Below are 57,671 nucleotides of genomic sequence, written 5' to 3' on the forward strand. Positions count from 1 at the left end.
AGTCTTTCGAAGATGCTGCATTTGCTTTGAAAGTTGGTGAATACACTAAAAAGCCTGTTGAAAGTCCTTTTGGTTGGCATATCATTAAGGTAGAAGATCGCCGTTTGAAGGAACCTCCTGTCTTTGATGATGTAAAGGAGATCTTGCGTACACAGCTCATAAAAGAGCACTACCAAAAATTAATTGCTGATTTGCGTAGTAAACTAGATATAAAATATCCTGATCCCAATGTTATTAAATTGATGCAATCTCTTAATCAAAATGAGACACCACTTTCTGATGAAACCTCCGATGATTCCGATGAGGAAGAAGGAGAATAACATTAAAAGCTAAGCGATTTGAGAGATTGGCTTTATTCAAAGAGCTTAGCTGTTTTTTGCAAGAAGTATTGTTTTTCTGCTCGCATTAAGTTGTCATGAGGTTCTGTTTATTTTTATGGAAAGTGAAAACTGCACAGTGGATTTTAAAATATCACCTTTATCTCCCTCAAAAATACAGAATCTCCCATCCTTACCGGGTGTGCGTATAGCAACAGCTGAAGCTGGTATTAAATATAAAAGGCGCACAGACCTTCTTTTCATCATATTTGATGAGCCCGCAAGTGTGGCAGGTGTTTTTACGCGCTCAAAATGTCCGTCTGCTCCTGTAGAACATTGTCGGGCTTCACTTCCTCATGGAATTGCAAGGGGTGTTGTTGTTAATTCTGGGAATGCAAATGCTTTTACGGGGCGCAAAGGAAGGCATACAACAAATGAAATCACGTGTGCAGCAGCAAGCGCTTTAAAGGCCAGAGAAAATGAAATTTTTATAGCTTCTACGGGTGTCATTGGCGAACCAATGGAGGCATCAGGCGTGGTGAAACTTTTACCAACTATGGCAAAAACAGCAGAAAAAGGAAATTGGTTGGAAGCTGCAAAAGCCATGATGACAACCGATACCTTTCCAAAACTTGCTACGCGCCGATTTGATTGTGGGGGGGAGATTGTTACCATTAACGGAATTGCAAAAGGCGCTGGTATGATTGCACCAGATATGGCAACAATGCTCTCGTTTGTGGTGAGTGATGCGTGTATTTCTTCAGATATACTCCAATCTATGTTGTCAGAAGCGGTGCAGGATTCTTTTAATTCCATTACTGTTGATAGCGATACTTCAACATCAGATACCCTCATGATGTTTGCAACGGGAAAAATAAAGGCAAAGTTCCCTTGTCTTACGAGCCAATCTGATCCACGTTATGAGGTGTTTGTAAAGCAATTGAAGACGCTTTTGCATGAACTTGCATTACAAATTGTTTGTGATGGTGAAGGCGCTCGTCATTTAATTGAGGTGAATGTGATGGGCGCTACAACAAAAAGTGCTGCTAAGACTATAGCCTTATCCATTGCCAATTCACCACTTGTAAAAACAGCTATTGCCGGTGAAGATGCTAACTGGGGGCGGGTGGTTATGGCCGTTGGTAAAGCCGGAGTTGAAGTAGACCGTGATCTGTTAGCAATTTGGTTTGGTGAACATCGTTTAGCTGTCAATGGTGAGCGAGATCCTGAATATTGTGAAGAGACAATAAACGCATATATGCGAGGAAAACACATTACAATTCGTGTTGATATTGGTTTGGGAACCGGTCAAGCGACGGTTTGGTCATGCGATTTAACGAAAGAATATGTGATGGTTAATGGCGACTACAGAAGCTAACGCATGTATCATAAATTTGACATTCGGTGTCTTTAATATTTTTTCAGACAAGGGGAGAGTTAGGCTTTTTTATTTTAGGGTAGGGGGGGGGTATGATAGAAAAAAGAGTTGTTTTTATTATCCCAGTTGGTGGAGAATAAGATGTCTATAGAAAGTTCACTTCTGCTAGTTGTTGCATGCGCATTATTAGATACAGATAATCGTGTTTTGCTTACAGAGCGTCCTCAGGGAAAATCACTGGCTGGTTTATGGGAGTTTCCGGGCGGAAAGATTGAACAAGGTGAAACACCAGAAGTATCATTGATTCGTGAGTTAGAGGAAGAACTTGGTATTTATGTTCAGCAAGATGATTTATATCCCTTAACATTCGTAAGTCATAGCTATAAAACATTTCATATCTTAATGCCGCTGTATCTTTGTTATCATTATGAGGGTGTGGCACGGGGACGAGAAGGGCAAAGTTTAAAATGGGTTTTTATCGGTGATCTTGATAAATATCCCATGCCTGATGCTGATAAGCCATTGGTACAAGCATTAAAAAAGCTCCTTCTTTAATCTGTTTGTCAGAAAAAGATATGGTTTAAAAAATAGAGGCATTTGTTCTATGAGGTAATAAAGAGGATTTTATTCAGATTTCATCATCATCGTGATACATCCATGCATAAGGGCTTATTCGCAAGAAGTTTATGGAAGTGCAATGCATTTATGTATTTGTTTTAAAGAAACATTATGGCTCAAAAAGTCTATTTTACGACCTATACCTAAAGAATATCATGCAAAAGTTCGTCATGGAGCATTATTTTTGCTTATACAAAATACAAGCAGGCATTCTCATCTTCTTTGCCAATTTTTCTTTATGAACAACAGAGTCTTGGATTGGGAGGGTTTATAAGGAACATTTTTTCTTTCTTCAAGCGAGTTTCCCCCTCAGTTTCTTCACTTGTGCTGTGCCAAGGGAAATCATTTTAATTGTTTCATTATGCAAAAAGGCATGAGAAGATTTTGAGATATTTTGGCTTCTTAATTCAAGAGATAAAATTAATGAATGATCGTTGTAACGCAATAAATTGATTTTAGAGTCTGACTCTCTTTTGTAAAATAAAGCGTAAGAAGTTTGTCTGTATCATTGAAGCAGTTTCTTTAATGATAGTTCGAATCAATATATTGATTTATAAGAATTATTTTTCGTTTCTTGCCTTGAATTATCACCACGAATATTGTAAAACCCTTCCATCTCAAACTACTTTATGTTGAATCAATTTTATTCATTTGGCTTTACACTATCAGCAGGGTTGATCTGTGGATAAAAATGAGAGAAGAAAAGAGGAAAAATGCTTCTCATGGACGGACTTCATGCAAGGGCTGTCGCAACACCCGCGCTGTAAAGTGAGTGATGGTGCTAGTTTATCCCTTTATCAGCGTGAAAATGATGGTGCGCGATGGATTTATCGTTATGCAATTCACCCACACCGTCGTGAAATAGACTTAGGGGCTCTAAGATTGGGGCTACAGAAGTCTCTTTAAAACAAGCCCGTGAACATGCAATACGGTAGCGTTCTGTTTTACATGAGGGGCATGATCCCATTAAGAACGTGAGAAACAAAAGCGTGAGGCAATGCGGTATCTTCATTATCTCAAAGACATTGCTTTAGAGACTTTTGAAAGCTGTAAAGCCGAATTAAAAGGAGATAGTAAGTCTTGACATTGGTTTTTATCTTTACAACTTTATGTACTCTCCAAATGAGGCTGTTTTTCCATTTCAGAAATTACATAAACAAATATACGTGATATGCCTACCCCTATGTAGCATACAAAAGCTGCAACAGTAGAGAGAGCACTCATTCTTCTTACTTCTTAAGTTTTGTTTCAAATATGCTGCTGCATTGGGATTGGATGTTGATTCACAGACAACAGAGAAAGCACGAGCCCTTTTAGGAAAACAACGTTATAAAACTATTAATAGACCTGCAATGGATTGGAGAGATACATGTGCTTATGCTGTCGTGTTTAAGAGTTTTTTAGAATGGAAAAACTCAGGGGTTAGCTTAAACAAATCGTAACACTCGTTTTTTTCATTGTTTGTTTTAGTAGAAATCTGTTCTTCATTGATCAAGTGCTTAATCATTGAACATCTAAAGTCTCTACTGTTTATGTTAATGAATTTACCCAATCAATGATATTGATACAATTGGATAGCTGAAAGAAAGTTTTTGTACGCTCTTAATCATCAAGGTAATTGGTTTGCAGAGGATTTTAAATGCATTTCATTGGCATGTGGTATCGTTTGTCGCTCAATCATGCGGTGTATTCTTATACCATCTGGCATACGATTTAAGTGGCGCAAAAGTTTGTTCACTTCTGCATCTGCTTTTGTACGACGGTGATTATGGCGCAAATAATCTACCCATGTTGGCATATGATATGCTTCTGTCCAATATTCAGGTCTTTCAAGGTCACGTAAAAGAACCCATTGACGGGCACCATCACGTAAACGAATATGGCGACGATGTGTCATCACTTTTAGAAACTCCTCAAGATCATTTTCATGAATTTGATAATCGATCATAATCATGATCGGACCACTTTGTGCTTTTAGGTCAAGCAAAAGCTCTGGTTCTCTAAAGTGATCAAGAGGATCAAAATCTATCTGAGGGATTTCTTGAATTTTAAATTTTATTCCTGCGAAAGCGCCAAAAATCAAGAAGAGAGAGCAAACGCTCAAAGCAATTGTTGGAGAATAACCATCTGCCAAGAATCCCCACATTGCACTCCCAATAGCCATTCCCCCATAAGAAGCGGTTTGATAAAGTGCTAAAGCACGTGCGACGACCCAGCGTGGTGTAGACAGTTGTACAGATGTATTAAACAACGATAATGCCAAAACCCAACATAAACCTGCAGGAAATAAGGCAATATGGCTTATAATCAATGAACGACTTATCGCCAAAAAAAAGCAAGCAGCAGCAAAACCAATAAACGCACTTGCAATAATTGTCTCTGAACGAAAACGATGACGGATAAATGAATTCGTCAGTCCCGCTGTCATTGCTCCTAAACCAAAGCAACCGAGCAATGTACCATAAAGAAGCGCATCTCCATTGAGAACTTTATGCACAACAATGGGCAAAAGCGCTAGAATCGAAATCGCTCCAATACCAAAAAGAAAGGCTCGAACCATAATATTGATAAGATTAGGTGACATGGCAACATAACGTAAACCATCTGAAACAGCCCCTAAAAGTCTTTCCCGTGGCAAAGTGCTGTTTTTATAGTCTTGTTTCCATAAAAACAAAGCACTAATTAAAGGAATATAGCTTATTGCATTGAATAAAAAAGCTGCGCTGGCACCTAACGTTGCGATAATCGCACCACCTATAGCAGGACCAACACTACGCATCAAATTAAAACCAACACTGTTTAAACTAACAGCAGATGGAATATTTTCTCTGCTCACGATATCGCCTATCGTTGCTTGCCAAGAAGGATAATAAAAGGCAATTCCACAGCCAATGAAGAATGTGAAGCATAATAAAAGCCAAGGCGTTATAAAACCCATATAGGATAAAATAGCTAAACTCATTGAAATAATCATCATCATAATTTGCGCACACAACATAATTTGACGTCGATTAAAATTGTCAGCTAGTGCTCCTGCCATGAGAGAAAAAATAACCAGTGGTAATGTTGTAGCACTTTGAACAAGACCAACCATGGAATGCGAAGAACTAATCAATGCCATGAGCCATCCTGCTCCAACGGCTTGTATGAGTCCCCCTAAATTAGAAATGAGAGTGGATGCCCACAAATTTCGAAATATCGAATTACGAAAAAGTTCTAATGTTGGAATATTTTGCATCTTTTCCTTCCAAAGCGGACTTTTACTACTTTTGCTATTATATATATACTTTGTAAAGAAGAAATCTCTGTGTCGAAATGACACATAATTCTTTAAAAAATTCTCATAAAGTTATTGTAAAAATAAATATTTTAAAAATAAAATCCTTCCTTACAAGAAGGTCTTTAAAATGCTTTCAGGGACTAGTATTTTCACCTTCTTTCCTATATAGGTGCTAAAAGCAAGTAAGAGTCTTCAGTTCTTCTTGTTGGTCGTAGACCCTTGCTGAACGACATCTCGGCTATGGGTGGCTTTTGTTTCTTCGTTTTTTGAAAGGATAATACGATGTCGATTACAGCTGAACGTAAACAAGCTCTTGTCGCAGAATACGCTAATAAAGATGGTGATACAGGATCACCAGAAGTACAGGTTGCTGTACTCTCTGAACGTATTTCTAATTTGACGAACCATTTTAAATCGCACAAAAAAGATAACCATTCTCGTCGCGGTCTCCTGAAGATGGTTTCTCAACGTCGTCGTCTTCTTGATTACCTTAAAGGAATTGATCAAAATCGTTATCAAACACTTATTAAAAAGTTAGGTTTACGTCGCTAAGAGATACAGTGGGTGGGGCATATTGTTAAAAAAATCCACCCATTTTTTAACTTGTTGCTTTTAATTAAAAACTTTAAAAAATGGCAAGTAATTATGATGAGGCAGGATTGCTAAGTTCTTCATACATCAATTGCGATTTATTTTCTTTATCGCAAAAACCAGAAGTATTTTGTTATCCTGCCTACAGCTTTTAGATTTGCTATGCAAAGCCAGAATATGAGCATTTCAAGATGTGAACACTGGTCGTTTAAGGATAAGAAATGTTTAAAACGCATAAGATAGAAATTGAATGGGCCGGTCGTCCACTTACCATTGAAACAGGGAAAATTGCGCGTCAAGCTGATGGTGCAGTGATCGCTACTTACGGAGAAACTATTGTTTTAGCAACCGTTGTGTCGGAAAAAAGCCCAAAACCAGATCAAGATTTTTTCCCCCTTACTGTCAATTATCAAGAAAAATTCTATGCTGCTGGTAAAATACCTGGTGGTTATTTAAAACGTGAAAGTCGATCAAGTGAGAATGAAACTTTGATTTCACGTTTGATTGATCGTCCGATACGTCCCCTTTTTGTAGATGGTTATAAAAATGACACACAAGTCATTGTTTCTGTTATACAACATGATCTCGAGAATAATCCTGATATCCTTGCAATGATTGCTTCTTCTGCTGCGCTCACTTTGTCGGGTGTTCCTTTTATGGGACCGATTGCAGGGGCGCGTGTTGGCTACTGTAATGGGCAATATGTTCTCAATCCTCATATTGATGAAATGCCGGAATCGAAACTGGATCTTGTTGTTGCCGGAACAGAAAGTGCTGTGTTAATGGTTGAATCGGAAGCACAAGAATTGCCGGAAGATATCATGTTGGGAGCGGTGATGTTTGGGCATAAAGGCTTTCAACCTGTTCTTGATGCTATCATTAGGCTTGCTGAGGTTGCTGCAAAAGATCCACGTGATTTTGTTCCTGAAGATCTGTCTGATCTCGAACAATCTATGTTGGAAATGGCTGAACAGGATATACGGAAAGCTTACACCATAACGGATAAACAAGAGCGTTATGCTGCTGTTGATGCAATAAAAGCAGAAGTCATCAATAAATTTATGCCAGAAGAAGGGGACTGTCACTTTAGTGCAGATCAGATTGCAACTGTCTTCAAACAGTTGCAAGCAAAAATTGTCCGTGGGAATATTCTTAATACGGAAAAGCGTATTGATGGACGTGATCTTTCAACAGTACGCCCTATCCAATCCGAAGTTAGTCTTTTACCCCGTACACACGGATCAGCGCTCTTTACCCGTGGAGAGACACAAGCGATGGTTGTTGCAACACTGGGAACGGGTGAAGATGAACAATATGTCGATTCTTTAACAGGTCTGTATAAGGAAACCTTCCTTCTCCATTACAATTTTCCGCCATTTTCAGTGGGTGAAACAGGACGGCTTGGTTCTCCTGGACGTCGTGAAATTGGCCATGGTAAATTGGCATGGCGTGCAATTCATCCGATATTACCAAGTAAGGAATCTTTTCCTTATACCATTCGTGTGGTTTCAGAAATTACGGAATCGAACGGGTCCTCCTCCATGGCAACCGTTTGTGGGACTTCACTTGCTCTTATGGATGCTGGTGTTCCTCTCGCACGTCCCGTTGCAGGTATTGCTATGGGTTTGATTAAAGAAGGGGAGCGCTTTGCTGTTCTGTCTGATATTTTAGGGGATGAGGATCATCTGGGCGACATGGATTTTAAAGTAGCTGGGACAGAAAATGGTATTACCGCTTTGCAAATGGATATCAAAATTGACGGCATTACTGAAGAAATTATGAAAGTTGCGCTGGAACAAGCTAAGAGTGGTCGAATTCATATTCTGAGTGAAATGGGCAAAGCTTTAACCAGTGCACGCGCTGAACTGAGTGAATTTTCTCCACGTATCGAAGTTATGAGCATTTCTGTTGATAAAATTCGTGATGTTATCGGTTCTGGCGGTAAGGTTATTCGAGAAATTGTTGAACAGACGGGGGCAAAAATTAATATTGAAGATGATGGAACGATTAAGATCGCTTCTGCTGATGCTAAAACTATTGAGGCGGCAAAACGCTGGATTCATTCAATTGTTGATGAACCTGAAGTTGGTGCTATCTATCAAGGGACAGTTGTAAAAACTGCAGAGTTTGGTGCATTTGTCAATTTCTTTGGCTCACGTGATGGGCTTGTTCATATCTCTCAACTCGCCTCTGAACGTGTCACAAAAACAACAGATGTTGTAAAAGAAGGTGATAAAGTTTGGGTCAAGCTCATGGGCTTTGATGAACGTGGGAAGGTTCGCTTGTCAATGAAAGTTGTTGATCAACAGATCGGCGAAGAAATAACAGGTAATCAGGCGATAAAAGAAGAAAAAAGCGCTGCTGAAAACAGTAAGAGTGATAATAAGCGCCGTAGAAAGAGAAAAGAAGGATAATTTTTTCTTTTAATAATGAAATGCTGTTCCAATATGGGAATGGCATTTTTCTTTGAAAGAGTTATATGTGTTACTGTTTTTGCCCTTTGAAAATGACAGTCTGCCATTTCCAGATTCAGATCAATCTTGGGTAGGCGTTGGTTTAACAGAAGTTCCATCCCCAGAATGGGCACAAAACTTGGAAATTATAGCGCCTTGGCGCCCAGACTTTTTAAAATTTGCCAAGGCTCAATTTCACTGTTCTCCTCAAATAAATCAAACTTTCACCTATGAGGGTGCGTTTTTGCAATTGAGCAAATATCGTGGTTTCAATCAAAATTGTTTTCTTGATTTATTAGAATGTGTGAAACCTGGTGGGTGGATCATTATTGGTGGAGGTAAAACTGCTGGTGCGGCTTCAATGATGAAATGGGTTAAAGAAATTGTTCCCATTACCGAAAAATTGTCTAAAAACCATGGGCTCGTATTTTGGTTACAAGTTCCACAAAAACGAGAAAAAGAAAAGCTTGCACAATTACGCTCATCACCGCTTACTTTTGAAAATAAATTTCAAACCACTTCTGGTATGTTTTCGCATGGACGTATTGATCCAGGGTCTGCTGCACTTGCTTTGCATATGTCTAAGGTTATTTGCGGAAAGACTGCAGATTTTGGTGCCGGTTGGGGATTTCTTTCTTACGCTGCACTTGAAAGAAGTGAAAAGCTAACAAGTCTCGATCTCTATGAAGCCGATTACAACGCTTTAGAAGCAGCTAAACGGCATCTCGAATACCAAAAAACTTCTTGTTCGGTTCATTTTTATTGGCATGACCTTGTGCATGAAACAATTACGGATTTGTATGATACAATCATTTCAAATCCACCGTTTCATATACAAAAAACGACAGATATTTCCTTGGGACAGAATTTTATTATAAATGCTGCGCAATACCTGAAGCCAGGTGGCAAACTGCTTCTTGTTGCTAATCGCCACCTGCCTTATGAAACAGTGTTAAAAAATATTTTTCGTGCCGTAACAATACATGAAAAAGCGCATGGTTTCAAAGTTATCGAAGCGCGCCGTTAAACGAAAACAAACGATACCCCTAAAGAATAAAGCGTGAGAGATCGATATCAGCAGCAAGGTCTCCTATAGATTGTTTGACATAAGCCGCATCAACTTTAAAAACTGTTCCAGCCTTATCGGGTGCTGTAAAAGAAATTTCATCTAAAACGCGCTCCATCACTGTTTGCAAACGACGTGCTCCTATATTTTCAATTCTTGCATTTAAATCCACAGCGATATCCGCTAAAGCATCAATTGCATCATCAGTAATTTCTAAACGAACTTCTTCGGTTGCCATTAACGCAATATACTGCTTAATCAGGCTTGCTTCAGGTTCGGTTAAAATACGTCGTAAATCTTCCCTTGTGAGAGCATTGAGCTCTACACGGATAGGTAAACGTCCTTGAAGCTCTGGTAATAGATCAGATGGTTTTGAGACATGAAATGCACCTGACGCAATAAAAAGGATGTGATCTGTTTTAATTTGCCCATATTTTGTGGCAACAGTTGTTCCTTCAACCAAAGGCAAAAGATCACGTTGAACACCCTCACGGGAAATGGCAGCACTTGCACCACCATCTCGGGTTGCAATTTTATCAATCTCATCGATAAAAACAATGCCATCATTTTCAGCAACATGGAGTGCTTCTTGAATAATTTGATCTTTATCAAGAAGTTTTTCAGATTCATCATCTATGAGTGGCTTAAAAGCATCCTTAACTGTCGTTTTGTGAACCTTTGTACGACTTCCCATTTTGCCAAAAATATCTGACAAATTCATAATTCCCATTTGCGCACCTGGCATACCAGGAATATCAAAGGTTGGAGTATTATTGCTGTTATTCTCAGCTACCTCAATTTCAATCTCTTTGCTATCCAGTTCACCTTCACGCAATTTTTTGCGAAAACTCTCACGGGTGGCAGGACTTGCTGTCTTCCCAACAAGAGCATCTAAAACACGTTCTTCAGCATTCATATGAGCCTTTACTTCGATTTCATCGCGTTTTTTTTCACGTACAAGAGAAATAGCAATCTCAACAAGATCACGAATAATTTGCTCGACATCACGTCCCACATAACCAACTTCAGTAAATTTCGTTGCTTCTACTTTAACAAAAGGTGCTCCAGCAAGTTTTGCTAATCGACGCGCTATGCCTGTTTTACCAACACCTGTTGGTCCTATCATTAAAATATTTTTTGGCATAACCTCTTCACGCATTGGACCATCAAGTTGTTGTCTACGCCATCGATTGCGTAGCGCAATCGCAACAGAACGTTTGGCATCATTTTGACCAATAATAAAACGATCAAGTTCAGAAACAGTTTCACGAGGGGAAAATACAACACACATTTACATAACTTTCTCTAAAGAAGATAATTCTGCATCCAATGTTTCAATCGTAAAATGATCATTGGTGTAAACACAAATTTTAGCGGCAATATTCATAGCTTTACGAGCAATAGTTTCGGCATCCAAATCCTCTATCTCCATAAGTGCCTGAGCAGCTGAAAGAGCAAAATTTCCGCCAGAACCTATAGCCATAACTCCATCTTCTGGTTCTAAGACATCACCAAGCCCTGTAAGGGCTAAAGTTATTTTTTTATCAGCAACGAGCATCATTGCTTCAAGACGACGCAAATAGCGATCTGTTCGCCAATCTTTTGCAAGTTCGGCACATGCACGCATAAGCTGATCAGGGTATTTCTCAAGTTTTGTTTCCAATCTTTCCAGCAAAGTGAAAGCATCTGCTGTAGCACCTGCAAAACCAGCGATAACCGTTTCACTTTTGCCAAGACGACGAACTTTACGTGCATTGCCTTTCATAATTGTCTGTCCAAGTGATACCTGACCATCACCAGCCATCACAACTTTGCCACCTTTTCGTACAGTAATAATAGTTGTACCGTACATCATGTCCGGCTTATGTTCCGTCATAAGGAAACTCCTTAATATTAATCTCTATTTTTAATATTGATTTCTTTTCATTAAATGTAAAATCCAATCATTATTATCTTTATTTAAGAACATATACTGCAAAACACAATGTTTCAGTACGATTCAATTTGCTGAAATAAAAAAAATGATGTGATTGTTATCAATGAAAATTGTTGCTAAATAGTTTTTATAAACAGTTTGCGTCTTTTAAGGGAAAAATTATGAAAAAAATAGCAATAGGAACATTGGGAGGAACAATTGCGATGACGGCCGATAAATTTGGCCAAATGCAACCGACATTAACCTCGAATATCCTTATAAAAAGTGTTCCGGATTTAAATAAAGTTGCTGATATTCATGCACAAACACTCACACAATTACCGAGTGGATCTTTATCTTTTAAAATTCTTTTTGAAATAATCGAGTGGGCAACACAACAAATAGAGGCTGGTGCAGCAGGGATTGTTTTAACTCAAGGGACTGACACCCTGGAAGAAACCGCTTTTTTTCTTTCTCTTTATTGGAATAAAGCACAACCACTTATTGTAACTGGTGCGATGCGTATCCCCTCTGAAGCAGGCGCTGATGGACCTGCTAATGTTTTAGCAGCAGTGCGGGTTGCTGTGCATCCACAAAGCCGAAACAGAGGTGTTCTCGTCGTTATCAATGATAGCATTCACTCACCTTATTGGGTTCAGAAAAGTCATACCATAAAAATTGAAACATTTCAGTCCGGTCTCGCAGGTACTTTAGGGACTATTTTGGAAGGAAAGCCGATTTATTTCAATGATCGAAATTTTTTTCCGACAACATTTGATTTTCCTAAAAACAAAGATCATCAGGTTGCACTTTTACATTCTTCTTTATCTTCTGATACACAGTTAATAAAGTTCTGCCTTGAAAGTGGACATTATGCTGGACTTGTTATTGCCGGTTTTGGGTCAGGACATTGCAATTTTGAAGAAGCGGATATCGTGCGACAATATACAAAAAAAATGCCAATCATTATTGCTAGTCGTGCCTACAGTGGTTCAACAACCCGTGCAACTTATGGCTATAACGGTTCAGAAGTTGATATGATTGCTTCTGGCGCTCTCATGTCTGGTTATTTAACAGCCATAAAAGCGCGTTTACTTTTATGGGCCTTTTTGGCGCAAGGGTTACCATTGGAACAAATACGGTCACAATGGGGTGACTGGACTATCAGCTAATCAAAAGCCCCTTTGTTCTTATTTTTAAGGAAGAAAATATGCAAAATAACATTCGCTTAAATATAAAACAGCTTGTCTATCCGTCCTTAATTTATGACTCTTGTGCAAAAGATTCTGCGGTAAAACAAAGTCTCGACCAATAAAATGATTGATAGAACTCTTCCAAAAATTGATCAGGAAGATGATCTGGTCAAATGCGTTTTTGATCGATACTCACCCTATCGTATCTTTACTGCGCAAGAGTGGTCTCAGTTTCGTGCAGATACGCCCCTTACTTTGACCTTTGATGAAATTAAACGTTTGCGCTCGATTGATGATCCAATTGATCTTGAAGAAGTACAACGTATTTATCTTTCTTTATCGCGTTTGTTGTCATGCCATGTTGAAGCCGTACAGAAACTTTTTCACACGCGTCAGCAGTTTTTACATCAAGAAGGGAGCAGAAAAACGCCTTTTATTATTGGAATTGCGGGTTCTGTAGCGGTAGGAAAGTCAACCACTGCGCGCATTCTTCAAGAGCTTTTAAAACGTTGGACATCTAGCCTTAAAGTTGATTTAGTCACCACTGATGGTTTTCTCTATCCTAATGCGGTTTTACAGAAAAAAAATCGCATGCACCGTAAAGGATTTCCAGATTCCTACGACATCAAAAAATTATTATACTTTCTTGCTGCCATAAAAACAGGCATTGGAAATGTTCAAGCCCCACTTTATTCGCACATGACCTATGATGTTTTAGAAAACCAAACAATTACTATTAATCATCCTGATATTTTAATTGTTGAAGGTATTAATGTGTTACAGGTCAGTGATCTTCCTAAAGATGGGAAATTTGTACCTTTTGTTTCAGATTTTTTTGATTTTTCAATTTATGTAGATGCTGAGACGGAAATCATTCGACATTGGTATTTGGAACGTTTTAAACGTTTACGTAAAACGGCGTTTCAAAATCCTGAATCCTACTTTCATCGTTATGCACTATTGCATGAGGAAGAATCTTTAAAAATCGCTGACAATATCTGGCAAACAATTAATTTGAAAAATTTACAAGAAAATATCTTACCAACGCGCCCACGATCTAATCTCATTTTACACAAAGGAAAAAACCATTTGGTTGAATATGTCGCACTGCGACGATTATAAGGATTCTATAATATGCATTTACAGAATATTCATTTTAGTTCAACACGTTCCAATAAGAGCTGTCCCATCTTTTTGCTAACTCCAAAAGATTTTGCTGATTTATCATTTGATGAATTAACAGCAGTATGGATGAAAGTTCATGATTTCACAGGAAAAGCAGGGCAAATACTCTTCTTTCCTCATGAAACGGGGCACTTAAAAAAAGTTTTCTTTGGGCTTGGTAATGGTGATGAACCTTTTATTACAGGACATCTTGCTAAAAAACTTCCCGAAGGTCATTGGCATTTAGAAGGAATAGCTTCCCGCGAAATAAATACTTATCTTGGATTGGCATTTGGAAGTTACCAATTCAACCGCTATTGCCAAAATGCTTCCTCTAAATCGTTATCATTCCACGTCAATGATACAATTGATCTTGATGAGCTTCAACGTCTTTATGAAACGGTCTTTTTTGTTCGTGATCTTATTAATACTCCAGCCAATGATATGAATCCAGAAGCTCTCGAGAAAGAAGCGTATCAACTAGGCAAAACCTATAATGCACATGTTGAAAGTATTCGTGGAGATGAACTTTTAACACATAATTTTCCAATGATTCATGCTGTGGGTCGTGCCGGGGGCTCGGCACCACGACTCATTGATTTGCGTTGGGGGCAAGAAAGTCATCCTAAAATAACATTGGTTGGGAAAGGTGTAACTTTTGATACTGGAGGTCTTGATATTAAATCTGCCAATAATATGTTACCTATGAAAAAAGACATGGGAGGAGGTGCCCATGTTTTGGGATTGGCGAAACTTATCATGGATGCTAAGCTGCCTTTCCGTCTACGTGTTTTGATTCCAGCTATTGAAAATGCCATTTCTGCCAATGCTTACCGACCAGGGGATATTCTTAAAAGCCGTAAAGGTTTAAGTGTTGAAGTTGGCAATACAGATGCTGAAGGGCGGCTTGTTCTTGCTGATGCGCTCACCTATGGTGATGAAGAAAGCCCACAATTCATGCTTTGTATGGCAACATTAACAGGAGCTGCGCGTGTAGCATTAGGACCAGATCTCCCTGCATTTTATTGCCATGATGCAATATGGGCACAAAAAATTTCTCAATCTGCACACGCTGTTTCAGATCCTCTTTGGCAAATGCCATTTTGGAAACCATACCAAGACATGTTATCCTCACCAATTGCTGATCTTAACAATGTAACTGGAAATAGTTTTGCTGGTTCTATAGTTGCTGCTTTGTTTCTTAACTCTTTTGTTGAAAAAGCCGAAAATTTTGCACATTTTGATCTTTTTGGATGGGTTCCAAAAGAAAAACCAGGCTATCCTGTTGGGGGGTCTGCACAAGTTATTCGTGCCCTTTATAATCTCTTTAAAAACCAAATTTGACACAAAATAACCATAAAGATGTACAATTGTACACTTCAGAAGTGATTTTTTATCACTTCTGAAGTGTAGTTATGAGTTTTGTTTTATGACATAAATAACGAGTTTATAAAGACAATTTATTAGTGTGTATGTTAAGTGTGTACTATAAAATACCGTAAGTTTCTCTCACTTAAAGCTTTTTTGCTATGAAGCAAAAAAACGTTTTAGAAAAGAGTAGCATCTGTATCTTATGAACCGTCTCAATGAAAAAGCTGCAAAAATATCACAGATGGGCTCATATTTTCATCTGCGTGAAAATGTTGTGTACAAGGGATATGCCATTTTACAAATGGAGTTTTCATGAGGCTGCTTATAAATACAAAGTCAAAAAAGGAAAAGTAAAGAGATGATTGCTAAAGATCCAAGGTTACACGCATTTAGAGAGGATTTAGCAGATAAGCGCCTTGAAACAGAAGTGACGGCTGAGCGCTTCGTTGAAGGTGAAAAAAAGCGCGTTAACACAGCTGTCGCAGGACTCTTTAAAGAAAATAATCAGAAAAGTGAGAGACAAACAGAGTGTTTGTTAGGTGAAGAACTTCTCATCTTTGAAAAAGGAGAAACCATGTCATGGGGACAATCGCTCAAAGATGGTTATGTTGGTTATATTGATACAGCAGTTCTTTGTACATCAACCGTAAAACAAACACATATCGTTTTTGTGCCACGCACTTTTCAATATTTACAAGCTGACTTACGTGGACCAATAGACTGTGCCTTATCCATAGGAAGTAAAGTAAGTGTGATTGATGAAATTGAAGTGCGTGATACAATGTATTCTATCCTTGAAGATGGAAAAGTCATCATTACGCATCATCTTAGTCCCATTGGGAGTGTATACGAAGATTATGTTACAGTTGCTGAAACCTTTATCCACACACCTTATCTTTGGGGAGGTGTTAGTGGTTTTGGAATTGATTGTTCAGGGCTCATCCAGCTTTCTATGATGATGACTGGACAAACAGTTTTACGCGATACTGATCTGCAACAGAAAACCATAGGCAAACCGCTTACGGATAATGACAAACTTCAGCGGGGCGATTTGATTTTTTGGAAGGGTCATGCAGCCATTATGACGGATCATGAAAATATTATTCATGCAAATGGTTTCTCTATGGATGTGACAATCGAGCCACTGGAAGAAGCAATTATGCGTATTGCTAAAAAACATCAATACCCCGTAGAAAAGCGTCGTCCTATGAAAAAAGAAATGTAGCATGTTATTCTTAATATAAGCCCAATAAACAAATACTTCGGATACTATCTGTTTTCATGGGGGGGTGATAGTGGTTTTGTGTGAAGTGGGAGAAGGTAAGATGGGTTAGGAAGAGGTGGGCATTTTTTATTTAAGAGGGGCATTGAGCTAGTATATTTCTGTGACAATGCCTTCTTTCAGCTTTGATTTTATGCTTTAAGCATGTTTTCGTTTATTGTTGCCATAATGGCTATGGATTGTCTCTTATATTGAATGACCAATCTAAAATTTCGTAAAATTTTCTTATGATTTTTTCATCATAAATCAGTCAAAACCATTCCCTTACACATTACAAGTGGAATTGGTGTGGATATAAATCACTTGAGATAAGGATTAAAAATGCCCCTTAACAGCTACTTTCATGAAAGAGTATGGAGCGATATGAAAGGACTAATCAAAAGGGTATGCTTATATCGGCTTGTTCCTTGTATCAGTAAAAATGGGAGTGCATAATAGATTTTGGTACTACATCTTCACAAGTGCTGTCATGACATGGTTTCTTTGAGCAATGAGAGATACCACTTTAAAGAATGGTAACATATTGATTCATAAAGACTATTTTTCGTTATCGAGTTTAAGTTATAACTTCGAATATCCATAAGATTCTTCTATCTCAAACTACTTTATCTTGAATCAATTTTGTTTACTTAGCTTTACACTATCTGTGGAATTGGCATAAGGATAAAATTATAAAAGAAAGGAGGAAAAATGTCTCTCATGAATCGCCTTCATGCAAGGGCTGCCATACCCATTGGTCGCTGGTAAATATTTAGTAAATATACCATGAGCTGGTAAATAGAGTGACCGGTGCGGGTTTGTATCTTTATAAGCGTGAAGATGGTGGTACTCAATGGATTTATCGGTATACATTTCATCCACATCGTCATGAAATGGGCTTAGGAAGCTCTAAGAGACGTCTCTTTAAAAAATCACAGTTAATTTTTGACACGAACGATCGTAAAAAATAACATAGTGTCATAAAAGAAATTTTATTCTTTTTACTGATATAAAAAAATATCTTTTCCTAAGAAATAATGACACGAAAAAACGAATTAAATTGTGAAAATTCGTTTTGGTTTGAACAGTCCTTTATCAAGAGAACCTATAGAAAGAAGTCGGTCTTTGTAAATGACACAAACTTCATCTTCATCAACAGAGGCAGTGCGATGGTAGAGTGGCACTGGATTTCCCATCATGACTCGTTTTGCTTGGGGCTCACTCAAGGCATAATGAGAGAGGCATTCTAGTGCAGCGCCTGTTTCAATGAGCAGTTCATCAAGCGCTGCAAAGTTTCTTTTAAGAAGAATATCATGTTCATTTGTTGCACTTGTATCCAATGCTATTTCTTTGAGCGTGTCCCATGTGATAAGATCATCTTCATAGAAAGGGGCGACTGCAGTCCGTCTTAAATCAGTAATATGCCCATAGCAACCAAGATCACGCCCCATATCGCGTGCTAAGGAGCGCACATAGGTTCCTTTTCCGCAAGTTATTTCAAAAATAGAACGTTCATTGGTAACCATTTCTATTAATTTGAAAGTTTCTATTTCCACTTGACGTGGCGGTATCTCAACAATCTCACCTTCACGTGCAAGATCATAAGCTCTGTTACCAGCAATTTTAATAGCTGAGAATTGCGGAGGTGTTTGCAAAATAACACCAGTATATTGAGGGAGAAGGGCGCCTATTTCTTCTTGTGTTGGACGTTTGAGAGATGTCTTTGTGATTTCCCCTTCGAGATCATCTGTTGAACGCTCTTCGCCCCAAACGATGTGAAAACGATAGGTTTTTGTACCTTGCATAACATAGGGCACGGTTTTTGTTGCTTCTCCCAATGCAATGGGCAAAAGACCAGAAGCAAGAGGATCAAGTGTACCTGCATGCCCTGCTTTTTGCGCATGAAAGAGCCGTTTTATTTGTGAAACAGCTTCTGTTGATCCCATACCTTTTGGTTTGTCAAATATCACCCAGCCAGAAACAGGACGACCTTTTCTTTTACGTTGCCGTGCCATGTTTTTACTCTTCAGATTCATCATTATGGTGCAGATCACGCGCGACTTCAGGTAAGCGAAGCAGGGCATCAATTTTTGAGAAATTATCAAAGCTGTTATCAAGTCGGAAACGCAGTTCAGGCATGTATTTCATCTGTCGTAATGCATAACTAATCTCCTTACGGATAAAACGGCTATGTTTATTGAGGACATCTACGATATCAACATGAGAAGTATTTTTGAGAGTGCTCAGAGGAGAAATAAAGCAGGTGGCAATTTTCAAGTCTGGTGACATCCGAACTTCAGAGATAGAAACGACAGTATTTTTTAAGATATCATCGAGTAAAATACCACGTTGCAATATATGTGCTACTGCGTGACGCACTTGTTCTCCCACTCTGAGTTGCCGTTGTGATGGCCCTGCATTTTTCATCAAAGTTTCACCTTTATTATAATTGCTCTTCTTTTGACCATCTTAAAAAGATAAAAAACAAACGCGTTGCATGCAACACCCAAAGACTTCTTTTATTATATAAAGAGAAGCTATGAGGTTTTGTCACAATGTACGATTAATATGTTCGATACGGAAGGTTTCAATGATATCTCCTACACGTATGTCGTCATAATTTGCGAACGCTATTCCACATTCTTGACCACTTTGTACCTCATTGACTTCATCTTTGAAACGTTTGAGTGTTTTAAGTTTTCCTTCATGGATAACAATATTATCACGAACGAGGCGAACACCTGCTCCTCGTTCTATCTTACCTTCTGTTATGCGACATCCTGCGACTTTTCCAACTTTTGTAATGTTAAAGACCTCCAAGACCTCAGCATTACCAAGGAAAGTCTCACGCTGTTCTGGTGAGAGCAATCCTGACATAGCGGCTTTTATATCGTCAACAAGATCATAAATGATGTTATAATAGCGAATTTCAATTCCTTGTGTTTTGGCTGCAGTGTGGGCTTGCTGATTTGCACGAACATTAAAGCCAATAACAGCAGAATGAGAAGCTTCAGCAAGAGAGATATCGCTTTCAGTAATACCGCCAGCACCAGAATGCACAATGCGTGCACGCACTTCTTCATTTCCTAGTTTTTCTAGAGCTGAAGCGATTGCTTCAATTGATCCTTGCACATCTCCTTTAATAATAAGAGGAAATTCTTTAACACCAGTGGTTTGTAGTTTTGTCATCATCTGTTCAAGGGAACCGCGTGAACCAGTCTGTCGAGCTACAGCTTTATCACGTGCCAATCGTTGACGATATTCAGAGATTTCCCGCGCTTTTGCTTCATGAGTGACAACAGCAAAACGGTCTCCAGCTTGCGGTGTTCCTTGCATACCCAAAATTTCTATGGGCGTAGAAGGGACTGCTTCTTTGATATGGCGACCATGATCATCAATTAAGGCGCGCACACGCCCCCATTCATTGCCTGCAACAATAATATCAGAAGGATGTAATGTTCCTTTTTGAACCAGAACTGTAGCAACAGATCCACGACCCCGATCAAGTTTGGCTTCAATAACAACTCCTTCTGCTGTACGTTTTGGATCTGCCTTGAGATCAAGAATTTCAGCTTGAAGGAGAATGGCTTCAAGAAGTTTATCAAGATTTTTGACCGGTTTTTGCAGAAACTTCGACTTCCAAAGTCTCACCGCCCATGGTTTCAACAAAAACCTCGTGTTGCAGAAGTTCTGTGCGTACTTTTTGTGCATCTGCAGCTGGTTTATCAATTTTGTTGATAGCAACAATAATGGGCACACCAGCAGCCTTAGCATGGTTAATGGATTCAATGGTTTGTGGCATGACACTGTCATCAGCGGCAACAACCAAAACGGCAATATCTGTAACACGAGCCCCACGTGCACGCATAGCTGTGAAGGCGGCATGTCCGGGTGTATCAATAAAGGTAATTTTCTGACCGTTTTGCTCGACTTGATAAGCACCAATATGCTGAGTAATCCCACCGGCTTCACCAGAAACAACATTTGCTTTTCGAATAGCGTCGAGAAGAGAAGTTTTTCCATGGTCGACATGGCCCATAATTGTTACGACAGGTGGGCGTTGCTTCATTTTTTCAGGATTGTCAGCGACATTAAAGATACCTTCTTCGACATCAGATTCTAAGACACGCTTGACGGTATGACCAAACTCAAAAGCTATGAGTTCAGCAACATCTGCATCGATGATATCTCCGGGTTTCATCATTTGTCCCTGTTTCATGAGAAATTTAATCACATCAACAGAGCGTTCTGTCATACGCTGTGCAAGTTCTTGAATGGTAATGGTTTCAGGAAGAACAACTTCGCGAGAAATTTTTTCTCTTGGCTCTTGGTTTTGTGCACGCTTAAATTTTTCTTGCCTGCGGCGCATTGCAGCCATTGAGCGTCCACGGTCACTCCCTTCTTCATCTAAAGCACTGTTGAGGTTTATCTTTCCACGACGTCGCTCATCAGCACCTTTGACAACTTTGGGAGCACGCACTTCTGATTTAGCAAGATTGGTGCGTCGGTTATGCCGATCATCCTCTTTATTGTCGTCTGTTTTGCGCTTTTCAACCACAGATGCACTTTTAGGCACGATAGGAATATCTACCGGTTCTACGGGAGAATGATTTAAGTCCGGAGTCGGTGTCTGTACCACTGACTTTTCTTCTTCTTGTTGAAGCTTTTCTTTCTCTTTAATGGATTTCTGCAAAATTTCTTCACGTTCTTTTGCGCGTCTTGCTTCTTCTTCAGCCTGTTCGCGTATTATTTTTTCTTGGGTATGTGCTTCCTCTAACGCGCGAAGTCTTGCTTCCATTTCAGCGGATGAGAGATTATTTGTCGCAACAGTTTCATTTGATTTAACGTCTTCAAAGCGTGGTTTAGCGCGTTTGGGAGCGACATGCGGTTTCGTAATAGGCTGTTGTACTTCAGATTTTTCGTCAGGTCGTGTAATTTTTCGCCGTTTGGTTTCGACAACCACAGCTTTTGTACGGCCATGGCTAAAATTCTGTTTAACCGTGCTTGTTTCTAGAACTGACCGTTTTAAGGTTAGTGTCCTCTTGGCTGTTGTTTTGTCGTTATTATTTTCACTCATTGTACTTCCTTCACGGCTCGTGCCGTCACTTCACCAGGCTTACTGTGTTTATCATCACGATATGCGATTAGTTTGTGTATCGTTTTGAGAAATCCTTCGGTAGCCTTGGTGTCCAATAAGGCCGCATGCATTACAGGATTAGCACCAAAAACTATTTGCATTTCATCACTTGTAAATAAAGATATGGTTTTTATATTCCGTCTTATCTGTTGTTGTATTGTGTGGATAGCTTGTGCAATTTTTCGTTTCCCATCTTCTGTAGTTTCCTTAGCATGAAGTACGAGAATAACTTGACCAGAGCGAATAGCCGCATCAACTTTTGTTGCTCCCGTAACGATAACACCTGCTTTTCGCGCCATGGAAAGGCTTGAAAGAGCAGCTTTTAGCAACAGTGTATCAATAATATGCGCAAGATTTGGCGCAACTTCAACATTTGTTTTAAAACTTTTTTTAAAAGCTTTTTGTTTCACCGCTGCTTTAACAGTAGAATGATGAGCACAGACCCAAACGCCACGTCCAGGCAAATGCGACTTAAGATCAGGAACAATTTGATTATTGGGACCAAGAACAAAACGGATCAGCATTTCCGCTGAAGCATTTTTTCTTGTCACAATACAGGTCCGCTCATTCATTTAAAGTGTATCCACATTGTCTGTTTTCTCATCTTCTGCAGATTCTTCACCTTCTGCAGAATTCTCTGTAACAGGATCAGCCTGATCTATCCAGCCTGCTTGTACACGTGCGGCTAAAATCATAGATTCCGCATCAGCACGTGTAATCTCAAAGGGAGTTAAAATACCAGAAAAACTTTGTGTTTGACCCTCTTTACGTTCCTTCCAGCCTGCCAAATCATCAACAGCGTAGCCCGCAAAGTCTTCTATTGTTTTGACACCATCTTCACCAACAGCAACCAACATAGCGCTTGTCATTCCAGGAAGTGTTTGCAATTCATCAGAAACACCGAGTTTTTTGCGTTTTTCATCAAGTTCTTTTTCTTTATTTTCAAGATATTCGCGCGCACGGCTTTGAATTTCAGCGGCAGTCTCATGATCAAAGCCATCAATGGAAGCAATCTCTTCAAGATCAATATAGGCGATTTCTTCAATGGAAGAGAATCCTTCTGATGCCATAACTTGCCCGATCATTTCGTCAACATCTAGGGATTCCATAAACAATTTACTGCGTTCAATAAATTCTTTTTGACGATTTTCAGATTCTTCCTTTTCAGTTAAGATATCAATATTCCATCCTGTTAATTGTGAGGCTAAACGAACATTTTGCCCACGTCGACCAATAGCAAGACTGAGTTGGTCATCAGGTACAATGACTTCAATACGTTCTGCATCTTCATCGAGGACAACTTTAGAAACTTCAGCAGGTTGTAAAGCATTCACGATAAATGTTGCAGCATCAGGCGACCAAGGAATAATATCAATTTTTTCGCCTTGTAATTCTGCAACAACGGCTTGAACGCGGCTTCCTCGCATGCCCACACAAGCGCCAACAGGATCAATAGAGCCATCACGTGAAACAACGGCAATTTTAGCTCGTGAACCAGGATCGCGGGCAACGGATTTAATTTCTATAATACCATCATAAATCTCTGGCACCTCCATGGTAAAAAGTTTCACCATAAATTGAGGATGGGTCCGTGAAAGAAAAATTTGCGGACCGCGTGATTCACGGTGCACATCATTGACAAAGGCACGAATACGATCTCCATAGCGGAAAGATTCACGTGGAATAAGTTCATCACGACGCACGATAGCTTCACCACGTCCAAGATCAACGATAACATTGCCATATTCCACGCGTTTTACTGTACCAGAAATAATTTCACCAATTTTATTTTTAAATTCTTCATATTGTTGATCACGCTCTGCGTCGCGTACTTTTTGTACAATAACTTGTTTAGCGGATTGTGCTGCAATACGTCCAAAGTCCATAGGGGGGAGGGGATCAGCAAAAAAATCACCAACTTGTACATCTGCTTGGCGTTTGAGTGCATCGGATAAAGGTATTTCGCTGGTATAATCTTCAACGACATCAACGATTTTTAGCAGGCGTTGTAATTTAATTTCACCTGTTTTGGAATTGATTTCAGCACGAATATTTGTTTCTTGACCATAACGAGAACGCGCTGCTTTCTGAATAGCATCAGCCATTGCAGAAATGACAATTTCACGGTCAATTGATTTTTCACGTGCAACAGCATCTGCAATTTGCAGAATTTCAAGCCTGTTAGCGCTTGTAGCCATCAATTTTCTCCTTCTTTGTGCCACATGGTGGGCATTTCCCAGTGATATTAATTTTTGTGATTTTATGTCTGTTTTACGACGTTAGGCTTATCTTCGGGAATGGATTGTTGACTTAAATCTTTATTTTTTTTCAATGCGTCGCGAATAAGTTCATCGGTAAGTACTAAATGCGCATTTGTGACATCACAAAAGGCAATAGAAGTATACATGGCTTCTCCATAAGCGGCTTTATCAGCATTTAAAGTAAATCCATCCTGTGTGATATTCATCAGTGTTCCACGAAATTTTCTGCGTTCATCAATGGCTATTTTTGTTTCAATTTTTGCAAGATGTCCTTGCCAATGAAAAAAATCAGATTTTCTAACTAATGGACGATCAATTCCCGGAGATGAAATTTCTAAATGATATTTGCGTTCGATAATATTTTGTACATCAAGAAGGGGGGAAACGGTTCTACTAACAACTTCACAATCTTCTACAGTCAGCGAACCATCAGAACGTTCAACCATAATCTGAAGTGTTAAACCATTTAAACCAAGAAGCTTTACACGAACCAAACGAAAATCCAAAGGCTTCAATAATGGCATGACAAGATTAGCAATACGTGCTTCTATGCCTTCTTCTTCAAACAAACGAGGCTCATCAAGATTGCTTATTTTTTCCGTTTCGCTCATAGACTTTATCCAAGTTTTTTCACTAGCTTTATGATATTAAAAAAGAGCGGGTTCTGTAACCCACTCCTTATCATAAGACTAAGAATTTAACTATTGATACTCTTAAATTCAAAATTTTTCAAGTTGTTTATAAGAAAAGCATTTCTTCGTTTATTTCTTGATAAAGGTAAGATAGGTTGGTGTTCGTCCTTCACGCAACGCTTTTGTTTCATAGCGCGTGGCAGTCCATACAGGATAGGGCGTTTTCCAATCATGAGGATTTTCTGCTTCCCATTCAAAGCTATTATGCTGTGCACAATGAGAAAGGGTCCAATTGATATAACCATCAATATCACTGGCAAATCGAAATTTTTTACCTGTTTTGAGAACGCGAGCAAAACGATTAAGATTTTTGACATTAATAAAGCGTCGTTTCCAATGCTTCTTTTTCGGCCATGGATCAGGATAGAGGAGGTCTATTCCATCAAGAGATGCCTCTGGAAGCCAATCAAGGAGATGTATAGCGTCGTCATCATAAAGGCGAATATGGTTTTGATGTTGTGTATGTTGCTCAAGAGACATTAATATTTTTGCCATGCCATTGATAAAGGGCTCTACACCAATAAACCCAGTTTGTGGAAAATGTTCCATTTCATGAAGGAGATGTTCTCCTCCACCAAAACCAATTTCAAGCCGAACTTCTTTTACTTTACTGGAAAATAAGGAGGTTAAGTCTAAGGGTGGAAGGGTATTGACATCAATATTGAGAATTGGGAGCAGTGTTTTAATCCGTACATGCTGACTATCCCGTAACCGTTTTCCTTGTCGGCGCCCAAAAAAAGCTTCACGCATACATGTATAATGATCAATCATGATGTTTTAATCATTGTTTTAAGTGTTTCAATCAGATCTGTTTTTTCCCATGAAAACGAACCATCACTTTCGGGAGCGCGCCCAAAGTGACCATAGGCAGCTGTTTTTGTGTAAATAGGTTTATTAAGGTCCAGATGTTTTCGAATGCCCGTTGGTGACAGATCCATGATTTTACGAATGGCTGCTCCAAGAGTTTTTTCATCGACCTTTCCTGTTCCATGGAGATTAAGATAAATAGATAAGGGTTGTGCAATGCCAATTGCATAGGAAAGTTGAATAGTGCATCGTTCTGCTAAATCAGCTGCAACAATATTCTTCGCTAAATAACGTGCGGCATAAGCTGCAGAACGATCAACCTTTGTCGTATCTTTACCTGAAAAAGCGCCTCCCCCATGGGGTGCTGCCCCCCCATAAGTATCAACAATAATTTTACGCCCCGTAAGTCCTGCATCACTTTGAGGACCTCCGATAACAAACTTTCCTGTTGGATTAATATACCAACTGCATTGCGCAGAAATAGGAATATCATGTAAGGCTTGACGAATATAAGGCTCAACCACTGTACGTACTTTATGCGAATCCCAACTTTCATCCATATGTTGTGTTGAAAGAACAATGGATGTAACCTCTATAGGTTTTCCATTCTTATACCGTATCGTTATTTGACTTTTGGCATCTGGTCCTAATTTATCAGCCTCGCCTTCTTTTTTGCGGCGGGCTGTCGCAAGAAGTTTAAGAATTTTATGCGCATAATAAATAGGAGCAGGCATGAGATCAGGTGTTTCACGGCAAGCATATCCGAACATGATACCTTGGTCACCAGCACCTTCTTTACTATGCTGATCTGTCGCATGATCAACACCCCGTGCAATGTCTGTTGATTGGGGGCGTAAAAGAACATCAATTTTAACAGTTTTCCAATGGAAACTTTTTTGTTCATAACCAATTGCACGAATAGCATGACGTGCTACTGCACGAAAACGCGTAGGATTAATGAGTGGAGCACCAGTTTCATCGTAAATAAACTCTTTATTTTTATCTTTTTTTAACAGTGTATCAGGAACACGCACCTCACCCGCTATAACAACACGGTTTACACTGACCAAAACTTCGCAAGCAACACGTATGAGCCATGGATCAGTATTGGTCTTTTGTGCTTCCCTATAGACCATATCAACGATTTCATCGGAAATACGATCGCAAATTTTGTCAGGATGCCCTTCCGATACCGATTCACTTGTAAAAAGATAATCTTGATGCGGCATAGGAACTCCTTCAAAAAAGAAAAACAACAGTCTCTTAATTATTTATTAACAGTTGCTTTTATTTGCCAATCTTATAGCAAATCGTTAATACACCTTTATGGTGAGTAAAAAATAGTATTTTATAGTTTATCTATAAGATCTTCTTCAGAAAGCGCTTTTGCTAAGTCAATGATTTTACGACGTACTTTTGCATCAGATATATTCGTAAAAGCACGCATCAGTTGGATTCCTTCATTGCTAGAGCAAAAATCCATAAAATCATTGTCACTTTCAGCAAAGCCTTCCACGTGTTGAGTATGAATGCCTTTATCAAAAAAATAGGAAACAGGAACATCCATAATCTCTGCAATTGCTTGAAGACGGCTTGCACCAATACGGTTGGTCCCCTTTTCATATTTTTGGACTTGTTGGAAAGTAATACCCAATTTTTCTCCCAATTTCTCTTGGGTTAACCCTAAAATATTACGACGTAAACGGATACGGGTTCCGACGTAGACATCTATAGGGTCGGGTTTTTTTCTAGTATCGGTCATAATGCAACTCTTTGTTTTCAGCACTTCACTTTCAAACAAACATCAAATTTATGCGAGGTTTGTTTAACATATAATGAAGATAAAATGTAATAATTTTTCCCAATGTTACCGGTACGCACAATATCATACCGTACACGACTATCTAATTATTTGAGCTGTTTGGCGAAACCAAAACTAACGCGGCACAGTAGCATAAGAGTGAATAAGATGAAAGTAGAGAATATTCTGTATTTATTGCTCCATATAAGGGGGATGGATGGTGGAATTTGTGAATCAATAATGCCAACAGCATTTTGCTGGAGAGCTACAACGATTCGTCCATAAGAATCAATAACAGCTGATATTCCATTATTGGCTGCTCGTATAAGAGGAATTCCCATTTCAATTGCACGCAGTTGTGCTTGTTGAAGATGTTGGTGGGGGCCTGGTGTTACACCAAACCATGCATCATTCGTGACATTAATAATTGCTTGAGGAGGAGGGCCTTTAAAAGTCATTTCATTGGGAAATATGACTTCATAACAAATCAGCGGAAGATAAGAAAACCCATTTGGCATTATAATGGTTTTACGCGTTTGCGCAGCACTATATCCACCAATCTCATCAGCAAGAATATGCAGTCCAATTTTTTCCAATAAATTTTGATAGGGGAGATATTCTCCGAAAGGAACCAAGTGAAGTTTATCAGAAGTATTTAAAATATGACCTTTATTATTAATAACTGCAATTGTATTAAAATATTGTGTTTGCGCTTCAAGGTGATCATAACGGGTACGTATAGCACCAACAATAGCCCATTGTTTGGGTTTTAGCAGAGAAGCAATGCGCATTGCGGTGGTAGATTTGTCATAGAGAAGGTAAGGAACGGATGCTTCGGGCCATATGATAAAGTCGGGTTCTGGATTATGATCTTTTGTTGGTGTTGCACTCAAGTGCATATGTGCTGCAAAGAGAGCTTCTCGTGTTGTGGGATTCAGTTTTATATTTTGCTGGATAGAAGGCTGAATAATGCGCACCCAATAACGATTTGGAGGATCATTCTCTGTATGCGGTATGGTATGGAGACGATAAAACCCAAAACCACTGTGAGCCAATACAAGCAATAAGCAAAGAGAAAGTGCAGATTTCTTTTTTTCATCGGTTAATAAAACAGTGGGTAAACTATAGGCTAAGACAGCAAGAATATTCATGCCATAAATTCCCACGATTGCATCAGATTGCATGAGCATTGGGGTTGGCATAGCTGTACAACCAAGAGAATTCCATGGAAAGCCTGTCAATAAGAATGCGCGCAACCATTCTGCCAATCCCAATGCAAAGGCTAAAACAAAGAAGCGTGCTATTCCCCTTGTCCATAATAAACCGATAATGAAACCCGCAAAAAACCAATAAAGAGAAAGGTAGATGGGAGGTCCGAAAATGGCAAATGGTATCACCCAACCAAAACTATCAGGATCGACCAATAAAGCATTGCATAGCCACCAAAGACTGCAAATAAAGTAACTAAAGCCAAAAGTTCCACAGCTGAGAGCATAGGTCAAAAAACGCTTTTTAGTGTTTTTGATAGTCTGTATTGAGTCAAGTACAACAGTAAAGATAGGGAAAGTAATAAAGCAAAGGAGTGTTAAATAAAAGGGTGGAAGTGCAAGAGAGGTAAAAGCACCGCATAAAAATACGCACGCTTGCCGTTTCCAGCTGGTAACAGAAAATAAGAAAAGTGTGAATTTGTTTAAAAACGTCTGACTATTTTTTAGAAGTGGCATTGTTCTCAGAATTCTCGTTTTCTTGAATGCGAAAAATGTGTAATCGTTTAATCCGTCGTTTGTCGGCTTCTAAAATACGAAATCGATAACCAGGTACGGCTTCAACGACTTCACCTTTTGCAGGAATACGGTCAAGAATCGAGACAATCAAACCACCAATAGTGTCGACTTCATCAGCATATTCTCCTATTATAAAATCAGGACCAAGGGCTTTTTCCACATCGTCTAATTCTGTTCTTGCATCAACAAGCCATTTATTATTGTGCTCGCGCACAATAGCATTGTCGACATTGTCGTGTTCATCTTCGATATCACCCACAACCAATTCAACAATATCTTCCATCGAAACTAAACCATCTGTGCCACCATGTTCATCAATAACCAGAGCCATTTGTGTTCGTGTGGTTTGCATGCGTGTTAGTAATTTGCTTGCCATCATGGAGCCAGGAACAAAGAGAACTGTTCGAATGAGGTTTAATTCACCGATTGGGGTGTGCAAGTCCTTATGGCTTAATTCTAATGAATCGGATGTTTGATTGGTCTTTGTTGAGCTAGCAATAAAGCGCGTGATATAATTCAAAATATCAAGGATATGGATCATTCCTCGTGGGTCATCTAGGGTTTCAGCATAAACAGGTATGCGAGAATGGCCTATTTTTGCAAAATATTTAAGTGCCTCGCCAAGAGAAGTATTGATTTCCAATGCTTCGATTTCAGAACGTGGAATCATAACATCATCAACGCGTGCTTCGCGCAAGCATAAAATGTTATGCAGCATAGTACGTTCTTCAGGCGAAAAGGGAGCAATATCATTTTCATTATCAGTTGTGAGTGCAATGGTAAGATCATCGCGCAGTGATGTAGAATTGCGTCCACGCAAAAATGAAAGCACATGATTCACGAGAGAGTATTTTTCTGTGTGATTCATCTGTTGAGAAGGACTTTCTTTCATATTAGAAGATGTTTGCTTGTTATTTGGTGCGTTTATTTTGTTGTCCATGGTTTTGAAATATTCTAAATTTAAATCTTTTTATAATAGAGGTGTAAGATATCTCAAATGAGATGATAGTGATCTTAATTTAAGAAATTAATCTTTATCATTTTGAGACAATTCAACATAAGGGTCCTTTATGAAGAGCTTTTGAAGAATTTCTCTTTCGAGTCCTTCCATTTGCAGCGCTTCATCATGTGTTTCGTGGTTATAGCCAAGCAGATGAAGGAGACCGTGGACAATCATATGTGTTAAGTGATCTTGAAATGTTTTTCCTTCCTTCTTTGCTTCAAGAACAACAGTTTCTCGTGCAATAATGATATCACCCAGCATGGGACCAGGAGGGTCGCCAGCTTTAAGTGGAAAAGCAGGAAAAGACAACACATTAGTGGGTTTATTTTTACCACGCCATTGTGCATTGATCTGTGTCATATGTTCATCATCCGTAAAAAGCAGACTAATTTCACTTGCGGCATTTTCCAATGAAAGCTGTTTCATTGTCGCTGTTAATGCTTTTTCGGTGATCTTATAAAGCACTTCCTCATTATTCCACCCAACGCTTTCAACAATTATATCAATAGTAATCATGATAAATCAAATTCATTTTTTAGGCGCACTGTTTGAAAATGGGGATTCTTTGTTTGCTGTTTTAGAATCATGATCATAGGCAGCGACGATAGCCGCAACAAGAGGGTGACGCACAACATCTTCTTCATCAAAACGGACAATTGCAATATTTTCTATATTTGCAAGAATACGGATTGCTTCGGTTAAACCTGATTGCTGCTCTAAAGGTAAATCAATTTGGCTTATATCGCCGGTAACAATCATTCGTGCTCCTTCTCCAAGGCGCGTGAGAAACATTTTCATTTGCATCGGTGTGGTATTTTGTGCTTCATCAAGAATGATAGCTGCATGAGTAAGAGTCCGTCCACGCATGAAAGCAAGAGGAGCAATTTCTATCACACCAGACGCTAAAATGCGCTCTACTTTTTCAGCGGGTATCATATCATAAAGGGCATCATAAAGTGGTCGTAAATATGGATCAACTTTTTCTTTAAGATCACCGGGAAGAAAGCCAAGATGTTCTCCCGCTTCAACGGCAGGGCGTGAAAGGATAATGCGCTCAATAATACCCCGTTCTAGAAGCATTACAGCGTGAGCAACCGCAAGATATGTTTTGCCTGTTCCTGCTGGTCCTACACCAAAAACAAGTTCACTGTGTTCCATTGCACGTATGTAAGTATTTTGTGTTGGGGTTCGAGCATGGATGACTTTTTTATGGATATTCAACCGCGCTGGTACCTGTTTTTTTGCAGATGATTGGGTTGTTTTTGGTGTTGCTTGCTGTCGTGTTGCTATGGCAATTGCCCCTTCTATATTTGCTAAAGTAAGCTCTTGATATGTTTTAGCGTGCTCATAAAGCTGTTGTAATACATGTTGTGCGCATTTTATAGCAACAATATTTCCTTGGATTAAAACTTCATTGCCACGTGGATGAATACTAAGTCCGAGTTTTTGTTCGATATAAGCAAGGTTTTCGTCGAACTTGCCAAAGACTGCTTTTGCATATTGATTGTTTTCAAAAATTAAAACAGAATGATGCACATCTGATATGTTTGCTTTTTTCGAGATATCAGGACCTTCAGAACAAACATGTGTTTTTTCTTTAATGCGTTTTACTTTTTCGGTTGAAGCTTTCAACCTATTCTCCCATACTTAATATAAATACCGTACATACTCTTTAAGGAATTGTATAAAACAATTTTTCTTTTATAGTGTATGCTTTAGATGTAATCATTTTCTTCAAAAATAAAAGAGATTTGAGAAAATCTCTTTTATGAGAAAACTGTCAGAGCTGTGTTTACGCATTTGCTATTTCACCGACAAAACTATTTGAGCCCGCATTTTTAATATGAATTTCCATGATGGTTCCTGTAGAAACTTGTGTATCTACGACAACAGGTAAAAGCCAAGGTGAGCGCCCTACCATTTGCCCAGAGTGACGACCGGCCTTTTCGATAAGAACATCGGTTGTTTTCCCAATTTTAGAACGCAAAAACGCGGTTTGCTGTTCGAGCAGAAGAACTTGCAAATATTGGAGTCGGGCATCTTTTACAGTTTCATCAATATGATTCTTCATTGTTGCACCAACGGTTCCAGGTCGAGGCGAATATTTGAAAGAATAGGCTGAACTGTATTGCACTTGCTTAACAAGCTTAATAGTTTCTTCAAAATCTTCGTCAGTCTCTCCTGGAAATCCTACAATAAAATCACCTGAAAAAGCAATATCAGGTCGTGCGGTACGAATTTTTTCGATAAGCTGAAGATAATGAACACTTTTATGTTGGCGGTTCATGGCTTTTAAGATACGGTCTGAACCTGATTGCACAGGCAGATGCAAGTAAGGCATTAAGATGTCAAGATCTCGGTGTGCAGCAATAAGGCTGTCATCCATATCCCGTGGGTGGCTGGTTGTGTAACGGAGACGTTTTAAACCGTCTAGTTTGGCAAGATGATAGAGAAGATCACCTAGGCGCCAAGTTTTGCCATTAGCACTTTGTCCGTGCCAACCATTGACGTTTTGTCCAAGCAGCGTAATTTCTTTAACACCCGCTTCAATGAGTTGACGAGCTTCCTCGGTAATTTGCTCAACAGATCTAGAGATTTCAGCACCGCGTGTGTAGGGAACAACACAAAAAGTGCAGAATTTATCACAGCCCTCCTGTACTGTTAAAAATGCACTAACGCCTCGTTTTCTCACAGCACGTTTGTTATGAGGCGGTAAACGAGCAAATTTATCCTCGACGGCATAATCTGTTTCAACAACTTTTTTCCCTTGTTTGGCTTTCTCTAACAAATCTGGTAAGCGGTGATACATTTGCGGACCGATGACAAGATTCACTATTGGAGCACGGCGCAAAATTTCATTTCCCTCAGCTTGTGCGACGCAACCGGTTACACCGACCATAAGGGGCTTGTCAGGTGCGCGTTCTTGACGCATGACCCGTAAGCGACCAAGATCAGAATAGAGTTTTTCTGCCGCTTTTTCACGAATATGGCAAGTATTAACAAGAATAAGATCTGCGTCATTTGGTGTTTCTGTTGTAACATAACCTTGAGCACTAAGGCTATCCGTCATGCGCTGGCTGTCATAAACATTCATTTGACACCCATAGGTTTTGATAAAAACCTTTTTATGAGTCACAGGGGGCGTATTTTTAGAATTTACTTTCGTCATAATGTATGTTTAAATGCTTTTTACACAAATCTCAATCTATTTACTTAAAAGTTTTTTGCATAAGAATTGCATCTGTGCGGCTATTTTTTGCTTGATAGTAGGCGATTCGTTTAGCAATTTTTTGAAATTTAAAGCTTTGATAAAGCTTTAAAGCAGAAAGATTGGTTTCTTCTACTTCCAGAAAGAGTTTTATAGCATGTTCGTGGTGAAGATGGCGAAGTGTACTATCGAGAAGGAGGAAACCAATTCCTTGTCGACGAAAATGCGGGTGGACAGCTATTGTAATAATTTCTGCTTCATCAAGAACAAGACGGCAGAGACAAAAGCCTAAAATTTTATCAGCTTTCTCACACAGAGAAGCTTTGTATCCGAAGATCGAGAGATCTGTTAAAAAATCATCAAAAGCGTGCTTTTCCCAAGCAGGGGTAAAACAATGCTGATGAATGTGACAAAGGGAATCGCTGTCGTCAGCTTGTAATGGAGAAATGTCAAAATGCTTTTTTATCAATGAAAGTTTGGACATTATTTTTTTCGTGGTAAAGCAAAGCCGGTTTGCTGTTTTGCATCAGCATTGCGTAAATAGAGTGGGCGTGGTGGATCTTGAGGTTTTTTGTTTGCCGCAAGAGAGGCATAGCTTACAATGTCTGCTGCCTCATAGAGCGTTTGGTCTTGTACAATCCTTTTGTTTATCTGATTGTTTTTCATGTGCAGGGCAACGATATCTGCGGCTGGACCAGTTAGTCTTGTTGGTTGTGGTAAATCATCAATGACATTTTCAATTGTTTTTAAGCCAGGCGCTCCTAAAGGTAAGAGGTCTTTGTTAAAGTTTTGGTGATAAAACATATCTCTACCGGCTTGCATGACAACACTGATTGCTGGTGTGGTGTCCACATTAGTTGTTTGTACGGCTAACGCTTCAAGTGCACTAACACCAACAGCGGGTATTTCAAGCGCTAATGCTAAAGCGCGTGCTGTTGAAACACCAACACGCACTCCGGTGAATGATCCAGGTCCAATATTGACAGCAATGCGCTCAACTTGATGAAGAGTTATCTTGGCTTGATTTGTTATTTGTGCAATATGTCCAATGAGCTTTTCCGCATGTCCTTTGTTGAGGCATTCGCTGATACGGGCAATGACAGTTTTATGATCGATGAGTGCAACGGTGCAATAAATTGAAGCAGTGTCTATGGCAAGGATAAGCATAAAAGTATTTTAGTTAAATTAAGAGGAGAAACAAAAGGTTTATTATGTTGTTGTTTTTTTAATGCGTATCTTTGCAATATTCTAAGAAAATGGGAAAGCCAAGAGGAAACATCGTTTTTTAAATATTTTCTGCTAATTATTTTATATTATAAAATGAAAACGCAATTTTTTGTAAAAGTGCAGCTTTTTTGTTTCGCACGTTCTTTAATGGGGTTACGACCATCACGCAAAACAGAACGCCACCGTGTTGCATGTTCACACGCTTTTTTTAAGAAACATTTCTTAGAGTTCCTAAGAAGCCAATTTCGTGGCAGTGTGGGTGAGTTGTATACCAATAAATCCATCGCACACCATCATTTTCACGCTGATAAAGGGATAAATTAGCACCATCACTCACTTTACCAGATTGTGTATATTTACTAAATATTTACCAGCGCCCAATGTGTGACAGCCCTTGCATGAAGGCGGTTCATGAGAGGCACTTTTTCTCCTTTCTGTTCTCGTTTTACTCATATGCCAATTCCGCTGAGTGTGTAAAGCCAAGTGAATAAAACTGATTCAACATGAAGTGATTTGAAATGAGAGAAGCTTATGGGTATTTGGGATTATGATTTAAGGTAAGGAATGACAAATAATTATTATAAATCAATATATTGTATTTATTTGTCACGTGCAAGAGATCTTGAGTGAATACGCATTCATGTTTTGTGATGATATAGAGGAGGCAGTAGTGACTTAAAAGAGCGATAGAGGGGAGTATTTATTTTATTAGAGTGGTATATTTTATGCGCTTTTTATGAAAATTTCACTTTTGTGACAACACATTGCGCTAAAAATTCCTATACGACTATAAAGAAAATAGAGTTGATGTTTATGAAGCTGATAAGAAAATTAGGGAAATGTTGATCTGATTTTATGAAAAAAGCAGTAAGCTCGCAGGGTTGTTGCAAACCGGTTGAAAAACGAAGATCTTTTAAAATCGCTTTTTAAAAGATAGATTTATCGCTTTTATCATGATGAAGCTGCAAACACCAAGAATAAATAGAGAGCAGATTGATGCTGAAATGATGCGCCATCCTGCTTTTTTGAGAGAGTGAATATCTACCCCTAATCCTAATGCAGCCATTGAAATGACAGTGAGTAACTGGGCAATAAATCGGATAGGGTTGAGAACTGTTGTAGGAATAAGGCCACTTGATTGAACAAGTATCATGAGAATAAAACCGATGATAAACTATGGAACGAGGGCATGTAAGTGAAAGTGTATTTGCTCTGATCGGTGATACAGGATGGAGAAAACAAAAATCACAGGTCCTAACATTAAAACTCGCACCAATTTAACAATTGTTGCAATTTGAACACTTGTAAAAGAAATAGGTGCTGTTTGCTGCTAAGACTTGTGGTACGGCATAGACACTATGCCGGAGAGAACACCATATTGGTTAAAGGATAAATTGAGTAATGGATGTAAAAAGGGGAGAAGCGAGATAATAAGAACGCCTAAAAGAGCCGTAAAAGCAATTGAAGCGGCGACATCTTCATGTTTTGCATTGATAACAGGTGCAGTTGCAACAATAGCTGAGTTGCCACAAAGAGCATTTCCGCAAGCAACCAATATTGATAAATTTTTAGAAAGTCCAAGAAGGTATCCAATAAAAAAACTGATCAGAATAGTGATAAAGACAATAAACACGATGCCAGCAAGCAAACTCCAACCAGCTGAAAAAATTGTGTGGATACTCGGATATTGATGCTTGCACCAAGAAGAACAATGGCAATTTCGAGAAGTGTTTTTGCGCAAAAAGTTATACCTTTTTGAAAATATTGTGGCAAAGTAAAACAGCTACGAGTAATAGATCCTAAGAGAATTGCCAAAACAAGACTTTCAAGCCATGCTTCTGTAAAAAGTTGTCTTTCTACGGTTTTTAAACCATAGGCTAAATTGGATATGAGAAGACATATGAGAATGCTTGGGCCAAAGTTATTCAGGAAAGAGACGTTTTTTTAGCACTTTACGCATGTCCCCCATAATAAAAAATAACAAAAAAGAGAAAAACTTTTTAAATATTTGTCCTTGCCTGAAGAGCTGCTGCTAAAGTTCCATCATCAAGATAATCAAGCTCACCTCCTACGGGCACTCCATGAGCAAGACGGGTAACTTTAACGGGAAAATGAGAGAGCTGATCAGTAATGTAGTGAGCGGTTGTTTGTCCTTCAACGGTTGCATTAACGGCTAGAATGACCTCGGCAATTGAATTTTTTACAACGCGTTGTATTAAGGACGCAATGTTGAGCTCATCAGGACCTATTCCATCTAACGGAGAGAGGCGTCCACCCAAGACATGATACCGGGTTGCTAAAGTTTTTGCACGTTCAAGAGCCCAAAGATCAGCAATATCTTCCACAACAATGATTGTTGTCTCATCACGGCGTGGATCTGTACAAATCGAACAAGGGTCCATTGTATCGACGTTTCCACAAACAGAACAAACGCGGACTTTGTTCACAGTAGCTTGTATTGCTATTCCCAACGGTTCCAGCAATGTTTCCTTTTTTTTGATAAGATGAAGTGCAGCACGACGCGCTGAACGTGGACCAAGGCCTGGTATACGCGCTAAAAGTTGAATAAGACGCTCAATTTCAGGTCCTGCAATATATTTAGACATATTTTTATCCCACGGGATTAAATAAAACCCTCTTCATTAGAACGGAAGTTTGAAACCTGATGGAAGAGGGAGCCCTGCTGTTATGCTTTTGGTTTTTTCTTCAATAGCGACTTCAATTTTTGCTCTTGCCTCATTATAGGCTGCCATAAGGAGATCTTCAAGAATTTCAGCTTCTTCAGGTTTGAGCAATGAGGGATCAATGTGAATCTTTGTTATAGTACTTTTCCCATTGAGAGTGATGCTAACCAGATCACCTCCTGCAAAACCAGTTGCTTGCAAATTAGCAATTTCCTCTTGAATTTCCTGCATTTTTTTTTGCATTTCTTTAGCTTTTTTCATCATGCTCATCATATCACGCATAGAAATAGGTATCCTTATTCATCATAATTATCACTTTCATTTTCAAAACTATCAGCATCTTTAAAGCTATCGGAAAGTAAATCAAGATCGTTTTCCTGTTTATTGAGACGAATATCGACAATTTTTGCTTCTGGAAAATAATTGAGGATTTTTACAATATCAGGGTCTGCTTGTGCATTGGAAAAAAGCGTTTTTTGGACAGCTTCGCTTTCTTCTTGTAAAGTTGGTCCTCCTCCTTCATTAACAAAGGTTATATCCCAGTGTTTTTCAGTCCATTGGAAAAGCATTTTTTCTATATCACGTGCCAGTGAATGTGGGGCATTTTTAGAAAGTCTCAACGTGATATGTCTCGGTTCAAAAGCAACGGGATGAACAAATTCTCTAATAAAAAGCTTGAAAGGAACATCATTATGCTGTTCAGCGAGCTTTATAATATCGTGCAAGGAATGAATAACAATATCTTCTTGTTTAACGCTTTCTTTTGCGGTTTGCGTGGAAGAAAGAGGGAAATGCACAATCTTGTCAGAAGGTTCAACAGACTGGGAAGTTTCAAGAATTTTTGTTACTGCAGAAGAGCTTGTCTTTTCGAGTGCTAGATTGAGCGTCTGAATATTTTCGGAAACTTTCAATTGTAAGGAATGTTCTGACGTTTTTTCTAGGTTGATGGAATCTGATGGAGTTTCCGGTATATTTGCAACATCTTTAGAGGAATGGGGCTCTACAGCCACTTTTTTTGCTGTATTGTTCGTCTTTGTGTGTTCTGGGTGAGAAGAGTTTGAGGTGATTGTAAGGGGGGGTTTTTCTTGTGCAAGCTTTTTCAAAGCTTCATCAAGAGTGGGGAGATCGGCAGTGTGCGCAAGACGAATGAGCAACATTTCAGCGGCTTGAAGAGGAAGTGCTGTTTGACTAACTTCCTGCAAACCTTTAAGTAACATTTGCCAGGTTCGCGACAAAACAGGAACGGACAGTTTTTGTGAAAAATTGAGGCTTTTTGAACGCTCATCTTCATTAAGTGAGAGATCTTCGGCTATTTTAGGAGTAAAACGTAGACGTGTAACTAGGTGGTTGAAATCAGCTAATTCCGTTAGTATAGTAAGAGGATCAGCACCTGCATCATATTGACTGCGTAGCTCCTGCAGTGCATTGGTGATATCGCCTTTCATGATAAGTTCAAACAGATCAATAATGCGTGATTGATCGGCTAATCCTAACATTGTACGCACAGTCATAGCAGTGACATTACCATTGCTGTGTGCAATGGCTTGATCAAAAATGGAGAGTGCATCACGTGCAGAGCCTTCTGCTGCACGGGCAATCATAGAAAGCGCTTGCTCTTCTACTTCTACGTTTTCATGTTTTGCAATTTGGCGCAAATGCGCACTTAAAACTGCCGATTCAATACGTCGTAGATCAAAACGCTGACAGCGTGAAAGGATTGTAATAGGAACTTTACGAATTTCTGTCGTTGCAAAAATAAATTTTATATGTGGGGGTGGTTCTTCAAGCGTTTTTAATAAGCCATTAAATGCTTGTGTTGAAAGCATATGCACTTCATCAATAATATAAACCTTGTAGCGTGCAGAAACAGGACGATAACGTATTTGTTCAATAATTTCACGGATATCATCAATCCCTGTATGTGAAGCCGCATCCATTTCTATAACATCGATATGGCGTCCTTCGATGATTTGTATACAATGCTCACCAAGCGTATTCAATACAGTCGTTGGTTGGTCAATATCTTTTGTTTTATAATTGAGCGCACGTGCTAAAATACGTGCTGTTGTCGTTTTCCCCACTCCACGAATTCCTGTCAGCATCCACGCTTGTGCAATGCGACCGGTTTCAAAGGCATTTGTAAGGGTGCGTACCATTGCTTCTTGACCAATGAGGTCAGAGAAATTTTGAGGTCGATATTTACGAGCAAGAACACGATAGGTTGTTTCTACCGGCGTATTTTCCATGAATGATTCCAACTTTGAAATTTTTTATACATAGATTTGGATAACAAAAAAGCACAGGTCAAGATCATAGTTTCATATAAAAGGACTTTTTTTCAATCAATTTATTTTTGAAAGGACGAGAAGAATTTTCTCAAAAAAGCCAATTCTTTTTGCTTGATTATATATAATAACGTTTCAAAAACAAAAAATGGTTTTGTTGAAAAATGACAAAGCTATGATTTCATTGAGAAAAAGGAGGAGGTTGGTACAATGACCCGTACCAGAGCTCGTTAGGGCTGCTTCTTTCCAGACCTGACCCAGTTGGCGAGTAGTTCGTCCACCACCAACCTCCCACGTTTATATTGTCGATTTCAAGCGAAAAATCAAGCTAAGAAACAAAAATATGGCAAGATCTATAGAGAATTTTTCCTTTGTACTGAGTTTTTATACTCTGAATGACAAAGAAATGAGATTGGTAAATTTTCATAAGAGCAGTTTTTCGTATTCATTGCGTATAAAATAAGCGTTTATTTTTTCTATATGGATGATGAGATGTAAGAATATGTTCATGCGCTAAGGTCTCTTGAGAACTTTTAAGAAGTGGGAACTTTCTGCAAAAATTGCAACAAGTTGGCACCATTATAACTATTTATCAGCCTTCATTTACAAGCGCATAGTGTTGCAACAGCCTTTGCATTAAGGTGGTTCATGAGAGGTACTTTTCCTCCTTTCCTCACTAATTTAACCCTATGCCAATCCCTCTGAGTGTGTAAAGTCAAGTGAACAAAATTGATTTAATATAAAGTGGTTTGAAATGAGAGAATCTTACAATGTTTGGGGTCGTTGCGACAAATAATCGTTATAAATCAATATGTTGTATGGCAAAAATGAGGCATATATGAAGAGTGAAACAGAAGAAGAAAGTATGCAGGTTATTATTCGTGGTTATTGGTAATTTATTGTCATCGAAAAATTGAGGAAAATATTGTTGCTAAAAAGCACTCTTCTGTAATCCATATTTGAATTTTTTAAAAAACTGGCTTTTAGAATTCAAAAAATATAATTTTGAAGAAAAGCCTCCCAGAATATTGGGGCAAATTTATTGAAACCAAGGGAAAATATGCTCAATCATAATCCCCTGTATTGCAGTCTTCTCCAATGACCTTTTCTTTAGTAATATTTTTAAAAATATATTTCCCCCATGAAGGGAAGCTTATATCAAGAGATTTGATATCTTTAAGAATAAAAATTTTATTTTCTTTATCATGGGTTACCTTACTCTCATCATCCGCAACAATTCTTAATTTATTTAAATCAGAAGGAGCAGAGTATGATAAAGTAAATGTTGCTTCTTTAGGTTTAAATGCCTCACAAGAATATTCAACGCCTTGATACCTCACATCGTATGCACCAATCGTAACACTTTCACTTTGTGCAAAATTCCACTCTCTCTCACCAAACCCAGCGAATGCAACACTGGAGAAAATGAGAATGCTAGCGGACAAAAACCCTTTAAGAAAGACTTTTTTCATCTTTTTCCTCCTTGAAATATCATGAATCATAAATCAGTTTTCGTAAAAATACAAAGGCCAAGTTTCATATAAAAGCAATGCTCAATGCACTTGTTAGTTTCATAAAAGTTATTTTGAAAATGGTCTCAGTTCAAAACAATTAAAAACATTATGGTTTGATGTACATTTGTAGAAATTTAAGTTATTTTATGACTTTTGTTAGAAAGTTTATGGTCATTTCTTTAAAATAAATTGCCATAAAAGAGTGCATGTCTTCTCAAAGATGTTGCTACGCGAGGAGAGGAACGGGATAGACAAAATTGTGTATTTATATTGTTATCCGTTCTAAACGCATACTCATTATTGATGTAAGAATATTATTCGGATTATAGAAGTAGTCTATGAAGGAATATTGGTGCCTATTTTTGAGTGTTTATTATGAAGTTACTTTAGCAGAAAAGAGGACGTTTCCCCAATGAGTTGCACTGTGGTGTTTTTAGGATGTTCTTTATGTATCATTGATTTTATATTTTATATGTAACATATTGAGTTATAATGAGTACTTGTCTTTATTTTCTTGAAGCCTAACTCCGAATATTGTGAAATTCTCTCACTTCAAACTTACTTATGTGGAATCAGTTTTATTCATTTGGCTTTATACTATTAGTGAGATTGGCATAAGGGGCAAAAATTGGAAAAGAAAGGAGAAAAATATCTCTCATGAACCGTTTATCATGCAAAGGCTGTCGCAATCTCATGAGTTCGTAAATATATTGTGGCTGGTAAAGAGAATGATAGTGCCAGCTTATTACTTCTGCAGTGTTCGATCATTTTTAGCAGGATAAATACCGATAACGCGCAATTCAGCAGAAAAGAAAGAGAGCTCTTCTAGGGCGAGTTTCATCATAGGATCTTCGGGATGTCCTTCGATATCAACAAAAAATTGTGTTGCATTGAAATTTCCACCAATTTGGTAGCTTTCTAACTTTGTCATATTGATACCATTCGTGGCAAATCCTCCAAGAGTTTTATAGAGGGCAGCGGGCACATTGCGTACGCGAAAAAGAAGGCTCGTGATAATTTTTTCGCCGTTTTGGGGTTGAGGCACATGTTTTTGTGTCCGTGAAAGAACAACAAAACGCGTAATATTATGAGGACTATCTTCAACATTTCGTTCAAGAATATCAAGTCCATAAAGTTCTGCTGCAAGCAGAGGTGCTAATGCTGCTTGTGAACGATTCGCATTTTCTTTAATAAATTTTGCAGCGCCAGCTGTATCAGCAAAGGTGACAGGCTCCCAGCCATTATGACGTATGATTTTACGACATTGTGCAAGAGCATGTATATGGCTATATACGGTTTTAATTTCGTCATGTATGACACCGGGTAGAACCATGAGTTGAAAATGGATAGGCAAAAAATATTCATCGATAATATAGAGAGATGATTGCGGTAAAAGGTGGTGAATATCCGCAACGCGGCCAGCAAGCGTATTTTCAATAGGAATCATAGCAAGATCAGCTTGCCCATTTTCGACTAAATTAAGTGCGTCTTCAAAAGTAGCAGAGGGGATAGCATCCATATCGGGAAACATATGAGAGCAAGCAATATGGGAGTTTGCACCATATTCTCCTTGGAAGGAGATTTTATTGGTTTTTTTTGGTGTTTTCATGCTAAAATCTTACGTATTTTTTCAAGATCACGCTGTGTATCGACCCCTAAAGGAATTGTGTCAACAATTTCTACATCGATACGCATATTATTCTCTAATGCACGTAATTGTTCAAGCTTTTCACGTTGCTCGAGTGGAGAGGGATCAAATGCCACAAATTTTTCAAGTGTTGCACGTCGATAAGCGTAGATTCCAATATGATGATAAAGGGGACCATCTCCATAAGGCGCTGTTGCGCGGGTAAAATAAAGAGCACGAAGGCGGTTTTGGGAAAGTGGTGTACCAATAATTTTGACAATATTCGGATCGCTTTTTTCATCTTTCTCAGCGATTTGAGCGCCCAAAGTTGCAATATCAGTTAAACTATTTTCTAAAGGGCGTAACGCACTGATGATTGCATCAGGGGTTATTGTTGGCAGATCACCTTGCACATTTAAAACGGCATTATAATGTTGTTTAGGGTCAATACGGGTTAACGCTTCATAAATGCGGTCAGATCCAGATTGGTGATCACGACATGTTATAATACACTCATGTCCGTAAGCTGTAACGACTTTAGCGATATCTTGATGGTCTGTTGCAACGATAGTACGTCCGAGTGCAGATTTTTTTGCTTGTTCAGCAACATGAACAATCATTGGCTTGCCGTTAATTTCAGCAAGAGCTTTTCTGGGGAGACGGGTTGAGCCTATACGGGCAGGAATGCAAATAATTGGTTTAAGAGTCATTGTAAATTTCCAAATGCTATGTGTATGGTGCATTTATGATGTTGTATGTTATAGGGAAAAAGCTTAAACTAAAAGCCGTAATAAAAACATGAATGTTTAAGTTTTTAATGAAACGCTTTACAATCCTTTATTTTATTTGTTCTTGTTTTGTTGTGCTGGTTGTTTTGGCGGGAATTTCCATATTGAGCGATAGAGTTTATGTTAATTCGGGACTGCTTCAACCTCCTCAGATGGCGAAAAATGATGCCCTCAAGGAAAAACAGGTAATGCCTGTCTCTTCCTTGTCGTTGAGTCGTCGTCTTCAGCAGGGCGATTTTGAAAATGGACGTAAAATTTTTCATCAATGTGCTATATGCCATACTTCTGGACGCAATGAGAAAGGACGTGTTGGTCCAATGCTTTGGGATATTGTGAATCGTCCTTTCGCAGCGACACCAGGCTTTGTATACTCACGGGTATTGCGCGCAAATTCTGATAAAAAGTGGGATTTTTTCACTTTAGATCGTTATTTACAATCACCACGTCAAGCATTTCCTGGAACCATTATGTCTTTCCCCGGGATAAAAAATGATCAAGATCGTGCTGATCTTTTGCTTTATTTACGTAGTCTCTCTGATCATCCTGTTCCTTTGCCCGTGGATAATAAAGAAGGCGAACAAAGCCAGACACAAGAGAAACTCTTCCAGAAGTAAATCGCTTTGAGAAAAAGATGTGATTGTTTTTCAATTTTTATTTGTATTGGTGTTTCAGTGTATTTTTTAATCTATGCCTCAATTTATTTTTGTTGCACAGTGGAATCCGCAACCTAGCACAAAAATATGCAGGTATTTGTCTTTAATGCTTTTGCTTATCATTAGGACATAGCGGCTTTTAAAAAGGATATTCTATTAAAAATTTATGCAGTTAATGGTTGAGAGAAGCAGTTTAATGTTCTCAAAACGCATGATATCATCAGCAAATTTTCAAAAGTCAAAACCTATGATCCAAAGTTTATTTGGTAAAGAGGTGGAGGGAAGCGTTGAATTGAAGAGACACTTAAAATTGTGCACTGGTGATAAAGCTTTCTCTATGTTCTTTCTCCTTTTTTGGGCAATAAAAAACATGCCTATTGATTGGTTGAATCCAAACAATCCGATTCAAGTTGAAAAATACGGATCTCAGGCAAAGCTTTGTTGAAAGTTTTCCTGTAAAATAAAATAGCTTTCAGCTCCCTATAAGACAATGTTAAAGCCCTATGAGGGTTATGTTAAAGAAAGTGAATAAATACTTTTGGAGTATGTCATTTTACTTTGTTGAAGTGAGCCAATGCAGAGTCATAGAAAATAAATTCTAACAAGGATAAGCTACGCTTATCTTTGAGATGTAAAAAAGAAACCTAAAACGCATAGGGTATTTTGTGTTTACTGATTTGTTTTAAAAGAGACATATCTTAGAACTCTTAAGCCCACTTCGTGGCGGCATCCCTGAATTATATAACAATAAATCTATTACGTACTACCATCTTCACGCTTATATAAGGTACAAATTAGCACCATTATTTATTTACCAGCTCATGATATATTTACGAACTCATGAGATTGCGACAGCCTTTGCATGAAGGCGGTTCATGAAAAGCATTTTCCCTTCTTTCTGCTCTCGTTTACCCCCATATGCTAATCTCGCTGATAGTGAAAGCTAAGCGAACAAAATTCATTCAACATAGGTAAGTTTTACGTGAGGGAATCTTACGGGTATTCAGGAGTATGATTCAAGGTGATAAACGATAAATAATACTTATAAATCAAAATGTTGCCTAAAATCTGATCTGTGTATCCATATATCACTTTACCATTTCCAAAGGTTTTGAGGACCATTGCTAAAGGCGTGGAAAGACATTTCATTTCCCTTTTTCTGAGATGAAAGGCGTACTTATCAGTGATAAAAAGCGTTTTGTTATATGTCTCGCAATGCGATATACGTCTAGCAGTACAGAATGAAGCACAAGAACATGAGAGTGTGGTCTTTGTGTGTTCTTCAGAAAACACCGTCTTACTCATTCCCAATGATTGATAAAGATTGGATTAATAAAGATTGCGCCTTTTAACTTTAAAGCGACTGACGAGCTTTCTCCAGTTACAAAGATATAAGCCATAAATAATGCGGCATATAAATGCAAAAACATCATAGATAAGATTTTAAAAGGATGCGGATTTTTAGAGAGGAAAGGGGCGCTTTGGTGAAAAAGACAGCGGTCTTTCTGTATGAGATGGTCATCTATAAGAGATTGGTGAAAGAGAGAGTGTTTAAAGAAAAGGGGGGCAGCACATTGTGCTGCCCCTTCTTTGTAACAGAGTGTCTTGGTTTTGGGTTTCTCTTTTTTCTAAAGCGATATCCAAACCGAATGAAAGTTTGTTCAAAGAAACCGGATAAAAGATGCGAGCGTTTTGTTTTAAAATTTATAGCGTATTCCACCAGAGAAATTCGCTCCGCTTATCCCCGTTTTTTGAAGTTTTTGTCGATAATTGACATCCGCATGCAGGGCAATATTTTGTGACAATTGTGCATTGATCCCAAGTCCACCTTCAAGAGAGGTGCCCATTGATTCAAGTTTATAATCTTTATCGATCGATATGGCTTTATCATCACCAAAGGTTTTGATCGCGTTTAACTTTCCTGAGATGGAAAAAGAACGCCCGTTTTCAGAGCTTAGAACGGTTTTGGTTAAACGTCCACCCACACGCATTAACCATTGATGAGGATTGTTCATATCAACCTTAAAGTCATCAGCATCTTCAAGAGTATCCAAGCTTAGATGTTGATAAGCCAGTTGGGCTTGTGATTCAAAGGTTAATTCTTCTACACCGTTTGCAAATTCTTTCCCAACAGTGGCAGAGAGGCTCCACATCTTTGCATTTTTCAACTTTGCCGTTTCCCCAATAATGCCATTGGTGATTTTTCCTTTTAAGAACCCATAGGATAAAAGGGTATCAAGGTAGAAACGGTTTTCATGCTGCATACTGTTATAGGCTGTGAGTCCCCAGCGATCCACAGTGCTTTTTCCAGCACCTTGCATATCTTTTGGTGTGAAAGACAGTTGCCCATAGGTTCCTATAATACCAAAACGTGAGGTGATATCTTTGCCTTCCAATACGGCCAATGTTGCACCTGCTTGTAAAGCGGCATAGCCAAGTTTTGCACCACTATAACCATATTTGTAAGGAGCGCTTTTGGAAGATAAAGTTCCTGTTCCTCCATAGGTATATAAGAAGAATGTATTTGGGGAGTCTTTGCCTAAGACAGATGTTCTCATATTCGCCAACAGTGCATTTTGTTTAGCGATATCTGTTAAACCAGCGAAGAGAGCATTGGGCATCACCAAATAATTTGCCATTTGTGGCACAACAGCATGCACATTTGATTCCGGACGAGAAGGAGGTGTTTCTGGTTGAGAGGGAGGGTTGGGGTTAAGCAATTTAGGTTGTAAACGGAAATCCTAGAAATATTCAATATTTTCATCAAAGAGGCTTTGTTTCAGCCATGGCTTGATTTTTTTCCGTAGGCACGCAGGACATACATATCTGGTGAACCGTTTCTTGTGGTATAGCCATTGAGTCCACCATCTTTACGCTTATGAAGGTACAAGCCGGCACCATCATTATATTTATCAGCACCCAATGTTGCGACAGCCCTTGCATTAAGGCGATTCATGAGAGGCATTTTTCCTTCTTTCCTCTGTAATTTTTACCCATCTGCCAACCCCGCTTATGGCATAAAGCTAAGTGAATAAAATTGATTCAATATGAAGTGATTTGAGATGAGAGAATCTTATGGGTATTCGGGGGTATGATTCAAGATGAGAAACGATAAAACCATTATGAATCAATGTGTTGTAGCCATTGACCAGTTGGAAAGAGTCTTCCTTGGCATCTCCAGACACTTGGATGAGTGAAAGATTCCGTCTATTGTCAGGAATGGAAGAATCGCTTTGAACATTGTTTTCTACGCCATTTCTTGTGACATAAACTGCTGTTGTTCCCGATACATCGCCATGGATTAAAAGCCGGTCGGTTCTTTGTTGATCAATTACACTTATCAACGCATTTACTCTTGATTGGATTGATAGAGACCTTACAAAACGTTTTAATTTACTCAATACATTTTGATTTTGAGAGTGTAAGTGATTTCAATTGATGCTTTCAAATATGAGAGCGTTATCATGAATACTTTTATAGCAAGCGTTATCATTTGATAACGTTTCATAATGACAATAGAGAGCTTGCAATATGATACGTTTTGTATATATGCATTCATTATTCCATTGTGGATGATTTAATTTTAATCATTAGAATCGTTATTTGAAAGCCGCGTCATATTACTGGCACGGCTTTCTTTTTTGAATGTTCTCTTGTTAAGACGTTTAAAGAATAAAAGGCACTCCCCATGCCTCGTTATTTATTGTTGTTAATATCAACAATCATACGACCTTTATAAACCTCCTGATGATTTTTAATAGAGCTTATTTTGTTTTTTTTGTCGAGAATGGCAGTGCCATAGACTTTACTCCAAACCTTAATCTTGTGGGAAATTTTCGCTCTATCATAAACAGAACCATAAATTTCAGCCGTGCCACTCACTCGAGCATGCCCATAGACCTCACCAAAGTCTCTTAAGGCTTGAATACGATAAAGGGTTGTAACATGTTGAGTGATTTTATTTTTAATTTGTTTGATTTCATTCGTGAGTATGTATTTTTTAAACATAATAAGTCCCTTCACAATTAATATGTGTTTAAATTTGTTTGAGCGAGAGGGCGCTCCCCCACGCCCGCGGTCATTATTCCCAAGTTATGTTATGACCATGCCGTTCCAAAAATGAGAGCATCCCCACAAACCTTGGCATGCTCATAAACCCGAGAATGATCGCAAATCTGGGCATCTTGATAAACACATGCCTCATCACCAACCCATGCATTGCCTTCATGAGAGAGATTTTCTTCCTTTTGGATAAAGCCTCCTAGATCGCCAGCCTTGACATTATAAAAGTCCCTTAAAGCTTTAATGCGGTGTAAAGTGACATGGTTAACAACTTTAGTTTCATCAGTGAGTTCATATTTTTTAGACATAAGTGTATTAGTCATGAGAAAACCCATTCTATCATTCGTTAGATTATCAGTTGAAAATGAGGGTAATGGGCGCCCCCGCCGCGCCGTAGATCTATATGAGCATAGGGTGCGAAAAGAAATTAACGCTAAATTCATGCAAGGTTTAACAAATATAGTAGAAGGAGAAATCGAAACTAAACTACAAATTGTTTCACGCGATGTTACAACGGGTTTTGAACGTATTGCCTAGTATTTTCAAGATATTGTCTCGATCGCAGTGTTGTTATTGTTTAATCTGATTATTTTATCTTATTACTATGGTTTCTATGGATTTATCTTGGCTTGTCTTTTTGGTCTGATTCTCTATGGTCTTTATTATTTTTCTATCGATGAACTTTATAAAACGCGGCAAGAATCGGTCTTCAGTTTTGATTCCTTGACGCGTATTAATCATATGCCTATGTTTTTTCGAGAGTCCGCGCAAGCGCGCTAAGAGCCCATGGCTTTTGCAATTAACACCTTTTTATCAGTGTTCTCTTAGGCGCGGATTGCAGGATTTTTACGAAAAATTTCTTAAAAGCTTAATCCGCCGCGGTATGCTTGCGGCAAACTGTAGTTTGGCCAGTAATTTCGCTTTGTTAATTGTGGTTGCTTTTTATTTGGCGCAGCCTAACCAAGTAGCAGCTTTTGTCTTCATTATAACAGCATTTTTATTGATCCGTGAGAACTTATCCAATGCTTTTTTAGCGTTTACAGGTTTTAAGTAGCATGCCCATTCACTCGATCGAATTGCTTAATTTGCGCAAATGCCATCGGTTCTTCACTTAAAAGCAGAGGGTCAAACGCTGAAAATTCCAGCCTTTTGCGGCTTGTATCATTATAATAAACTTGTTTTAGAATATGGCAAAGCCTATTCGCTTTGCGGGCATTCAGGGAGCGAGAAAAGTCAATATTTAAAAGCATTGGCAAATATTGCACCAGCTACTTATAATGGGAGGGAAGTCCAGTTTGATGGTATGGAAATTTATTATCTTAATCGGATAAGTGCTGATTTTTTAGACCAAAACATAACTGGTTTTATAGATATTTTAAAAATTATCCCACAAGAACCTAACCAGCTTATTCTCTTAGATGAGATTTTTATGAGCGTCGAGACCGAGGCGTTCATAGAATTGTGCAAACAACTTGAAAATTATGCACGCACATATAAGTCTATTATAATTGTTGTTGACCACCGTTTTTGTTTGCCGACGCAACTTGATATTCACGATTTATTGTCTGAAAAGCTGTAAACTATTGCTTGATGTTTGAGCAAGGTGCTTAGTTTACTGTTAGCATTTATATATAGGAGTAGTGTGAATATTATTTTGATGAAGTCGGCTAGAGATGGTAAAAAGTATTTTTCCGATATTTGAGCATTTATAACAGACATATAGTGAGTTAATTGTTATTACTGGAAAAGATAATTACTCTGAACATGTAAAATACGTTTGTAATGAATTTAACATTCTAAATATTTAATTAACTGATTATTTTTATTCGCAAAAGGTTGTAAAAGGTAATAAAAAGCCAACGCAAGCGTTTAATCCATATAGTCGTTATGACGACTGAACGAAGTCTTTCATTATCTATATCTAGCTTTAGAAAACATTATGAACGATAATGATAAGACAATTGTTATTTATTTAGATAACTTGTTACTTGAAATCTGTTACTTTCTTTTACGGCAAGCCTCGATCAACGATTTACATAGACGTTCTTGGTACCTTGATGAGTCATTGATCGCTGTGTTTATACGTTCACAATTGGTGGATGGATTTTTCAATCGTTGTTTTTAAAATTTAATTTACAGATACAGGAACGATAAAAGGCTTTTGTGTACTCAGGCTGATACTTTGCCTGATTATATACAATAGAGACTGGTCAATGTTTTCCACGCTAGATTTACGAGAAGGGACAATTTCAAAAGATAAAAATAAAAAGCAGCCCCCTTTATTCGAAAGTTCTATAAAGGATGGTGCAACAGTCGGCTTACAACGGCGTGATTGTTATCACTAAGGTTGGTCAATTTAGTGGCTTTATTGAAAAGGAAAGAAACCTCTCTCATGAAGATAATTGTTATGTTTACGATAATTCTATAGTTTCTTTTGATGCTAACGTTTCAGAAAATGCAAAATACGCAACAATGCACATATTGATAAAGGAACTAAAGTTTCAGGAAATGTTGTGATTAGCGATAATGCCATGGTTATAGAAGGTGCTCATGCTTATAAGAATGCACGTATTTATGATAATGCGTATGTATATTGCTGGTTTTGTTTATGGCAGTGCCCATGTATATGGTAAATCACGTATTCACGTTGATGCTCATATTTATGTCATGCTTTGTTATGAGAAGTATTGCATATGAAATAGCTGTTATGTGCAATGAGAAATGGTTAAACATGGTTCGGCTGATTGTATTTTTTTATTCTAAAATTCTTACTGGCAAGGCTTGACTGCTACTGTATTTACGCTGGACTTTAATCGTTTAGAGGTAATGACATTAAAATTGTGCAGACAGTCCATCATAGAGGAGCATTTTTCCCACCAACGGTTCACCAATGTTTGTGATAAGCTTAATGGCTTCCATTGCTTGTAGCGTTCCAATGACTCTGGGTAAAATACCGATGATTCCGCTCTCTGCACATGTTGGGAAATGCTAGGAGAGGGTGAGTTTGAGAATAAATTGTGCAAGTTCTTATCAAACTTTGAGAGCTACTGCATTCGCGTTGAAATTTGATCGTTTATAGGTAATGACATTAAATTGCGCAGACAGTCCGTCATAGAGGAGCACTTTTCCCACCAACGGTTCACCAATGTTTGTGATAAGCTTAATGGCTTCCATTGCTTGTAGCGTTCCAATGACTCCGGGTAAAATGCCGATGATTCCGCTCTCTGCACATGTTGGGAGAATGCCAGGAGCGGGTGGACTGGGAAAGAGATCGCGATAGTGAGGATTATTATCTTTATAAGGCATGAGCACCGTGAGTGAGCCATTAAAACGTTCTACAGCACCGCTTATGAGAGGTTTTTTGCATTGGGCAGCATGATCGGCAAGCAGGTAGCGTGTGGTAAAATTATCACTTCCATCAACAATGATATGGTAAGCATTGAGGAGTTTATCCACATTACTTTCATTCAATCGTATATGATGTTTTTCAACCCTAATATGGGGGTTTATTGCTTTTATAGAGGCTTGGGCGCTATCCGTTTTGGATTGATGAATTGTACTGGTTTTGTGAATAACTTGACGTTGTAAATTAGAAAGTGAAACGATATCGTCATCAATAATTCCAAGGGTTCCAACACCCGCAGCCGCTAAATAGGTGAGGATAGGAGAACCAAGACCACCGGCTCCAACAACAAGAACACGTGCAGTTTTAAGCTTTTGTTGTCCTGCTCCACCAATTTCAGGCATAATAATGTGGCGTGCATAGCGTTCAACTTCTTCGTTACTTAATTTTGTATCCGCTTCTTGTATCATGGATTTTCTCTTGTCATAGTTTTTTTATCGTTTACTAGTTTTATGGCATGTAGACTAGTCTGCTTCTAGCCTATGGAGGTTTTATTGATGAAAATTGCTATTCAGATGGATCATATTTCAACACTCAAAATTCAAGGAGATACGACATTTGCACTTGCACTAGCAGCGCAAGAGCGGGGGCATTCTCTTTTTCATTATACACCAGATCGTTTATCTCAGCGCGATGGTTGTGTTATTACACGACTAGAGCCATTAACGGTACACGACAAAGAAGATAACCATTATGAATTAGGGGAACCTTTCCGCACACAACTGATGGATATGGATGTCGTTCTTTTACGCCAAGATCCTCCCTTTGATCTTAATTACATTACCACAACACATTTGTTAGAGCGTATTCACCCTAAGACGCTTGTTGTGAATGATCCAGCATGGGTGCGTAATAGTCCAGAAAAAATTTTTGTGACTGAATTTTCTCATTTGATGCCAGAGACATTAATTACGAAAGACATTGAAGAAGTAATGGCTTTTAGAGAGACATTTGGTGACATGATTATCAAACCACTTTACGGCAGTGGTGGCGCTGGTGTGTTCTATTTGAAACAGGATGATCGCAATCTCACATCGCTGTTGGAAATGTTTGGAGAACTTTACCGCGAACCTTTTATTGTTCAGCGCTATTTAAAGGAAGTACGAAAAGGAGACAAAAGGATTATTTTGCTTGATGGTGTGCCTGTTGGAGCAATAAATCGGGTTTCAGCAGAAACGGAAGTTCGCTCTAATATGCATGTTGGAGGGCGTGCGGAAAATATTGATTTAACAAAACGTGATTATGAAATTTGTGAATGCATTGGTCCAGCTTTAAAAGAACGAGGACTTCTTCTTGTGGGGATTGATGTGATTGGAGATTATATAACGGAAATCAATGTGACATCTCCTACTGGAATTCGTGAAATTAAACGTTTTTCGGGTGTGGATATTGCACATCTTTTTTGGGATGCTGTTGAGCGCAAATGCTCAAACAAAACTTTTTAAACAAAGATTCATGAAATGTTTTAAAAAAGGAATAAAAAATAACCCTTTATCAGATTTATTATTTTGGTTTGTATATTCGTAATTTTGTGAAAAAAGTGATCAATGCTTCTTTTTTGTATGTGCCTATATACGTTATTCTGTCAATGTGCCTGTAAATGTGAATGATATTGTATGATATGAAAAACGAAATAAAAACCTTTTTATATGTGTTATACTGTAAATGTGCATGACAATTCAGATCATTGTATGATACGAAAACGGATAAAAGTCTTGGCTCAGATTCTTAGGAGGTTGTATATGAGCAAAGTGTTATCATTAGGAATAGGAGTGGTGTGCGCAGTATTATTATCTGTTAATGTTGGTAATGCGCGTGATCAAATTCAGATTTCTGGTTCCTCTACCGTTTTACCGTATCAAAAGATCGTTGCTGAGACATTTGGAGAAATTTATCCTGATTTTAAGGTTCCGGTTATCGAATCTGGTGGAACAGGAGCGGGCATTAAGGAATTTTGCCGTGGTCTTGGGGAGAATACAATTGATATTGTGAATGCTTCAAGAGCAATGAAGTCTAGTGAATTGCAGTCTTGTTTTGATGCTGGTGTAAAAGATGTCGAGGAAATACGTATTGGATATGATGGTATTGTTTTTGCAACTGATATAAAAGGGCCTCATTGGAAATTACAACCAGTAGATATTTATAAAGCACTTGCTGCTCAGATTATAAGAGATGGAAAATTACAGCCTAATGATGTTTTGAAATGGAGTACAGTGAATAGTTCCCTTCCTGATTGGACAATAGCTGCTTATATTCCGGGAGAGAAGCATGGAACTCGTGAAGTTTTTGAAGAAAAACTGCTCGCTGCGGGCTGTAAAGAGAGTGGGGCAGTTGAGGTAATGAAATCTTTGGGAATGGATGATAAGGCGATTCATGTTGCCTGTATTGCTGTGCGTAAAGATGGGAAAGCCATTGATATTGATGGTGATTATTCTGAAACACTTGCACGTCTGACTTCTAATAAAACAGGGGTAGGTGTTTTTGGCTTGTCTTTTTATCAAAATAATGCTGACAAATTAAAGGTTGCAAATATTAATGGTGTTATACCAACGGCTGAGACAATTTCTAGCGGTGAATATCCGGTTTCTCGTCCACTCTTTTTCTATGTGAAGAAGGCACATTTAGGAATAATTCCAGGTTTGCAGGAATATATAGACTTTTTTCTTTCTGATCAAATGATTGGTCCAGATAGTCCGTTGGCTGAATATGGGCTGGTTGCTGCTTCTGAAAAAGAGCGTCAAGCGCAGCGTTCCACTTTTTCAGCTGGAAAAGTGATGACTTTGAAATAATTGGCTGGATCTGCAGTGAAGGAGTTTTCTGTGCTACTTTTTGGTAAAAAGTGAAAGATAACATGCGCATTTCCTTTGTTATTTTACTGTTATTACTTCTTGGTTTTCTAGGGTTTTGTATTTCTTACGCGCGTGCACGCACCCTTGAGTTTTCACAATATAAAATGCATTCTCGTACATATTATTATGGCTGGTGGACCTTTTTAATAGTTGTTATTCCAGCTTTTATTTTTTTAATTGTCTGGGAGAGTGGGAGTGCAATTTATTTAGAGTATAGTCTTTCTCAAGAGGTGAGAGCATATAGTGCGCATACAACGGAGTTTGTAAATCATGACCTTATTTTGGAGACACTTCGAAGCTTAGTCAAAATGATGTCTCATTTTCAGGGGGATTTTTCTACCTCCTCCTATGAGGAAATGCGCGCTCAGTTATTCGCAAAAGGGTTTGTTTTGCCTCATGAAGCGTCCGATGATATTCTAAGGATAGCACAGTCATGGATTCATTCTTCTGAAAAGTTGCAGTTTATTGGATATAGTTTTCTTTTTGTTATTGCATTTTGTGGTTTCCTCTATGGAGTTGTGCAAGTTTCTCCGCGTCAGCGGGCGCGCAATAAGGTTGAATCTGTCATTGTTAGTGGATTGGTTTGTGCATCTATTGCTGCAATCTTGACGACAATTGCCATTGCATTGTCACTGTTTTTTCAAACGGTGAGTTTCTTTCAATCTGTACCTTTTTCCAACTTCTTTTTGGGAACGGTTTGGGATCCGCGTTTTTCAGCGAGTGGTTCGGGCAACGAAGTGGGGCAATTTGGTTTAATACCGCTTCTTGTAGGCACGCTTTATATTGCGTTTGTAGCAATGCTTTTTGCTGTTCCTATTGGATTGTTTTCAGCGCTTTATATGGCTGAATATGCTTCCACGCGATTGCGATCAATTGTGAAGCCATTGTTGGAAGTGTTGGCTGGGATTCCAACCATTGTTTATGGTTTTTTTGCTTTGAAGGTTGTAGGACCATTTTTACGAGATCTTTCTGCTTCTCTTTCTGGTGGTATGGGGTTTATTATGTCCCAAAGTGTTTTAACGGCCGGAGTTGTGATGGGAATTATGCTGATTCCTTTTGTTTCTTCTTTGTCAGATGATGTTATTACTGCAGTTCCACGTTTTTTACGTGAAGGGTCTTATGGTTTGGGTGCAACGCAATCTGAAACGATTAAAAAAGTGGTTATACCAGCAGCACTTCCAGGGATTATGGGCGCAATTCTATTGACAGCGTCACGTGCAATTGGGGAAACGATGATTGTGGTTTTGGCGGCAGGGGTTGCAGCAAATTTAACGCTTAATCCATTTGAAGCAATGACTACGATGACAGTGAAGATTGTTAATCAGCTGACAGGTGATTTTGAATTTAATTCTCCACAAACGCTTGTCGCTTTTGCTTTGGGGATGACGCTCTTTGTTATAACTCTTTTGATGAATATTCTCGCCCTTTATACCGTGCGTAAATATCGGGAACAATATGAATGAATGACATTTCTCTCTTTTCTCGTCGCAATATTGTCCTTAAACGTCGATATTGGGCTGAGCGTCGTTTCCGAGCCTATGGTTTGATTGCTATTTTTATTGGTCTCTTTTTTTTATTTGCACTTTTGTGGTCTATTGTTAGTCAGGGATATACAGCCTTTTTTCAAAGTGAAATGGCATTATCAGTTTATTTGGATGAGAAGGTCATTGACCCTAGTGGTCAACGTGAAACAAATCCACGGGTCCTCATTACTGCCAATTATCCTCTGCTTGTGCGAAATGCTTTAGCAAAAAAGCTTGGTATAGATTCAAATGATAGAGCATCATTGCGGGATGTTAACTGTATGTTTTCAAACAGTGTACGTGTTCAATTGCGTGAAATGGTGACAAAGAATCCAAAATTGATTGGAACAATACAAAAAATCAAAGTGTTGGCGGCAGCAGATATTGATTCTGCTTATAAGGGGCAGATTGATCTGCAGGTCACAGAAAAAAACCGCAAAGTCTCTAATCGCCAAGTAGAATGGATAAAACGTTTAGTGCGTGATGGTACACTTTATAAAACATTTAATTTTGGTTTTTTTACATTTGGGGCTTCCAGCCGCGCCGAGACTGCGGGATTAGGTGTAGCGATTATTGGATCTCTTTATATGATAGCAATAGTTTTAGTGATTTCTCTCCCAATAGGAATAGCAACAGCTGTTTATTTGGAAGAATATGCACACAAAAATAAATTTACAGATTTTATTGAAGTGAATATCAATAATCTTGCAGCTGTTCCTTCAATTGTTTTTGGTCTTTTAGGATTGTCTGTTTTTGTTAATTTTTTTGGATTACCGCGTTCAGCATCTTTTGTTGGTGGGCTTGTTTTGGCTCTTATGACACTTCCAACAATTATTATTGCGACACGTTCTGCTTTACGTGCTGTTCCTCTCTCTATTCGCGCGGCAGCTTTAGGGTTGGGAGCATCTAAAACACAAATGGTTTTTCACCATGTTGTTCCTTTGGCAGCACCTAGTATTTTAACAGGCACAATTATTGGTGTGGCTCAGGCTTTAGGTGAAACGGCACCTTTGCTTTTAATTGGAATGGTTGCTTTTGTTGTCAACATTCCTACGACACCTATGGATCCGGCAACGGCTTTGCCGGTTCAAATTTTCATGTGGGCGGGTGAAGCAGAGCGCGCTTTTGTTGAAAAGACATCAGGTGCTATTATGGTCTTAATGATTTTTCTTGCACTCATGAATATTTCTGCTGTCTTTTTACGTAGACGATTTGAAAGGCGCCAGTAGCTTTGATAAAAGTGTCACTTTGATAAGGTTTGTATTTTAAAGTAAGGTGAATTTTTGTAATGAAAATGAAGATGCGTGGTCAGGATGTGAGGGTGTCTTATGGGGAAAAAGAAGTCCTTCATGGTGTTACTCTTGATATTCCTGAACATCAAGTTACTGCTTTGATAGGTCCTTCAGGTTGCGGAAAATCAACTTTTTTGCGTTGTTTTAATCGTATGAATGATATGATTGAAGGCGCTAAAATAACGGGTCTTATTACTTTAGATGCAGAAGATATTTATGACACGCGGGTTGATGTTGTAGAACTGCGTGCTCGTGTCGGGATGGTTTTTCAAAAGCCTAGTCCTTTTCCAAAATCGATCTTTGAAAATGTTGCCTATGGCCCACGCATTCATGGTTTAGTAAGATCGCGCTCCGAATTGCATGATGTGGTTGAAAAGAGTTTAAGGCAAGCAGGTTTATTTGAGGAAGTGAAAGATCGTCTTCATGAGGCGGGTACAAGTTTATCAGGAGGACAGCAACAACGT

At 38.6% G+C, this 57,671-nt stretch carries 53 protein-coding genes, 1 other RNA gene and 4 pseudogenes (1 of these 58 running past the window's edge); 24 read left to right on the forward strand and 34 right to left on the reverse strand.

The window, feature by feature from the left end; translation table 11 throughout:
• The 4 genes and pseudogenes from BN67_RS00310 to BN67_RS14665 form a co-directional block, all read left to right on the forward strand.
• The coding region (locus BN67_RS00310; protein WP_026088070.1) for a peptidylprolyl isomerase at nucleotides 1-320 on the forward strand (320 nt) is incomplete at its 5' end.
• Between the two features lie 136 nt (nucleotides 321-456).
• Nucleotides 457-1,695: a bifunctional glutamate N-acetyltransferase/amino-acid acetyltransferase ArgJ gene (gene argJ, locus BN67_RS00315; protein WP_026088071.1), complete on the forward strand. Its 1,239-nt coding sequence runs from the start codon at nucleotides 457-459 to the stop codon at nucleotides 1,693-1,695.
• Nucleotides 1,696-1,836: 141 nt separating this feature from the next.
• Nucleotides 1,837-2,250, forward strand: a complete 414-nt coding sequence (gene mutT / locus BN67_RS00320; RefSeq protein WP_019222187.1) for an 8-oxo-dGTP diphosphatase MutT — start codon at nucleotides 1,837-1,839, stop codon at nucleotides 2,248-2,250.
• A 776-nt stretch (nucleotides 2,251-3,026) separates the two neighbouring features.
• Nucleotides 3,027-3,692: pseudogene (locus tag BN67_RS14665) on the forward strand (Arm DNA-binding domain-containing protein); the annotation flags it as partial.
• Between the two features lie 230 nt (nucleotides 3,693-3,922).
• Here BN67_RS14665 and BN67_RS00335 read toward each other — a convergent pair.
• Nucleotides 3,923-5,551 carry an MFS transporter gene (locus tag BN67_RS00335; protein WP_019222192.1) on the reverse strand — a complete coding sequence of 543 codons (1,629 nt, stop codon included), beginning with the start codon at nucleotides 5,549-5,551 and terminating at the stop codon, nucleotides 3,923-3,925.
• Nucleotides 5,552-5,875: 324 nt separating this feature from the next.
• Here BN67_RS00335 and rpsO point away from each other — a divergent pair, with 324 nt between their 5' ends.
• From rpsO to BN67_RS00350, 3 genes are all read left to right on the forward strand, one after another.
• Nucleotides 5,876-6,145, forward strand: coding sequence for a 30S ribosomal protein S15 (gene rpsO, locus BN67_RS00340; RefSeq protein ID WP_019222193.1), 270 nt, complete (start codon nucleotides 5,876-5,878; stop codon nucleotides 6,143-6,145).
• A gap of 260 nt (nucleotides 6,146-6,405) precedes the next feature.
• Nucleotides 6,406-8,598, forward strand: coding sequence for a polyribonucleotide nucleotidyltransferase (gene pnp, locus BN67_RS00345; protein WP_019222194.1), 2,193 nt, complete (start codon nucleotides 6,406-6,408; stop codon nucleotides 8,596-8,598).
• Between the two features lie 67 nt (nucleotides 8,599-8,665).
• The gene (locus BN67_RS00350; RefSeq protein ID WP_019222195.1) at nucleotides 8,666-9,664 is read left to right on the forward strand and encodes a class I SAM-dependent methyltransferase; all 999 of its coding nucleotides are present in this window, start codon (nucleotides 8,666-8,668) and stop codon (nucleotides 9,662-9,664) included.
• A gap of 19 nt (nucleotides 9,665-9,683) precedes the next feature.
• Here BN67_RS00350 and hslU read toward each other — a convergent pair whose 3' ends face one another.
• The gene (hslU, locus tag BN67_RS00355; RefSeq protein ID WP_019222196.1) at nucleotides 9,684-10,994 is read right to left on the reverse strand and encodes an ATP-dependent protease ATPase subunit HslU; all 1,311 of its coding nucleotides are present in this window, start codon (nucleotides 10,992-10,994) and stop codon (nucleotides 9,684-9,686) included.
• Complete coding sequence (hslV, locus tag BN67_RS00360) at nucleotides 10,995-11,579, reverse strand: ATP-dependent protease subunit HslV (protein WP_019222197.1); 585 nt, start codon at nucleotides 11,577-11,579, stop codon at nucleotides 10,995-10,997. It lies immediately after the preceding gene.
• Nucleotides 11,580-11,800: 221 nt separating this feature from the next.
• Between hslV and BN67_RS00365 the strand changes: the two genes are divergently transcribed.
• The 5 genes from BN67_RS00365 to BN67_RS13935 all read left to right on the forward strand — a co-directional run bounded on the left by BN67_RS00365 (nucleotide 11,801) and on the right by BN67_RS13935 (nucleotide 17,578).
• Nucleotides 11,801-12,790, forward strand: a complete 990-nt coding sequence (locus BN67_RS00365) for an asparaginase (RefSeq protein ID WP_019222198.1) — start codon at nucleotides 11,801-11,803, stop codon at nucleotides 12,788-12,790.
• Nucleotides 12,791-12,934: 144 nt separating this feature from the next.
• The gene (gene coaA / locus BN67_RS00375) at nucleotides 12,935-13,933 is read left to right on the forward strand and encodes a type I pantothenate kinase (protein WP_019222200.1); all 999 of its coding nucleotides are present in this window, start codon (nucleotides 12,935-12,937) and stop codon (nucleotides 13,931-13,933) included.
• Between the two features lie 12 nt (nucleotides 13,934-13,945).
• Nucleotides 13,946-15,319 (forward strand): leucyl aminopeptidase family protein, encoded by a 1,374-nt coding sequence (locus BN67_RS00380; protein WP_019222201.1) that lies wholly within the window; start codon nucleotides 13,946-13,948, stop codon nucleotides 15,317-15,319.
• Nucleotides 15,320-15,704: 385 nt separating this feature from the next.
• Nucleotides 15,705-16,571, forward strand: a complete 867-nt coding sequence (locus BN67_RS00390) for a C40 family peptidase (protein WP_019222203.1) — start codon at nucleotides 15,705-15,707, stop codon at nucleotides 16,569-16,571.
• An 839-nt stretch (nucleotides 16,572-17,410) separates the two neighbouring features.
• The gene (locus BN67_RS13935; protein ID WP_019222204.1) at nucleotides 17,411-17,578 is read left to right on the forward strand and encodes a hypothetical protein; all 168 of its coding nucleotides are present in this window, start codon (nucleotides 17,411-17,413) and stop codon (nucleotides 17,576-17,578) included.
• Nucleotides 17,579-17,662: 84 nt separating this feature from the next.
• Here the strand turns inward: BN67_RS13935 and truB are convergent, their stop codons facing one another.
• The 25 genes and pseudogenes from truB to BN67_RS00520 all read right to left on the reverse strand — a co-directional run bounded on the left by truB (nucleotide 17,663) and on the right by BN67_RS00520 (nucleotide 43,347).
• Nucleotides 17,663-18,622, reverse strand: coding sequence for a tRNA pseudouridine(55) synthase TruB (gene truB, locus BN67_RS00400; protein ID WP_019222205.1), 960 nt, complete (start codon nucleotides 18,620-18,622; stop codon nucleotides 17,663-17,665).
• A 4-nt stretch (nucleotides 18,623-18,626) separates the two neighbouring features.
• The gene (gene rbfA, locus BN67_RS00405) at nucleotides 18,627-19,034 is read right to left on the reverse strand and encodes a 30S ribosome-binding factor RbfA (RefSeq protein ID WP_019222206.1); all 408 of its coding nucleotides are present in this window, start codon (nucleotides 19,032-19,034) and stop codon (nucleotides 18,627-18,629) included.
• A gap of 123 nt (nucleotides 19,035-19,157) precedes the next feature.
• Nucleotides 19,158-21,684 (reverse strand): annotated as a pseudogene (gene infB / locus BN67_RS12390) (translation initiation factor IF-2).
• Nucleotides 21,681-22,316 (reverse strand): RNA-binding protein, encoded by a 636-nt coding sequence (locus BN67_RS00415; RefSeq protein ID WP_019222207.1) that lies wholly within the window; start codon nucleotides 22,314-22,316, stop codon nucleotides 21,681-21,683. Before BN67_RS00415 ends, infB begins: the two are co-directional and overlap by 4 nt.
• A complete protein-coding gene (gene nusA / locus BN67_RS00420; protein WP_019222208.1) occupies nucleotides 22,317-23,942 on the reverse strand; it encodes a transcription termination factor NusA in 1,626 nt (541 codons plus the stop codon). It abuts the gene before it with no gap.
• A 62-nt stretch (nucleotides 23,943-24,004) separates the two neighbouring features.
• On the reverse strand, nucleotides 24,005-24,616 hold the full coding sequence (gene rimP, locus BN67_RS00425; protein ID WP_019222209.1) for a ribosome maturation factor RimP: 612 nt from the start codon (nucleotides 24,614-24,616) through the stop codon (nucleotides 24,005-24,007).
• Nucleotides 24,617-24,766: 150 nt separating this feature from the next.
• Complete coding sequence (locus BN67_RS00430) at nucleotides 24,767-25,468, reverse strand: tRNA (guanine(46)-N(7))-methyltransferase TrmB (protein ID WP_019222210.1); 702 nt, start codon at nucleotides 25,466-25,468, stop codon at nucleotides 24,767-24,769.
• Nucleotides 25,465-26,733: a methionine adenosyltransferase gene (metK, locus tag BN67_RS00435; RefSeq protein ID WP_019222211.1), complete on the reverse strand. Its 1,269-nt coding sequence runs from the start codon at nucleotides 26,731-26,733 to the stop codon at nucleotides 25,465-25,467. Before metK ends, BN67_RS00430 begins: the two co-directional genes overlap by 4 nt.
• 119 nt (nucleotides 26,734-26,852) lie before the next feature.
• Nucleotides 26,853-27,266: a helix-turn-helix domain-containing protein gene (locus BN67_RS00440; protein ID WP_019222212.1), complete on the reverse strand. Its 414-nt coding sequence runs from the start codon at nucleotides 27,264-27,266 to the stop codon at nucleotides 26,853-26,855.
• A gap of 146 nt (nucleotides 27,267-27,412) precedes the next feature.
• Nucleotides 27,413-29,029 carry an apolipoprotein N-acyltransferase gene (lnt, locus tag BN67_RS00445; RefSeq protein ID WP_019222213.1) on the reverse strand — a complete coding sequence of 539 codons (1,617 nt, stop codon included), beginning with the start codon at nucleotides 29,027-29,029 and terminating at the stop codon, nucleotides 27,413-27,415.
• Entirely contained in the window at nucleotides 29,010-30,029 is a 1,020-nt protein-coding gene (locus BN67_RS00450; protein WP_019222214.1) for a hemolysin family protein, read from the reverse strand. Before BN67_RS00450 ends, lnt begins: the two co-directional genes overlap by 20 nt.
• Nucleotides 30,030-30,116: 87 nt before the next feature.
• Nucleotides 30,117-30,608, reverse strand: a complete 492-nt coding sequence (ybeY, locus tag BN67_RS00455) for an rRNA maturation RNase YbeY (protein ID WP_019222215.1) — start codon at nucleotides 30,606-30,608, stop codon at nucleotides 30,117-30,119.
• A gap of 12 nt (nucleotides 30,609-30,620) precedes the next feature.
• On the reverse strand, nucleotides 30,621-31,724 hold the full coding sequence (locus BN67_RS00460; RefSeq protein ID WP_019222216.1) for a PhoH family protein: 1,104 nt from the start codon (nucleotides 31,722-31,724) through the stop codon (nucleotides 30,621-30,623).
• A 160-nt stretch (nucleotides 31,725-31,884) separates the two neighbouring features.
• The gene (gene miaB / locus BN67_RS00465) at nucleotides 31,885-33,261 is read right to left on the reverse strand and encodes a tRNA (N6-isopentenyl adenosine(37)-C2)-methylthiotransferase MiaB (protein WP_019222217.1); all 1,377 of its coding nucleotides are present in this window, start codon (nucleotides 33,259-33,261) and stop codon (nucleotides 31,885-31,887) included.
• Between the two features lie 40 nt (nucleotides 33,262-33,301).
• The gene (gene rimI, locus BN67_RS00470) at nucleotides 33,302-33,784 is read right to left on the reverse strand and encodes a ribosomal protein S18-alanine N-acetyltransferase (RefSeq protein WP_019222218.1); all 483 of its coding nucleotides are present in this window, start codon (nucleotides 33,782-33,784) and stop codon (nucleotides 33,302-33,304) included.
• Entirely contained in the window at nucleotides 33,784-34,467 is a 684-nt protein-coding gene (gene tsaB / locus BN67_RS00475; protein ID WP_019222219.1) for a tRNA (adenosine(37)-N6)-threonylcarbamoyltransferase complex dimerization subunit type 1 TsaB, read from the reverse strand. The genes rimI and tsaB overlap by 1 nt, the downstream gene beginning before the upstream one ends.
• A gap of 973 nt (nucleotides 34,468-35,440) precedes the next feature.
• A pseudogene (locus BN67_RS13345) lies at nucleotides 35,441-36,160 on the reverse strand (YeiH family protein).
• A complete protein-coding gene (locus tag BN67_RS15365; protein WP_425277072.1) occupies nucleotides 36,133-36,456 on the reverse strand; it encodes a putative sulfate exporter family transporter in 324 nt (107 codons plus the stop codon). Before BN67_RS15365 ends, BN67_RS13345 begins: the two are co-directional and overlap by 28 nt.
• A 71-nt stretch (nucleotides 36,457-36,527) precedes the next feature.
• Nucleotides 36,528-37,133, reverse strand: coding sequence for a recombination mediator RecR (gene recR, locus BN67_RS00490; RefSeq protein ID WP_019222220.1), 606 nt, complete (start codon nucleotides 37,131-37,133; stop codon nucleotides 36,528-36,530).
• A 36-nt stretch (nucleotides 37,134-37,169) separates the two neighbouring features.
• Nucleotides 37,170-37,493 carry a YbaB/EbfC family nucleoid-associated protein gene (locus BN67_RS00495; protein WP_019222221.1) on the reverse strand — a complete coding sequence of 108 codons (324 nt, stop codon included), beginning with the start codon at nucleotides 37,491-37,493 and terminating at the stop codon, nucleotides 37,170-37,172.
• 14 nt (nucleotides 37,494-37,507) lie between these two features.
• The gene (locus tag BN67_RS00500; RefSeq protein WP_019222222.1) at nucleotides 37,508-39,457 is read right to left on the reverse strand and encodes a DNA polymerase III subunit gamma/tau; all 1,950 of its coding nucleotides are present in this window, start codon (nucleotides 39,455-39,457) and stop codon (nucleotides 37,508-37,510) included.
• Nucleotides 39,458-39,690: 233 nt separating this feature from the next.
• An RNA gene (gene ffs / locus BN67_RS13350) (signal recognition particle sRNA small type) lies at nucleotides 39,691-39,788 on the reverse strand.
• A gap of 772 nt (nucleotides 39,789-40,560) precedes the next feature.
• Nucleotides 40,561-40,968, reverse strand: a complete 408-nt coding sequence (locus tag BN67_RS00510; protein ID WP_019222223.1) for a hypothetical protein — start codon at nucleotides 40,966-40,968, stop codon at nucleotides 40,561-40,563.
• Nucleotides 40,969-41,755: 787 nt separating this feature from the next.
• Complete coding sequence (locus BN67_RS00515; RefSeq protein WP_019222224.1) at nucleotides 41,756-42,619, reverse strand: prephenate dehydratase; 864 nt, start codon at nucleotides 42,617-42,619, stop codon at nucleotides 41,756-41,758.
• Nucleotides 42,616-43,347: a 3-deoxy-manno-octulosonate cytidylyltransferase gene (locus BN67_RS00520; protein ID WP_019222225.1), complete on the reverse strand. Its 732-nt coding sequence runs from the start codon at nucleotides 43,345-43,347 to the stop codon at nucleotides 42,616-42,618. Before BN67_RS00520 ends, BN67_RS00515 begins: the two co-directional genes overlap by 4 nt.
• Before the next feature lie 107 nt (nucleotides 43,348-43,454).
• Here BN67_RS00520 and BN67_RS00525 point away from each other — a divergent pair, with 107 nt between their 5' ends.
• A complete protein-coding gene (locus BN67_RS00525) occupies nucleotides 43,455-44,039 on the forward strand; it encodes a c-type cytochrome (RefSeq protein WP_026088075.1) in 585 nt (194 codons plus the stop codon).
• Between the two features lie 1,736 nt (nucleotides 44,040-45,775).
• Here the strand turns inward: BN67_RS00525 and BN67_RS12395 are convergent.
• The 4 genes and pseudogenes from BN67_RS12395 to BN67_RS00550 all read right to left on the reverse strand — a co-directional run.
• Nucleotides 45,776-46,938, reverse strand: a pseudogene (locus BN67_RS12395) (autotransporter outer membrane beta-barrel domain-containing protein); the annotation flags it as partial.
• 163 nt (nucleotides 46,939-47,101) lie between these two features.
• Entirely contained in the window at nucleotides 47,102-47,422 is a 321-nt protein-coding gene (locus BN67_RS13940; protein WP_156791602.1) for a hypothetical protein, read from the reverse strand.
• A gap of 352 nt (nucleotides 47,423-47,774) precedes the next feature.
• Entirely contained in the window at nucleotides 47,775-48,086 is a 312-nt protein-coding gene (locus BN67_RS00545) for a hypothetical protein (protein ID WP_019222230.1), read from the reverse strand.
• Between the two features lie 89 nt (nucleotides 48,087-48,175).
• Entirely contained in the window at nucleotides 48,176-48,463 is a 288-nt protein-coding gene (locus BN67_RS00550; protein WP_033313039.1) for a hypothetical protein, read from the reverse strand.
• On the opposite strand from BN67_RS00550, the gene BN67_RS13945 reads away from it, so the two are divergent.
• The 6 genes from BN67_RS13945 (at nucleotide 48,462) to BN67_RS00580 (ending at nucleotide 50,657) form a co-directional block, all read left to right on the forward strand.
• Nucleotides 48,462-48,677 (forward strand): hypothetical protein, encoded by a 216-nt coding sequence (locus BN67_RS13945; RefSeq protein ID WP_156791603.1) that lies wholly within the window; start codon nucleotides 48,462-48,464, stop codon nucleotides 48,675-48,677. The genes BN67_RS00550 and BN67_RS13945 overlap by 2 nt on opposite strands.
• Nucleotides 48,678-48,764: 87 nt before the next feature.
• Complete coding sequence (locus BN67_RS13950; protein WP_019222233.1) at nucleotides 48,765-48,920, forward strand: hypothetical protein; 156 nt, start codon at nucleotides 48,765-48,767, stop codon at nucleotides 48,918-48,920.
• A gap of 13 nt (nucleotides 48,921-48,933) precedes the next feature.
• Nucleotides 48,934-49,194, forward strand: coding sequence for a hypothetical protein (locus BN67_RS00565; protein WP_019222234.1), 261 nt, complete (start codon nucleotides 48,934-48,936; stop codon nucleotides 49,192-49,194).
• A 39-nt stretch (nucleotides 49,195-49,233) separates the two neighbouring features.
• Entirely contained in the window at nucleotides 49,234-49,719 is a 486-nt protein-coding gene (locus BN67_RS00570; RefSeq protein ID WP_019222235.1) for an ATP-binding cassette domain-containing protein, read from the forward strand.
• Nucleotides 49,720-50,079: 360 nt separating this feature from the next.
• On the forward strand, nucleotides 50,080-50,265 hold the full coding sequence (locus BN67_RS13955; protein ID WP_156791604.1) for a hypothetical protein: 186 nt from the start codon (nucleotides 50,080-50,082) through the stop codon (nucleotides 50,263-50,265).
• Nucleotides 50,266-50,441: 176 nt separating this feature from the next.
• The gene (locus tag BN67_RS00580; RefSeq protein WP_156791605.1) at nucleotides 50,442-50,657 is read left to right on the forward strand and encodes a hypothetical protein; all 216 of its coding nucleotides are present in this window, start codon (nucleotides 50,442-50,444) and stop codon (nucleotides 50,655-50,657) included.
• A 315-nt stretch (nucleotides 50,658-50,972) separates the two neighbouring features.
• Here BN67_RS00580 and BN67_RS15370 read toward each other — a convergent pair whose 3' ends face one another.
• Both BN67_RS15370 and BN67_RS00590 read right to left on the reverse strand, forming a co-directional pair.
• A complete protein-coding gene (locus BN67_RS15370; protein WP_425277073.1) occupies nucleotides 50,973-51,101 on the reverse strand; it encodes a hypothetical protein in 129 nt (42 codons plus the stop codon).
• A gap of 69 nt (nucleotides 51,102-51,170) precedes the next feature.
• The gene (locus tag BN67_RS00590) at nucleotides 51,171-51,953 is read right to left on the reverse strand and encodes a molybdopterin-synthase adenylyltransferase MoeB (RefSeq protein ID WP_019222237.1); all 783 of its coding nucleotides are present in this window, start codon (nucleotides 51,951-51,953) and stop codon (nucleotides 51,171-51,173) included.
• 87 nt (nucleotides 51,954-52,040) lie between these two features.
• Here BN67_RS00590 and gshB point away from each other — a divergent pair, with 87 nt between their 5' ends.
• The 5 genes from gshB to pstB form a co-directional block, all read left to right on the forward strand.
• Nucleotides 52,041-52,988: a glutathione synthase gene (gshB, locus tag BN67_RS00595; protein WP_019222238.1), complete on the forward strand. Its 948-nt coding sequence runs from the start codon at nucleotides 52,041-52,043 to the stop codon at nucleotides 52,986-52,988.
• Between the two features lie 297 nt (nucleotides 52,989-53,285).
• Entirely contained in the window at nucleotides 53,286-54,332 is a 1,047-nt protein-coding gene (locus BN67_RS00600) for a substrate-binding domain-containing protein (RefSeq protein ID WP_019222239.1), read from the forward strand.
• 62 nt (nucleotides 54,333-54,394) lie between these two features.
• A complete protein-coding gene (pstC, locus tag BN67_RS00605; protein ID WP_026088077.1) occupies nucleotides 54,395-55,855 on the forward strand; it encodes a phosphate ABC transporter permease subunit PstC in 1,461 nt (486 codons plus the stop codon).
• Nucleotides 55,852-57,144: a phosphate ABC transporter permease PstA gene (gene pstA / locus BN67_RS00610; protein WP_019222241.1), complete on the forward strand. Its 1,293-nt coding sequence runs from the start codon at nucleotides 55,852-55,854 to the stop codon at nucleotides 57,142-57,144. The genes pstC and pstA overlap by 4 nt, the downstream gene beginning before the upstream one ends.
• Before the next feature lie 59 nt (nucleotides 57,145-57,203).
• Nucleotides 57,204-57,671 carry the 5' portion of a phosphate ABC transporter ATP-binding protein PstB gene (pstB, locus tag BN67_RS00615; protein WP_026088078.1) on the forward strand. 291 nt of this gene lie beyond the right edge of the window, so only the first 468 of its 759 coding nucleotides appear in the window; its start codon is at nucleotides 57,204-57,206; the stop codon falls past the right edge of the window.

Source organism: Bartonella rattaustraliani AUST/NH4, from assembly GCF_000312565.1.
GTDB classification, from domain to species: Bacteria; Pseudomonadota; Alphaproteobacteria; order Rhizobiales; family Rhizobiaceae; genus Bartonella; species Bartonella rattaustraliani.

What these genes read in the sequence shown, in the direction of transcription:
- mutT (WP_019222187.1), top strand. Translation starts at nt 1,837, where the DNA reads ATGTCTATAGAAAGTTCACTTCTGCTAGTTGTTGCATGCGCATTATTA.
- BN67_RS00335 (WP_019222192.1), bottom strand. Translation starts at nt 5,551, where the DNA reads ATGCAAAATATTCCAACATTAGAACTTTTTCGTAATTCGATATTTCGA.
- rpsO (WP_019222193.1), top strand. Translation starts at nt 5,876, where the DNA reads ATGTCGATTACAGCTGAACGTAAACAAGCTCTTGTCGCAGAATACGCT.
- pnp (WP_019222194.1), top strand. Translation starts at nt 6,406, where the DNA reads ATGTTTAAAACGCATAAGATAGAAATTGAATGGGCCGGTCGTCCACTT.
- hslU (WP_019222196.1), bottom strand. Translation starts at nt 10,994, where the DNA reads ATGTGTGTTGTATTTTCCCCTCGTGAAACTGTTTCTGAACTTGATCGT.
- hslV (WP_019222197.1), bottom strand. Translation starts at nt 11,579, where the DNA reads ATGACGGAACATAAGCCGGACATGATGTACGGTACAACTATTATTACT.
- BN67_RS00365 (WP_019222198.1), top strand. Translation starts at nt 11,801, where the DNA reads ATGAAAAAAATAGCAATAGGAACATTGGGAGGAACAATTGCGATGACG.
- coaA (WP_019222200.1), top strand. Translation starts at nt 12,935, where the DNA reads ATGATTGATAGAACTCTTCCAAAAATTGATCAGGAAGATGATCTGGTC.
- BN67_RS00380 (WP_019222201.1), top strand. Translation starts at nt 13,946, where the DNA reads ATGCATTTACAGAATATTCATTTTAGTTCAACACGTTCCAATAAGAGC.
- BN67_RS00390 (WP_019222203.1), top strand. Translation starts at nt 15,705, where the DNA reads ATGATTGCTAAAGATCCAAGGTTACACGCATTTAGAGAGGATTTAGCA.
- truB (WP_019222205.1), bottom strand. Translation starts at nt 18,622, where the DNA reads ATGGCACGGCAACGTAAAAGAAAAGGTCGTCCTGTTTCTGGCTGGGTG.
- rbfA (WP_019222206.1), bottom strand. Translation starts at nt 19,034, where the DNA reads ATGAAAAATGCAGGGCCATCACAACGGCAACTCAGAGTGGGAGAACAA.
- BN67_RS00415 (WP_019222207.1), bottom strand. Translation starts at nt 22,316, where the DNA reads ATGAATGAGCGGACCTGTATTGTGACAAGAAAAAATGCTTCAGCGGAA.
- nusA (WP_019222208.1), bottom strand. Translation starts at nt 23,942, where the DNA reads ATGGCTACAAGCGCTAACAGGCTTGAAATTCTGCAAATTGCAGATGCT.
- rimP (WP_019222209.1), bottom strand. Translation starts at nt 24,616, where the DNA reads ATGAGCGAAACGGAAAAAATAAGCAATCTTGATGAGCCTCGTTTGTTT.
- BN67_RS00430 (WP_019222210.1), bottom strand. Translation starts at nt 25,468, where the DNA reads ATGATTGATCATTATACATGTATGCGTGAAGCTTTTTTTGGGCGCCGA.
- metK (WP_019222211.1), bottom strand. Translation starts at nt 26,733, where the DNA reads ATGCCGCATCAAGATTATCTTTTTACAAGTGAATCGGTATCGGAAGGG.
- BN67_RS00440 (WP_019222212.1), bottom strand. Translation starts at nt 27,266, where the DNA reads ATGACCGATACTAGAAAAAAACCCGACCCTATAGATGTCTACGTCGGA.
- lnt (WP_019222213.1), bottom strand. Translation starts at nt 29,029, where the DNA reads ATGCCACTTCTAAAAAATAGTCAGACGTTTTTAAACAAATTCACACTT.
- BN67_RS00450 (WP_019222214.1), bottom strand. Translation starts at nt 30,029, where the DNA reads ATGGACAACAAAATAAACGCACCAAATAACAAGCAAACATCTTCTAAT.
- ybeY (WP_019222215.1), bottom strand. Translation starts at nt 30,608, where the DNA reads ATGATTACTATTGATATAATTGTTGAAAGCGTTGGGTGGAATAATGAG.
- miaB (WP_019222217.1), bottom strand. Translation starts at nt 33,261, where the DNA reads ATGACGAAAGTAAATTCTAAAAATACGCCCCCTGTGACTCATAAAAAG.
- rimI (WP_019222218.1), bottom strand. Translation starts at nt 33,784, where the DNA reads ATGTCCAAACTTTCATTGATAAAAAAGCATTTTGACATTTCTCCATTA.
- tsaB (WP_019222219.1), bottom strand. Translation starts at nt 34,467, where the DNA reads ATGCTTATCCTTGCCATAGACACTGCTTCAATTTATTGCACCGTTGCA.
- recR (WP_019222220.1), bottom strand. Translation starts at nt 37,133, where the DNA reads ATGTCTAAATATATTGCAGGACCTGAAATTGAGCGTCTTATTCAACTT.
- BN67_RS00495 (WP_019222221.1), bottom strand. Translation starts at nt 37,493, where the DNA reads ATGCGTGATATGATGAGCATGATGAAAAAAGCTAAAGAAATGCAAAAA.
- BN67_RS00500 (WP_019222222.1), bottom strand. Translation starts at nt 39,457, where the DNA reads ATGGAAAATACGCCGGTAGAAACAACCTATCGTGTTCTTGCTCGTAAA.
- BN67_RS00510 (WP_019222223.1), bottom strand. Translation starts at nt 40,968, where the DNA reads ATGAAAAAAGTCTTTCTTAAAGGGTTTTTGTCCGCTAGCATTCTCATT.
- BN67_RS00515 (WP_019222224.1), bottom strand. Translation starts at nt 42,619, where the DNA reads ATGAAAACACCAAAAAAAACCAATAAAATCTCCTTCCAAGGAGAATAT.
- BN67_RS00520 (WP_019222225.1), bottom strand. Translation starts at nt 43,347, where the DNA reads ATGACTCTTAAACCAATTATTTGCATTCCTGCCCGTATAGGCTCAACC.
- BN67_RS00525 (WP_026088075.1), top strand. Translation starts at nt 43,455, where the DNA reads ATGAAACGCTTTACAATCCTTTATTTTATTTGTTCTTGTTTTGTTGTG.
- BN67_RS00545 (WP_019222230.1), bottom strand. Translation starts at nt 48,086, where the DNA reads ATGTTTAAAAAATACATACTCACGAATGAAATCAAACAAATTAAAAAT.
- BN67_RS13945 (WP_156791603.1), top strand. Translation starts at nt 48,462, where the DNA reads ATGAGAAAACCCATTCTATCATTCGTTAGATTATCAGTTGAAAATGAG.
- BN67_RS00550 (WP_033313039.1), bottom strand. Translation starts at nt 48,463, where the DNA reads ATGACTAATACACTTATGTCTAAAAAATATGAACTCACTGATGAAACT.
- BN67_RS00570 (WP_019222235.1), top strand. Translation starts at nt 49,234, where the DNA reads ATGCCATCGGTTCTTCACTTAAAAGCAGAGGGTCAAACGCTGAAAATT.
- BN67_RS13955 (WP_156791604.1), top strand. Translation starts at nt 50,080, where the DNA reads ATGAACGATAATGATAAGACAATTGTTATTTATTTAGATAACTTGTTA.
- BN67_RS00580 (WP_156791605.1), top strand. Translation starts at nt 50,442, where the DNA reads ATGGTGCAACAGTCGGCTTACAACGGCGTGATTGTTATCACTAAGGTT.
- BN67_RS00590 (WP_019222237.1), bottom strand. Translation starts at nt 51,953, where the DNA reads ATGATACAAGAAGCGGATACAAAATTAAGTAACGAAGAAGTTGAACGC.
- gshB (WP_019222238.1), top strand. Translation starts at nt 52,041, where the DNA reads ATGAAAATTGCTATTCAGATGGATCATATTTCAACACTCAAAATTCAA.
- BN67_RS00600 (WP_019222239.1), top strand. Translation starts at nt 53,286, where the DNA reads ATGAGCAAAGTGTTATCATTAGGAATAGGAGTGGTGTGCGCAGTATTA.
- pstC (WP_026088077.1), top strand. Translation starts at nt 54,395, where the DNA reads ATGCGCATTTCCTTTGTTATTTTACTGTTATTACTTCTTGGTTTTCTA.
- pstA (WP_019222241.1), top strand. Translation starts at nt 55,852, where the DNA reads ATGAATGACATTTCTCTCTTTTCTCGTCGCAATATTGTCCTTAAACGT.